Annotated in this window: 41 protein-coding genes, 1 tRNA gene and 7 pseudogenes; 19 read left to right on the forward strand and 30 right to left on the reverse strand. The window is 35.8% G+C overall.

Annotated features, from left to right (window positions below):
* Nucleotides 1-215: 215 nt before the first annotated feature.
* Both petA and gyrA read right to left on the reverse strand, forming a co-directional pair.
* Nucleotides 216-815 carry a ubiquinol-cytochrome c reductase iron-sulfur subunit gene (gene petA, locus AB6N09_RS01390; RefSeq protein WP_411131177.1) on the reverse strand — a complete coding sequence of 200 codons (600 nt, stop codon included), beginning with the start codon at nucleotides 813-815 and terminating at the stop codon, nucleotides 216-218.
* An 84-nt stretch (nucleotides 816-899) separates the two neighbouring features.
* The gene (gene gyrA / locus AB6N09_RS01395) at nucleotides 900-3,611 is read right to left on the reverse strand and encodes a DNA gyrase subunit A (protein ID WP_411131178.1); all 2,712 of its coding nucleotides are present in this window, start codon (nucleotides 3,609-3,611) and stop codon (nucleotides 900-902) included.
* A gap of 132 nt (nucleotides 3,612-3,743) precedes the next feature.
* Between gyrA and AB6N09_RS01400 the strand changes: the two genes are divergently transcribed.
* Together AB6N09_RS01400 and AB6N09_RS01405 are read left to right on the forward strand one after the other, a co-directional pair.
* A tRNA-Val gene (locus AB6N09_RS01400) sits at nucleotides 3,744-3,816 on the forward strand.
* Nucleotides 3,817-3,849: 33 nt separating this feature from the next.
* The gene (locus tag AB6N09_RS01405) at nucleotides 3,850-4,008 is read left to right on the forward strand and encodes a hypothetical protein (protein WP_411131179.1); all 159 of its coding nucleotides are present in this window, start codon (nucleotides 3,850-3,852) and stop codon (nucleotides 4,006-4,008) included.
* Nucleotides 4,009-4,150: 142 nt separating this feature from the next.
* Here the strand turns inward: AB6N09_RS01405 and AB6N09_RS01410 are convergent, their stop codons facing one another.
* From AB6N09_RS01410 to yihA, 3 genes are all read right to left on the reverse strand, one after another.
* Nucleotides 4,151-5,398 carry an IscS subfamily cysteine desulfurase gene (locus AB6N09_RS01410; protein ID WP_411131215.1) on the reverse strand — a complete coding sequence of 416 codons (1,248 nt, stop codon included), beginning with the start codon at nucleotides 5,396-5,398 and terminating at the stop codon, nucleotides 4,151-4,153.
* Between the two features lie 298 nt (nucleotides 5,399-5,696).
* Nucleotides 5,697-6,638 carry an acetylglutamate kinase gene (gene argB / locus AB6N09_RS01415; protein ID WP_411131180.1) on the reverse strand — a complete coding sequence of 314 codons (942 nt, stop codon included), beginning with the start codon at nucleotides 6,636-6,638 and terminating at the stop codon, nucleotides 5,697-5,699.
* Nucleotides 6,613-7,194 carry a ribosome biogenesis GTP-binding protein YihA/YsxC gene (gene yihA / locus AB6N09_RS01420; protein WP_411131181.1) on the reverse strand — a complete coding sequence of 194 codons (582 nt, stop codon included), beginning with the start codon at nucleotides 7,192-7,194 and terminating at the stop codon, nucleotides 6,613-6,615. The genes argB and yihA overlap by 26 nt, the downstream gene beginning before the upstream one ends.
* Nucleotides 7,195-7,324: 130 nt before the next feature.
* Between yihA and prfA the strand changes: the two genes are divergently transcribed.
* A complete protein-coding gene (gene prfA, locus AB6N09_RS01425; RefSeq protein WP_411131182.1) occupies nucleotides 7,325-8,404 on the forward strand; it encodes a peptide chain release factor 1 in 1,080 nt (359 codons plus the stop codon).
* A 415-nt stretch (nucleotides 8,405-8,819) separates the two neighbouring features.
* A complete protein-coding gene (locus AB6N09_RS01430) occupies nucleotides 8,820-9,341 on the forward strand; it encodes a hypothetical protein (protein ID WP_411131183.1) in 522 nt (173 codons plus the stop codon).
* Between the two features lie 642 nt (nucleotides 9,342-9,983).
* On the opposite strand, the gene AB6N09_RS01435 is transcribed toward AB6N09_RS01430, so the two are convergent.
* A complete protein-coding gene (locus tag AB6N09_RS01435) occupies nucleotides 9,984-10,343 on the reverse strand; it encodes an SgcJ/EcaC family oxidoreductase (RefSeq protein ID WP_411131216.1) in 360 nt (119 codons plus the stop codon).
* 219 nt (nucleotides 10,344-10,562) lie between these two features.
* The gene (locus AB6N09_RS01440) at nucleotides 10,563-10,751 is read right to left on the reverse strand and encodes a hypothetical protein (RefSeq protein ID WP_411131184.1); all 189 of its coding nucleotides are present in this window, start codon (nucleotides 10,749-10,751) and stop codon (nucleotides 10,563-10,565) included.
* Between the two features lie 99 nt (nucleotides 10,752-10,850).
* Between AB6N09_RS01440 and AB6N09_RS05730 the strand changes: the two are divergent.
* A pseudogene (locus AB6N09_RS05730) lies at nucleotides 10,851-11,092 on the forward strand (IS5 family transposase); the annotation flags it as partial.
* Nucleotides 11,093-11,253: 161 nt separating this feature from the next.
* Here the strand turns inward: AB6N09_RS05730 and AB6N09_RS01445 are convergent.
* Nucleotides 11,254-11,955, reverse strand: a complete 702-nt coding sequence (locus AB6N09_RS01445; protein WP_411131185.1) for a triosephosphate isomerase — start codon at nucleotides 11,953-11,955, stop codon at nucleotides 11,254-11,256.
* A gap of 982 nt (nucleotides 11,956-12,937) precedes the next feature.
* Here AB6N09_RS01445 and AB6N09_RS01450 point away from each other — a divergent pair.
* Nucleotides 12,938-13,955: pseudogene (locus AB6N09_RS01450) on the forward strand (IS481 family transposase).
* A 90-nt stretch (nucleotides 13,956-14,045) separates the two neighbouring features.
* On the opposite strand, the pseudogene AB6N09_RS05735 reads toward AB6N09_RS01450, so the two are convergent.
* A pseudogene (locus AB6N09_RS05735) lies at nucleotides 14,046-14,177 on the reverse strand (IS5 family transposase); the annotation flags it as partial.
* Here AB6N09_RS05735 and AB6N09_RS01455 point away from each other — a divergent pair.
* Nucleotides 14,165-14,386, forward strand: a pseudogene (locus AB6N09_RS01455) (transposase); the annotation flags it as partial. The pseudogenes AB6N09_RS05735 and AB6N09_RS01455 sit on opposite strands and share 13 nt — an antisense overlap.
* A gap of 179 nt (nucleotides 14,387-14,565) precedes the next feature.
* Nucleotides 14,566-14,844 (forward strand): SWIM zinc finger family protein, encoded by a 279-nt coding sequence (locus AB6N09_RS01460; RefSeq protein WP_411131186.1) that lies wholly within the window; start codon nucleotides 14,566-14,568, stop codon nucleotides 14,842-14,844.
* A 504-nt stretch (nucleotides 14,845-15,348) separates the two neighbouring features.
* Here the strand turns inward: AB6N09_RS01460 and AB6N09_RS01465 are convergent.
* Entirely contained in the window at nucleotides 15,349-15,600 is a 252-nt protein-coding gene (locus tag AB6N09_RS01465; protein WP_411131187.1) for a DnaJ domain-containing protein, read from the reverse strand.
* Between the two features lie 169 nt (nucleotides 15,601-15,769).
* Here AB6N09_RS01465 and AB6N09_RS01470 point away from each other — a divergent pair, with 169 nt between their 5' ends.
* Nucleotides 15,770-16,342, forward strand: coding sequence for a NifU family protein (locus AB6N09_RS01470; protein WP_411131188.1), 573 nt, complete (start codon nucleotides 15,770-15,772; stop codon nucleotides 16,340-16,342).
* Nucleotides 16,339-17,601: a histidine--tRNA ligase gene (gene hisS / locus AB6N09_RS01475; protein ID WP_411131189.1), complete on the forward strand. Its 1,263-nt coding sequence runs from the start codon at nucleotides 16,339-16,341 to the stop codon at nucleotides 17,599-17,601. Before AB6N09_RS01470 ends, hisS begins: the two co-directional genes overlap by 4 nt.
* 174 nt (nucleotides 17,602-17,775) lie before the next feature.
* Here hisS and AB6N09_RS01480 read toward each other — a convergent pair whose 3' ends face one another.
* The 4 genes from AB6N09_RS01480 to priA all read right to left on the reverse strand — a co-directional run bounded on the left by AB6N09_RS01480 (nucleotide 17,776) and on the right by priA (nucleotide 20,631).
* The gene (locus AB6N09_RS01480; RefSeq protein WP_411131190.1) at nucleotides 17,776-18,000 is read right to left on the reverse strand and encodes a hypothetical protein; all 225 of its coding nucleotides are present in this window, start codon (nucleotides 17,998-18,000) and stop codon (nucleotides 17,776-17,778) included.
* Complete coding sequence (locus AB6N09_RS01485) at nucleotides 17,984-18,166, reverse strand: hypothetical protein (RefSeq protein WP_411131191.1); 183 nt, start codon at nucleotides 18,164-18,166, stop codon at nucleotides 17,984-17,986. The genes AB6N09_RS01480 and AB6N09_RS01485 overlap by 17 nt, the downstream gene beginning before the upstream one ends.
* A 134-nt stretch (nucleotides 18,167-18,300) precedes the next feature.
* Nucleotides 18,301-18,525 carry a hypothetical protein gene (locus tag AB6N09_RS01490; RefSeq protein WP_411131192.1) on the reverse strand — a complete coding sequence of 75 codons (225 nt, stop codon included), beginning with the start codon at nucleotides 18,523-18,525 and terminating at the stop codon, nucleotides 18,301-18,303.
* Nucleotides 18,526-18,672: 147 nt separating this feature from the next.
* Nucleotides 18,673-20,631: a replication restart helicase PriA gene (gene priA, locus AB6N09_RS01495; RefSeq protein ID WP_411131193.1), complete on the reverse strand. Its 1,959-nt coding sequence runs from the start codon at nucleotides 20,629-20,631 to the stop codon at nucleotides 18,673-18,675.
* A 167-nt stretch (nucleotides 20,632-20,798) separates the two neighbouring features.
* Here priA and AB6N09_RS01500 point away from each other — a divergent pair, with 167 nt between their 5' ends.
* Both AB6N09_RS01500 and AB6N09_RS05740 read left to right on the forward strand, forming a co-directional pair.
* Nucleotides 20,799-24,053 (forward strand): hypothetical protein, encoded by a 3,255-nt coding sequence (locus tag AB6N09_RS01500; protein ID WP_411131194.1) that lies wholly within the window; start codon nucleotides 20,799-20,801, stop codon nucleotides 24,051-24,053.
* A gap of 58 nt (nucleotides 24,054-24,111) precedes the next feature.
* A pseudogene (locus AB6N09_RS05740) lies at nucleotides 24,112-24,216 on the forward strand (WPE palindromic element domain-containing protein); the annotation flags it as partial.
* Nucleotides 24,217-24,278: 62 nt separating this feature from the next.
* On the opposite strand, the gene thyX reads toward AB6N09_RS05740, so the two are convergent.
* Entirely contained in the window at nucleotides 24,279-25,142 is an 864-nt protein-coding gene (gene thyX / locus AB6N09_RS01505; protein ID WP_411131195.1) for an FAD-dependent thymidylate synthase, read from the reverse strand.
* 9 nt (nucleotides 25,143-25,151) lie between these two features.
* Nucleotides 25,152-26,527 (reverse strand): annotated as a pseudogene (locus tag AB6N09_RS01510) (UDP-N-acetylglucosamine 1-carboxyvinyltransferase).
* Nucleotides 26,528-27,041: 514 nt separating this feature from the next.
* Here AB6N09_RS01510 and miaB point away from each other — a divergent pair.
* The 3 genes from miaB to AB6N09_RS01525 are packed head-to-tail and all read left to right on the forward strand — an operon-like array spanning nucleotide 27,042 to nucleotide 34,404.
* On the forward strand, nucleotides 27,042-28,376 hold the full coding sequence (gene miaB / locus AB6N09_RS01515) for a tRNA (N6-isopentenyl adenosine(37)-C2)-methylthiotransferase MiaB (protein ID WP_411131196.1): 1,335 nt from the start codon (nucleotides 27,042-27,044) through the stop codon (nucleotides 28,374-28,376).
* A 48-nt stretch (nucleotides 28,377-28,424) separates the two neighbouring features.
* Entirely contained in the window at nucleotides 28,425-31,667 is a 3,243-nt protein-coding gene (gene ileS, locus AB6N09_RS01520) for an isoleucine--tRNA ligase (protein WP_411131217.1), read from the forward strand.
* Nucleotides 31,668-31,725: 58 nt separating this feature from the next.
* Complete coding sequence (locus AB6N09_RS01525; RefSeq protein ID WP_411131197.1) at nucleotides 31,726-34,404, forward strand: hypothetical protein; 2,679 nt, start codon at nucleotides 31,726-31,728, stop codon at nucleotides 34,402-34,404.
* Here AB6N09_RS01525 and alaS read toward each other — a convergent pair.
* The gene (alaS, locus tag AB6N09_RS01530) at nucleotides 34,393-37,014 is read right to left on the reverse strand and encodes an alanine--tRNA ligase (RefSeq protein ID WP_411131198.1); all 2,622 of its coding nucleotides are present in this window, start codon (nucleotides 37,012-37,014) and stop codon (nucleotides 34,393-34,395) included. The two genes, AB6N09_RS01525 and alaS, sit on opposite strands and share 12 nt — an antisense overlap.
* Before the next feature lie 236 nt (nucleotides 37,015-37,250).
* Here alaS and AB6N09_RS01535 point away from each other — a divergent pair, with 236 nt between their 5' ends.
* Nucleotides 37,251-38,291 (forward strand): hypothetical protein, encoded by a 1,041-nt coding sequence (locus AB6N09_RS01535; protein ID WP_411131199.1) that lies wholly within the window; start codon nucleotides 37,251-37,253, stop codon nucleotides 38,289-38,291.
* A gap of 650 nt (nucleotides 38,292-38,941) precedes the next feature.
* On the opposite strand, the gene rpoD is transcribed toward AB6N09_RS01535, so the two are convergent.
* The 10 genes and pseudogenes from rpoD to AB6N09_RS01585 all read right to left on the reverse strand — a co-directional run bounded on the left by rpoD (nucleotide 38,942) and on the right by AB6N09_RS01585 (nucleotide 46,012).
* Complete coding sequence (gene rpoD / locus AB6N09_RS01540; protein WP_411131218.1) at nucleotides 38,942-40,879, reverse strand: RNA polymerase sigma factor RpoD; 1,938 nt, start codon at nucleotides 40,877-40,879, stop codon at nucleotides 38,942-38,944.
* Between the two features lie 122 nt (nucleotides 40,880-41,001).
* The gene (locus AB6N09_RS01545) at nucleotides 41,002-41,328 is read right to left on the reverse strand and encodes a cation:proton antiporter subunit C (RefSeq protein ID WP_411131200.1); all 327 of its coding nucleotides are present in this window, start codon (nucleotides 41,326-41,328) and stop codon (nucleotides 41,002-41,004) included.
* A complete protein-coding gene (locus tag AB6N09_RS01550) occupies nucleotides 41,325-41,744 on the reverse strand; it encodes a Na(+)/H(+) antiporter subunit B (protein WP_411131201.1) in 420 nt (139 codons plus the stop codon). The genes AB6N09_RS01545 and AB6N09_RS01550 overlap by 4 nt, the downstream gene beginning before the upstream one ends.
* A complete protein-coding gene (locus AB6N09_RS01555) occupies nucleotides 41,737-42,264 on the reverse strand; it encodes a DUF4040 domain-containing protein (RefSeq protein ID WP_411131202.1) in 528 nt (175 codons plus the stop codon). The genes AB6N09_RS01550 and AB6N09_RS01555 overlap by 8 nt, the downstream gene beginning before the upstream one ends.
* Nucleotide 42,265: 1 nt before the next feature.
* Entirely contained in the window at nucleotides 42,266-42,550 is a 285-nt protein-coding gene (locus tag AB6N09_RS01560) for a monovalent cation/H(+) antiporter subunit G (protein WP_411131203.1), read from the reverse strand.
* A gap of 6 nt (nucleotides 42,551-42,556) precedes the next feature.
* Nucleotides 42,557-42,802, reverse strand: a complete 246-nt coding sequence (locus AB6N09_RS01565) for a monovalent cation/H+ antiporter complex subunit F (protein WP_411131204.1) — start codon at nucleotides 42,800-42,802, stop codon at nucleotides 42,557-42,559.
* A 36-nt stretch (nucleotides 42,803-42,838) separates the two neighbouring features.
* Entirely contained in the window at nucleotides 42,839-43,267 is a 429-nt protein-coding gene (rpoZ, locus tag AB6N09_RS01570; RefSeq protein ID WP_411131205.1) for a DNA-directed RNA polymerase subunit omega, read from the reverse strand.
* A 57-nt stretch (nucleotides 43,268-43,324) separates the two neighbouring features.
* Nucleotides 43,325-43,666: a helix-turn-helix domain-containing protein gene (locus AB6N09_RS01575; RefSeq protein ID WP_411131206.1), complete on the reverse strand. Its 342-nt coding sequence runs from the start codon at nucleotides 43,664-43,666 to the stop codon at nucleotides 43,325-43,327.
* 137 nt (nucleotides 43,667-43,803) lie between these two features.
* Nucleotides 43,804-44,777, reverse strand: a pseudogene (locus tag AB6N09_RS01580) (IS481 family transposase).
* A gap of 83 nt (nucleotides 44,778-44,860) precedes the next feature.
* Nucleotides 44,861-46,012 carry a cysteine desulfurase family protein gene (locus tag AB6N09_RS01585; protein WP_411131207.1) on the reverse strand — a complete coding sequence of 384 codons (1,152 nt, stop codon included), beginning with the start codon at nucleotides 46,010-46,012 and terminating at the stop codon, nucleotides 44,861-44,863.
* Between the two features lie 160 nt (nucleotides 46,013-46,172).
* Here AB6N09_RS01585 and AB6N09_RS01590 point away from each other — a divergent pair, with 160 nt between their 5' ends.
* Nucleotides 46,173-46,871 carry an alpha/beta hydrolase gene (locus AB6N09_RS01590; protein WP_411131208.1) on the forward strand — a complete coding sequence of 233 codons (699 nt, stop codon included), beginning with the start codon at nucleotides 46,173-46,175 and terminating at the stop codon, nucleotides 46,869-46,871.
* Between the two features lie 250 nt (nucleotides 46,872-47,121).
* On the opposite strand, the gene AB6N09_RS01595 is transcribed toward AB6N09_RS01590, so the two are convergent.
* Complete coding sequence (locus AB6N09_RS01595) at nucleotides 47,122-47,796, reverse strand: ABC transporter ATP-binding protein (protein WP_411131209.1); 675 nt, start codon at nucleotides 47,794-47,796, stop codon at nucleotides 47,122-47,124.
* 24 nt (nucleotides 47,797-47,820) lie between these two features.
* Nucleotides 47,821-48,285 carry a HesB/IscA family protein gene (locus tag AB6N09_RS01600; RefSeq protein ID WP_411131210.1) on the reverse strand — a complete coding sequence of 155 codons (465 nt, stop codon included), beginning with the start codon at nucleotides 48,283-48,285 and terminating at the stop codon, nucleotides 47,821-47,823.
* A 47-nt stretch (nucleotides 48,286-48,332) separates the two neighbouring features.
* Between AB6N09_RS01600 and AB6N09_RS01605 the strand changes: the two genes are divergently transcribed.
* Both AB6N09_RS01605 and ribD read left to right on the forward strand, forming a co-directional pair.
* Nucleotides 48,333-49,532 carry a deoxyguanosinetriphosphate triphosphohydrolase gene (locus tag AB6N09_RS01605; RefSeq protein ID WP_411131211.1) on the forward strand — a complete coding sequence of 400 codons (1,200 nt, stop codon included), beginning with the start codon at nucleotides 48,333-48,335 and terminating at the stop codon, nucleotides 49,530-49,532.
* Nucleotides 49,532-50,611 (forward strand): bifunctional diaminohydroxyphosphoribosylaminopyrimidine deaminase/5-amino-6-(5-phosphoribosylamino)uracil reductase RibD, encoded by a 1,080-nt coding sequence (gene ribD / locus AB6N09_RS01610; RefSeq protein ID WP_411131213.1) that lies wholly within the window; start codon nucleotides 49,532-49,534, stop codon nucleotides 50,609-50,611. The genes AB6N09_RS01605 and ribD overlap by 1 nt, the downstream gene beginning before the upstream one ends.
* 62 nt (nucleotides 50,612-50,673) lie before the next feature.
* On the opposite strand, the gene AB6N09_RS01615 is transcribed toward ribD, so the two are convergent.
* Nucleotides 50,674-51,297: a hypothetical protein gene (locus AB6N09_RS01615; protein ID WP_411131214.1), complete on the reverse strand. Its 624-nt coding sequence runs from the start codon at nucleotides 51,295-51,297 to the stop codon at nucleotides 50,674-50,676.
* Nucleotides 51,298-51,852 lie beyond the last annotated feature (555 nt).

The following is a 51,852-nucleotide window of genomic DNA, read 5'->3' on the forward strand; positions in this document are numbered from 1 at the left end:
GATGTAAAGGCTAAAAATGACAAGAGCTGTGTGAATCGAGAGGTTCATGCACAGTTCTGTGAGGGGCTAGTGGGGAAGTTCCACCGGTCTACTCGACCAGGAAAATGGCTACTTGGATAACATCGTTTACTATATAACCAAATTACAATACTTCAAGTGTGCTCATCTGCATTTCTCCTAAAAATTCTCTGCCATAACGCAAGAGAGCTACTAGGTTAAGCCTTTTTGCCAATTATCACAACATTTTCACTTGGGAAAAAATAATCAGGTATAGCCATATTTTTTGGTGCAGGTCCTCCAATTACTCGACCTGATGTATCATAATATGAGCCATGGCAAGGGCAGAACCAGCCATTGCCGTCTTTTGTAGCATAATCAACCGGCACACACCCAAGATGGGTGCATATTCCAACCATAATTAACCACTCATCTTTTCCTTTGCATACTCTTTGCTCATCCGGCTGGGGATCTCGCAAAATTTTTACATCAACTGCTCTTGCCGCTTCAATCTCTTGCTTCGTACGTCTGCGAATAAACACTGGTTTACCTTGCCATTTTACTTTTTTCCCTCGCCCTTCCTGAATATCAGATAGATTAACCTCGACCGTAGACATCGCTAAAACTTCAGCGGAAGGGTTCATAGACTTAACTAGTGGCCAAAGTCCACTTGCAGCTCCTATACCTGCCATAGCAAATGTAGTTAATGTTATAAAATCTCTTCTACTCTTATTTTTAGTAAGGTCTTTAACAGGAGATGCTTCTTTAGCCTTTTTGTCTGCCAACAATTTTTTATTTTTATTTAATTTTTTGCCCATCGATCTCTATTCAGCTACAAGTATATATTTTAGCTTAAATACTATAGATTAATCAATAAAAACTTGCACTTTTAGCTATCGCTGCTACAGCTCAGAGGAGGCAGAGTTCCCGACTTCTTCAGAAGTGCTATCTTCAGTAGAACTAGGATCTTCAATTTTTGCCGCTGACACCACCCTTTCTTTACTTTCTGTTTTAAATAGGGTGACTCCCTGAGTGCTACGTCCTGTGATTCTAATATCATCCACTGAAATGCGAATTAACTTTCCTTTATCTGTAATGAGCATTATATTGTCACCCTGTTCAACTGGAAAACTAGCAACGACACTGCCGTTTCTGCTGGTAGTAAGAATATTGGTAATACCAACACCACCCCTATTGGTTACTCTGTACTCATACGCAGAAGTTCTTTTACCGAATCCATTTTCGGTAATGGTTAGTATAAACTCCTCATTCACCGCAAGTTTTAAGAATAATTCACTGTCTATTCCCAAATCGTTCAAAGTCTTTTCTAACTTAGAATCAATGGCTTTATTATTAGCAGATTCTAGTCTTTTTGCAAGTGGAACTTTTAGGTAAAGTTCTTTTGTTTCTGTTGTGACATCTATACCGTTTAGTATGGTCATGGATATCACGCTGTCGCTCTTTACAAGTTTGATGCCTCTTACGCCATCTGAATTGCGGCTTTTGAACTGGCGAACATCACTTACAACAAATCTGATGCTTTTCCCAAGCGTCGTTGAAAGTAAAACGTGATCAATTTCATTGCATACTTTAACCGACACTAATTTGTCTCCTTCATCGAGCTTGATTGCTATCTTTCCATTACTTGGAATATAGTGAAAGTCTGCTAAAGAGTTACGCCTTATGTTTTCATGAGCAGTAGCAAAGACTATATTCTGATTTTCATCATTCTCACCTGGGAGTGGCATGATGTTAGTTATAGTTTCACCTTCAGTGAGAGGAAATACATTAACAAGCGCTCTTCCACGCGCTGTTGGCTCTGCAAGAGGTAATTTATAAACCTTTAACCTATAAACTCTGCCAATATTGGAAAAGAATAAAAGGCTAGTATGGGTACTTCCAACAAACAATTTCGTGGTTACATCTTCTTCCTTTAATCCCTGTCCCAGCTTTCCTTTTCCACCACGACGCTGAGTTCTATAGTGAGAAAGCTTCACGCGCTTAATGTAACCATTCATAGTTACAGTCACCACCATATCCTCTTGCAGAATGAGATCCTCAGCTTCAATGTCTACATCTAATTCTTCTATTGAAGTTTTTCGCGGTACAGCAAATCTGTTCTTTATTTCTTGTAAATTATTCTTTATTTCTTTCATCAATTTCTCTTCTAAGCCAAGAAAAGCGATATATTCTTTTATCAGGTTGATCATTGAATTTAGCTCAGCTTCTAATTTGCCTTTTTCAAGACTTGTTAAGCGTTGCAATTTCATGTCAAGAATAGCCTTCGTCTGCAGCTCAGTTAATCTATATACTCCATCTTTTAAAAAGCTCTCACTGTCTGAAATCAAGCTAATAATCGTGTTTATTTCCGCTGAAGTCTTCCACTCTTTATTTAAAAGCTCTTTGCTTGCTTCTTCAGGATCTTTTGCACCACGGATGATTTTTATCACTTCGTCTATGCTCAAAACTGCAATGTAGAGCCCTATGTATATATTAGCTTTTTCCCTCGTTTTTCTTAGACGAAATTCCGTTCTCCTGATTAGTACTTCTTTTCTAAAGTCAACAAAAGCAGCTATGATTTCTTTCAATGACATCATAGCAGGTCTGTTGTTACTCAGAACCAAAGTGTTAACACTAAAGCTACTTCTTAATGGAGTAAGGCCCAGTATTTGATTCAGTACGAAATCTGCTGCAGTATTTTTCCTAAGATCAATCACTACCCTAATACCGGACTTATCGGACTCATCCCGGATTTCAGTTATGCCATCAAATTTCTTCTCTTTTACGAGCTCACCTATTTTCTCAATTAATTTTACTTTATTCACCTGGTAAGGTATTTCATCAATAACTATTGCTTGCCTATCTTGCGGCAGATCTTCTATATGAGTTTTACCTTGTACAACAACTGAGCCTCGGCCTGTGGCAAACGCTGATCTTATTCCAGACCTACCAAGAATCGTTCCACCAGTTGGAAAATCCGGCCCCGGCACCACTTCAAGCAGTTCATCTAAAGTTACTTCAGGGTTATCTATGTATAATATACAAGCATCAATTACTTCTCCAAGATTATGAGAAGGAATGTTGGTTGCCATGCCAACTGCAACACCACTTGCACCATTTACCAACAGATTCGGAAACTCTGCAGGTAGTACAACAGGCTCTGTCTCATTTCCATCGTAGTTTGGCCTAAAGTCAACTGTATCTTCATCGATATCATTCAATAAAAAATGCGACACTTTGTGGAGCCTTGCTTCTGTATATCGCATCGAAGCTGGCGGATCTCCATCTATTGAACCAAAGTTACCTTGCCCATCAATAAGTGGTAAAAGAAGAGAGAAATTTTGAGCCATTCTGACCAAGGAATCATAAATAGCCATATCACCGTGTGGGTGATATTTCCCCATTACGTCCCCAACTATACGAGCTGCCTTTTTATATGGCTTACCAGCATCGTATCCTGCCCTTGCCATTGCATATAATATGCGCCTGTGTACAGGTTTAAACCCATCGCGCACGTCAGGTATAGCCCGGCTTATGATCACGCTCATTGCATAAGAGAGGTAAGAATCTTCCAGCTCTTTCACTATTGAAACTGGTACTATGTTGTCTTGCATTTTCTATACTTTAACCGAAGTAATTGTAATATTAACATTTAGTTAAGCAAATGGTCAATGAGAAATTAGACAGCATGTGGTTCTACTTTTTGTTTACAACAATAATATTGAGCTATAGAATTACATTTAAAGGGGCAATTAGCTCAGCTGGTAGAGCATCTCGTTTACACCGAGGAGGTCGGCAGTTCAAGTCTGTCATTGCCCACTATATTGATTCTAATATATCACAAAATTCTGTATGGTCCCAGAGTGTGATGATATAATAGAGTATGAGAAAAAATACCATCATAAGGAGGAATTATGGGACTGTACACTTTTACCTACTGTGCATTTCATAAGTCATATTGATAACCATTATTTACTTATATCTTCTATGCTGGTTATAGAAGATAGGTAGGTTAACGAAAAGGTAGATCTCTTTTATTACCAATTTATGGTAAAAGATTTTAAGGAGAAACGCAGGTGAGTGCCGCAGAATACTTGGGAGAAGTACAAGCAAGTTGTTGATGCAAAATCAGAAAGCAGGTTATGCAGGAGATCTAATGAGAGTCCCATTTCACGGTGTTTAAATCTATTCCTTCTTGCACCATTTCCCAAAGTGGGCTCATTTCTCTTAGTCGACCAACATTTCTAGCAACAAGATCTGCTGCGTATAAAATTTCATCTTTAGTTGTAAATCGGCCAAGGCTAAATCTAATTGATGAGTGCTCAAGATCATGGCCATTGTTTAGTGATCTTATGACATAGGATGGCTCAAGAGATGCAGATGTGCACGCAGAACCGGAACTTACTGCTAAATCCTTGATTGCCATGATGAGGGATTCGCCCTCAATGTAGGGAAAACTTAAGTTTAGGTTGCCAGGAATTCTATTTTCATAATCACCATTTAAAATAACATCAGGAAATGCTTCTTTTATCTTGCTGTACAAAATATCTCTTAGATCTTCCAACTTGATTGCTTCCGTTTCCATTTCTTCTTTAGCAATACGTGCTGCTTCACCAAAACCAACTGCAAGAGGAGTTGGAACTGTTCCAGAGCGCATACCTCTCTCCTGTCCACCACCACTAATCAGTGGTGTCAGCCTGACACGAGGATTCTTTGTCCGGACATATAATGCACCTATTCCCATTGGTCCATAAATTTTGTGGCTAGAAAGGCTCATGAGATCAATGTTCATTTCATTAACATCGATCGGTACTTTTCCAAAGCTTTGAGCAGCATCTGTGTGGAAAAATATATTATGCTTCCTACATATTGCACCAATTTCCTTGACAGGTTGCACTACTCCGATTTCATTATTTGCCATCATCACTGAAACCAGAATTGTTCTATCAGTGATTGCTTCTTCGAGTTTCAACAAATCTATAATTCCATTTTGCTTAACAGGCAGATATGTAACTTTAAAGCCTTCATTCTCCAGATGCCGACAAGAATCCAAAACGCACTTATGCTCTGTGCAGACAGTTATTATATGGTCTCCTTTATTCCTATAAAAATGAGCAACACCCTTTATCCCCATGTTATTTGACTCGGTTGCACCTGAGGTGAAGATAATTTCTTTGCTATTTGCGTTGACCATACCGGCAATGTGTTTCCTTGCTTTTTCCACTGCTTCCTCAGCAGCCCAACCAAATGAATGGCTACGAGAGTGTGCATTACTAAACTTACCAAAATAAGGTATCATCACCTCTAAAACACGAGGATCTACTTTAGTAGTAGACTGATAATCAAGAAATATCGGCAATTTTATCTTAGCACTGTGTGCTTTCTCATTTTCTACATTCATAGTCAGTATGAAAATTTGAGCATAGAAGCTACAGTACTTCATAGCACTAAAGCTTAATCTTTTCAAGATATAATCTTGCTCAAGTACAAAATCCTGTATGCAAACGTCGTCCATAAGGATAACGAGAAAGGAGCACTGGCTATGGCGCTGGTTCATCCTATAATGTATCCAAGTGGTCTGCTACGCAAATTACCCACAAACTACAATGTTTGTACAGATGTGCGTCACTAGCTGGAATGACATCATCTATGTAAATAGTTCCAAACTTTAAACATTCTTACAGTTATAAGTAGTGTAGCTACAAATCATTCACAATTGATATACTCAAATTATCTTCAGTAAATAGATCAATCAGGATATTAGGTATCCTGCTATTAACTATATGAGCAGTTCCAGCACATTCTTCCACCATTTTAACACACGCTATAAGTTTTTTAATAAGCCTTTCCTCTTTAATTTTACCGCAATTAATTGATGCATTTAAACTTTTAACAGATATCTTTCTACCAACAATTTTATCTATTTCTTCATATGCATCACTAAAGGTCACCATTTTGGATGCAGAAACTGCAATTGCTACCGCGCTTGCAGCACTATCGGCATCAACGTGATATGTTTCTTTATTTCCTCGATAACCAATAGGTGCAATAACTGGGATAAAATCTGACTCCTCAAAAAAAAATAATATATCAGGATTGATCTCAGTTGGTACTCCAATAAACCCCATATCTAATATTTTTTCGATATTGCTTGATCGATTCTTCCTAAGCGTAGTGCTTACCTTTTCAGCTTTTATTAGGCTACCATCTTTTCCACATAACCCAATGGCTGAACCACCAGCAGCATTTATATGCTGAACAATTTTTTTATTAACTGAACCACATAGCGCCATTTCAATGATTTTCACGGTATCTTTGTCTGTAAGTCTGATATCATTTACAAACTTACTATCCATACCTAAGGCTTTCAGTACAGAATTAATTTCATATTCTCCATCATGAACTATAACTGGATTTATACCAAGCTGTTTCAACAAGACAACATTATGTGCAAAAGCATTAAGCAGCGTTCTGTCTGAAATTGTAATACTGCTGCATTTGATGACAAAAGTTTCGCCGACAAAGTTGGGTATATTAGACAGCACTTCAAGCAACATTTCTGTTTTTTGTTTAAATGGTACTCCACCATTTGAAAATTCACTGCTCTTCATTTCTTTATCTTGTAAACTTGAAAAACTCATCCCTTACCTTGACTATTTTACACTTAGCACGGGTGCTTATTTGATGAATTGACACATTCTCATTATTAACCCATTTTTGAGTACTTTCTAGAATGGCATCGAGATTTTTTTGACCTACTTTGTCTATTTTTGTTAGCACAACATCAAAGTTAACATTATTATATGTTAACCAATAAATAAAGTCCTTGTCTATTTCTTTTAGCCCTACTTTGCTATCTACCAACACAAATACTCTTTTTAGGCTTCTTCTTTGAGCTAAATAATACTCAATCAGATCTAAATATTGCATTGTTTCTTCCTTGCTCGCATAAGAATAGCCATACCCTGGCAGATCAACAAGCCTGAACTTGTCATTGTACATAGAGTAAAAATTTATTTGTCTAGTGCACCCAGGTTTAGAAGAAACTCTGGCAGCTTTTTTGCTGTTTATCAGTAAGTTAATTAAACTGGATTTTCCTACATTCGATCTACCGGCAAACGCAATCTCTGGAACCGATTCATCTGGTAATGATTTTATATCTGAAGCTCCAAATATAAAATTGCTGTTTGATGTCATCCTTCTTGCATTATATATAGAAATATCTAAGGTAGTATGTATACTATAACGTTATTACTTGATGTAAAAAATTTTTCATTTCAAGTATATATTGTTTACTTAAATAGTTAAAATATTAGATCTGAGCTATATGGATATAGAAAACAATTTGCAAGATTTGAAGAAAAAATTTAATGATATAGAAAGGAGATTAGAAAGTCCTACCAATTTAAGTCAAAAAGAATTTATCAACCTTTCAAAAGAATACTCTGAGCTCAGGCCGATTATCAAAATAATCGATGAATACAACACGCTGAAAGAAGAAACCTCAGACTTAGAGGAAATAATAAGAGATGAAAATAGCGAACATGATATAAAAGAGTTAGCAAAAGAAGAGCTCCTTGAGAAGCAAAAGATATCATTACCAAAAGTAAAAGTCAAGCTAAAATTAGCGCTATTGCCTAAAGATGAAGATGATTCAAGAAACGCAATATTAGAAATTAGAGCAGGTACAGGAGGAGAAGAAGCGGCATTATTTGCAGCAATCTTATTCCGCATGTACCAAAAATATGCAGAAAGGAGAAATTGGAAATTTGAGCCAATAAGCATTTCCAGTACAGGTATAGGTGGCTACAAAGAAGCTTCTGCACTTATTAATGGCACAGAAGTTTTTGCAAGGTTGAAATTTGAATCTGGAGTACATAGAGTGCAGAGGGTACCAGAAACTGAATCCTCGGGAAGGTTGCACACTTCGGCAGCTACTGTTGCCATATTACCTGAAGTTGAGGAGGTTGATTTTAAAATAGAAGAGAAAGACCTACGGATAGATGTTTACAGGTCTAGCGGTCCTGGAGGACAGTCAGTGAACACAACTGACAGTGCGGTAAGAGTTACTCACCTGCCAACAGGAATAGTTGTAATACAGCAAGATGAAAAATCGCAGCACAAAAATAAAGCTAAAGCGCTCAAAGTATTGAGAGCAAGATTATATGAAATTGAAAGACAAAAAAAAGAAAAAGAAAGGTCAACTATGAGAAAGAGCCAAATAGGCACTGGAGATCGTTCTGAACGTATAAGAACTTATAACTTTCCACAGTCAAGAATAACAGACCACAGAATTAACCTGACTTCACATCGGTTAGAGCAAATTATAAAAGAGGGCGAACTAGACAAATTTATTGAGGCATTAATTTCACGCAACGAAGCAGAAAGGCTAGCAGGAGAGAGTTAAGTCTGCAATTGTTTTTTTAATCACAACGGGCTTATTTCATTGTAGTTTCTTTTTAAACTTTTTTTTCACAGAAATCTTAAATACTTAATATTAAAACTAATCTATTTTTATAACTTAGATAAATTTTTAATATTTTTATTGATTTCTCTGTAAATATCAATACAGTACTAATATATTAACTAATAGTGGCGGTAAAGAAATGCGCAATAGTACTAGTGACATACACAATGAAGTGGTGGAAAGTTTAAATAGTCTAGCTTATAATGGGCAAACAAGCAAATTTAAGAAGATATTTATATCCTTACTTATCACCATAAACAGTGCTGCCTTCACATAGTAAAACTGACGGGTGATGCTATTGTTATGTCCAGCGTACTGAATGCAATGGCAAAAGATCAAGCTGTTAGCATGTTTTATGATCTACTCAAAAAAGATCAAGGCTTTGCGTTTAACACATTGGATGCTGTTTTTTATCGATCCAATACTTTATTCAACACTCTGTTTAGTCAACTTAATCTTCAGCAAAAAGAAGATTACAAGATATATCTTAGAGATAAAATCGACAGTTAGTGCTAAGCACATTTTAGAGCGTTTTTATTCAAATGATAAAAGGAAGCCTAAAACAGAAAACTCTAATGCAAAGAATTCTAATACAGATAGTAGGTTGTTAAGGCAAAGAAAAAAGCCTACTCAGAATGGATTTTTAACGTTAAATAATTCTGCAAGCTTCCTTCCAAACTCTGCAACATTAGAAGAAACAACCGATCAACACGAAATAGAACCTCTTACAGTTAATTGGGGTTTAACATCAGAAGAATATCAGGATATGCTTTCAGAGTCAGATAATCGGTCATTTGATGAATTAATCTATTGGGTGACTGAAGAACAGCTATCAAATAGCCTTCAACTCTCAATATTAAAAAGTTTAATGAACTAGAAGAAGTAGTTATAGAGCCAGCAGCAAAACGTCAACGCATATTATAACAATAACTAGAAATTGGAAGACCTATAGCTAAGGTTTTCCCACGTCATGCCGCGATTCATTTGCGGTATTTCAGCTATAGATCCCGCTAACACGCAGCGGAATGACGATTGTCGATGTTACTTTAGTTATAAATATTTAAGAAATTTACCAGGCAGAAGAAAAGGACAATAAAACCCCTAGGTAGCTAGTTATTCCACTCTCTATTTTAAAATCCGGTGTTGGGTGATGTCTTAAACGACTTATAAGCGCGTTCCAGCTTGTATAGGCAAAAACCTAGAAGTTTTATGAAGACATGGAGTGCACATAGTGCAAAAATTTAAATATGAGACGCCAAATATAAAGTTTCCTTTATCATTTTAATCTGCAGATTGCGAAGTTAAATGAATAGCTTCACTACTGTGATAAGGGTAACAACGAAGGTTGTCAAGTAGTTTTTTGTTTCTGTTGAATCCAATACGCTGCCAAGAACTTGTTTGATGTGGTTATGCAAGAAATCTAGCGCTTTCTGCTTATAGTTACAGGTTTGAACCAATTTATCATGCTATTTTATTTGCTTTCCCGATGACGAAAGTTCTATAGATAGCCATGCCAAAATTATGAGTGGTTCTCATGTGGCAATGAAGAGTGATGTGATGATATTAGCCATTTATTCTTATCCCGTCTGTAAGTAAATGTGTAACGAGCGCGTAACTCCTTGCCGTCTTTCAGTCTAAAGGTATATAAGCCTGTATCAACAGCTTTATTACATCCAATGTTTATAGCGCGTGACTCAACTTCTGCAGTTGGATATTCAGCTAAAAACCCTTTAAAGTAATCAACGTGCTGAGCACTAGTTGTTCCAGGGCTAGAGGATAAAGTTGGCAGCAATACTGCATCATCAGTGTAGTTTGCGTTAACCTGATAAGCATCGCCAGTTTTTAACGAATCATTCCAACGATTAAACAACGCTTCGATATCCTGATCACTAGCTTTGACACAACTTCAGCCCCTGGTAAAAACTTGGACTACAGCCACTAAGACCAAGATAGCAAGTAAAAAACTTAATATTAAGATAACTCCTTTTTTACACGCCCTGTTCCACATACTACCTTACAAAAATTAAAAACGCTATTCTATAACACAAAAATTAATTAACTACAAAAGCTAAGTTACTGCCTAAGACAATAGAAAACATTAGACATACTGTCTATTCTCTAGGGCAAATTTCAAGGAATAATAATCTTTTCTCTTTCCTGTACCTGAGACTCTTCTTAATTCTTCACGCACTGCCCAAGAATCCATTTGCTTTCTATCAAATAGACCTGTTACCGGCTTTGTTGCGTGGCAACTAAAAAACCTAGCGGGGTTACTTACAAAATTCATTATAAAGTAGCTATTTAACTACCGAAGAAAGAATGTGCCACATGGCAGATATTGAAATTACCATAGAAAGCACAGCATTTATAACAACACTCCTGGTCATATATGTCTGACAGGAATGCTAGGTTAATAAAATCATACGGTGAAGATGGTATGAAAGAGTGAAAAAGAGAGTAAATTATGGGAAGAGGGCTTATATAGAAGGGGTTTTCTCAAGGGCTGAAGCGAATATTTGGATTTAGCTTGAGGCTGAGATAAATCGCGAAAAAGAACTGCTAATCAAGTGCCACTTGCTCAATAAATTTACCGACATTGGCATGGCTAAGTTTGAAATGGCTACATGAATTTGTCATAAATCATCACCACATAAGTTGCCGTGCAACAAAGCCAATGAGAATTGGTATTAAGAAACTGTGAAGGTTACTTTTAGGGCACCTTGTCTATCTCATTCTACCACTCCGCTAAACGTGCACAATGTGAGGTCGCTTAATTACCGATCTCAGAATTAATAGGCTTTTTCAACCTGTTGCACAATTTTATAAAAGTGGTCGAAATCTAAGCTTGCACTACCAATTAAAACTCCTGATATATTTGATATATTCAACAAATTTTCTATATTTTCTGAACTGACTGAACCACCATATATAACGTGCCTTTTACCAGTGCAGGATTTTATCACTTCTATTACCTCAGCAATTGCATTATTGCTTGGCACATGTCCTGTACCTATTGCCCATATAGGTTCATATGCTACAGTATATTCACCATGTGTTGGCAAGCGGTTTTTGCATTGATATTCTATTGCTTCCTTTGTTTTTCTACCCTTGTAATCTTCTGTATTTTCACCCACACAAATTATTGGGTGTAAACCCGATTCTATTGCTGTTTCTGATTTAAGCTTTATTTCACTATCTGTTTCGTTGGTTCTTTCAGAATGCCCAAGTATTACGTGAGTGCATCCTAATTCTTTCAACATTTCTGCGCTGATTTCACCTGTGTAAGAACCAGACTTTTTATGATGACAGTTCTGTGCTCCTATACTAATATTATTGCTTAGTTCTATGTTGTCTGGAAACAATGTAAAAGGTGGACAAATCACTAGTCTAGAGACAATTTCATTATTCTTGCTGTTAAGCTTGCTTATAAAGTCAACAAATGAAGATCGTGTTCCTTTCATCTTCCAATTTGCTACTATTAAAAAGGACATCAGCTTTTTATTATATTAGGTAAGAGTGCCTAAAACAGTACCAAAACGAACTCCTCTCACGCTTGCTTGTCAATTTAACAAAGTTAGCCATAGATGCGTTTTATTAACCCTTATTTACATAAAGGTGTGTACCTAGTTGAGAACTAATAAAAAAAACAAATTAAGTTTATGGAATGAAATGGAATTGAGTCAATAAAAAAATTTTTACCATTACTCATTTCTACCAAATTTTCTCTTTAATTATAGCTTTCTTGAATTTTACTTGCCCAGCTTGAGTCCTTCAGCTTCTGTCTTCACTTTTTAAACAGTCATGTAACAGAGTTCCCGTCACCTAAAACTGATGAACTGCAAGAAAAACAAAATACCGATATCATAGAGTAAATAATTGGGGAAGTTTTACAGCTCGAAAGGCAAAGCAAAGCTATATCAAAAAGTAGGAAGTAGTATGATTCATGGAGCTTTTTCTATAAATTCTTGCGTGACTTGTTAATATCATATAAAAAAGTAGGTGACAGCTTCTGAAATGCTAGCTAAAGTATTCATATAGACTAGGAGGATAAGGTGATGCTTTAGTGGCGGTACATGTTGCAATTAATATATAGAGCTAGTAGCCTCTGTTAAAGTAGATAGAAATTGAAGATATAAAAGAGTTAAGCTAATCTTACTTCACCTGGTTTAAAGTGGAACAGGATTGACAATAAAGATATAAATGGGATTAAAATATGGCGGGAGAAGTAAAAGGGAGCACATCAAAGTTATAGGGTTCTGATTATATCTGAAGTAGCAAGTTAGATCTAAAGCCCAATCAGTATTGTATAGCAAGTTTCTGAGCTCTTTTCTTTACGTTTTGATAACAATAGTAGAAGACGGTTAAAGAACCATAGTAATTTATACTCTTGAATTAACAAAGAAAAGATGTAGAATCAAAAATATATCACATTAGTGGGGAGTTATTAATCTATGAACAAAAAAAAATAATAAAATCAAGTTAGGTTTAATAGAACTTGCAAAGCAACTAAAACATGTATCTAAAGCGTGCAAAGTAAAGGGATATTCTAGAGATGCATTTAACTGGTTTGGGGAATTATATGAAAATGGGAAAGAAAAAGTATTACATGAAATAGATAAAAAGGTTACCATTTACAAATAGGGTACCAGAACATATAGAAAAAGCAGTTATAGAAATAGCGATAGAGCTTCCGGCATGCGGACAAAAAAGTGCGGCCAATAAACTAAAAGAAAGAGGAATTTCAATATCTTCTGGTGGGATAAGGTCAGTATGGAAAAGGCATAATCTTGAAACTTTCAAGAAGAGATTAAAAGCACTTGAAGTAAAAGTAGCTCAAGGTGGCATAATTTCAACAGAAGGGCAACGTATTGCTTTAGAAAAAGCTAAAGAACAAAAAGAAGCACAAGATGAAATTGAGGCACAGCACTCAGGATATTTATGTGGCCAGGATACATATTATGTAGGCTATATCGAAGGTATAGGAAAAATCTATCAGCAAACCTTCGTTGATGCTTATTCGCGGGTTGCATTTGTCAAATTGTATGTGGAAAAAACAGCTATTACGGCTGCAGACTTTCTTAACGACAGAGTTATTCCGTTTTTTGAAGAACATAAAATTCCATTATTACGGATTCTAACTGATAGAGATATCGAATATTGTAGCAAACCTGAAACCCATGCTTATCAGCTATATTTAGGAATTGAAAACATTGACCACTCTAGCACTAAAACCAGTTCTCCACGAACAAATGGTATATGTGAGAGGTTCCATAAAATCATGCAGGATGAATGTTACCACATTCTTTTTAGAAAGAAGACTTACAACTCTTTAGAAGATTTGCAAGCAGATGTTGACCAGTGGCTACGTTCCTATAATGAGAGAAGGCCTTACTCAGGAAAGTATTGCTATGGAAGAACACCTATGCAGACCTTTTTAGATACTAAGGATATTGCTTTAAAAAAGAATATGCATCTGTTCTGCATTGGGTAGATACAAGCAACTAACAGACAAAGTCTGTTAAACCAGAAAGAAACTGGCTTTGTTGCATGGCAACTTATGCGGTGGTGGTTTATGACAGATTCATGTAACCATTTCAAACTTAGCCATGCCAATGTCAGTAAATTTATTGAGCAAATAGCACTTGATTAGCAGTTTTTTCACGATTTATCTCAGCCTCAAGCTAAATCCAAACATTTGCAAAAGGTATGAAAAACGCATTAATCTCGCTAAATGAGAAGATTCTTCTGAGAAAAAGATCTATCATCGAAACGGTTTTTGGTTACCTGAAAAACAGATTAGAAATTGAACATACTCGCCATAGGTCCCCTGTTAACTTCCTAGTTCACACTTTTTCTACACTCATTTCATATTCCATGCAACCCAAAAAGCCCTCTATTTGCAGCTCTTTCTTTATCGGCTAATCCATAGTTAGCGTTATAAAAGTTGTAGCAAGTTAATAATTTTTTATGGAAGAAAAGGTATGTTAGAAATTTGAATGCTTCACAAAGGTGGTGAAAATGAGACTGTATCATAGAAATATCGAATACCTGATAAAGAACCTTACCTCTTCAGAGGAAGTGATTATTTCAATAAAGGAAAAGTGCAGATTATATCTGTTAATGAATCTAAAAGTAAATCAAAAGTGGTTGGATCAACTGTATATCAGGTAACACTATGGTACGATGGTCCACTCCTTGGTGGAGAGTGTTCCTATCCTGCATTTGTGTATTATGGTCCGTGTAAGCATATGGCTGCAACAGGTTTTGCTCTGATCTACCTCAATAGAAAAAAATACAGGTCATCTGTGCGCTCTGAAGATACGGATAAACAAGTTTGCCTTAAAAGGCTTAAAAAACAAATCAGGAGTTTATTTCAATAATTGTTTGTTTAAGTAATCAACAAGACCAGTCCTGTCATCCAAGTAACTATAGAAACGGATTAAATGCAAAATTTACTTGACAACTTTCGCCGTCACCCTTATAATGATACTGAAGCTATTTGTTTAACTTCCCAATCTGTGCGGGTTAAAATGACAAGAAAACTTGTGTTTGGCGTACTATTGTTTAATTTTTCGCACTATATGCGCTGCATGTCTTTAAAACTTCGGGTTTTTACCTATAAAAGCTGAAACGCGCTTATAAGTCGTTTAAGACATCACCCAACACCGGATTTTAAAATAGAGAGTGGAATAACTAGCTACCTAGGGGTTTTATTATCCTTTTCTTCTGCCTGGTAAATTTCTTAAATATTATAGCTTAGACTAATTGCGTTTAAAAGCAGCTAAATTGGAGCGTTTAAGGCATAAAAACGCCAATACTGAAAATAAATACCGACCAGGGCTTCTTTTGTCTTTTTTTTCTGCTTAGGTCATGCAAGGAATTTATTATCTCCTCAGCAGCCTATCACGTGCTGCATTTAACTTTTGTGCAAAATATTCTGAGCCTCCTTTATCTGGGTGAACTAACTTCATTAAATTTTGATATGCTTTATTGATTTCGTTTTTGCTTGCTTCAGGATTTAGCCCCAATATTTTTAGTGCCTCATCTGTGGACATATTATCACCAGTTTCATTTTTAGTATAACTTCTACTGCCATTAAATTCATTCAAAAATCTACTCAATATAGAATTCATCATGAAACCTATGTTATTTCTTTTTATTAAGAAGAGAAAAAATACAACAACGCTAGGCAAGACAAAAGTAATTACTATAAATATCAAAAAAAGAAAAAAGATGAATGACATGTATATTTTTTTATCATTTTGTGATTAAATAGTAACAATTATAGTCGTCGTGGTAAACAACATGTTCATTCAAATTGAAGAAACACCAAACCCAAACACGCTAAAATTTCTTCCTGGGTTTGCAATTTTAAACGAAGAAGAAACTGCTGATTTTTCAAATGCGGATGAAATAAAAAATTCTAAACTAGCAGCAAACCTCTTTCAAACAGAACATGTGATGAGAGTATTTTTTGGTCATGATTTTATTTCAGTTACAAAGCTAGATGGTATTAATTGGGACATATTAAAAGTGGAAATTTTAACTACGATTATGGATCACTTTACTTCTGGTGGAAAAGCACTTGATAAGGAAGGGGTGAATGATAATAATATACTAGAAGAAGAATTTTTTGATGAAAATGATATAGAAATTGTAAACAGGATAAAAGAGTTGATGGAAAGGTATATTAAACCTGCGGTTGCTCAAGATGGTGGTGATATCAAATTTCGTGGCTATAAAGACGGAATAGTTTACGTTGAGCTGCAAGGAGCTTGTTCTGGATGTCCAAGTGCTGCAATTACTCTCAAGCAAGGAGTGCAAAATATGCTGTGCTATCACATACCAGAAGTTTCGTGTATAGAAACTATACTATGATTAATCAAACAGTTAGAGGAACAAAAGATCTTCTGTTTGATGAATGGTATAGGTTTAAATATGTTCAACAAACAGCGAGTGAAATTTCAAGTTTATATGGCTTTTTGCCTGCTGAGACTCCAATATTTGAATATACAGAAGTCTTTACAAAAACTTTAGGTGATAGCTCAGATATCATCAATAAAGAGATGTATACCTTTAATGATAAAGGAGGCAAGAGGATAACTTTACGTCCTGAGTTCACCGCAGCAGTTGTCAGGCTTTTGATTAAAAAAAAACTGCAAACACCAATAAAATTATTTTCGACAGGGCCTGCATTTCGCTATGAAAGACCGCAAAAGGGAAGACAAAGACAATTTCATCAGATAAATTTTGAAGCTTTTGGCATAGAAGATCCAAAAGCCGATATTGAATTGATTACACTTGCTCAGCATCTATTAACTGAATTTGGTATCGATAAAAATGTAAGGCTGGAAATTAATTCTTTGGGCGATGGTAAAACAATAAGTAAGTATAGAGAAGTCTTGATATCATATTTTAAAAAGTTTCAAAACGGCTTATCAGAAGATAGCCAAAATCGATTGATTAAGAACCCACTCAGAATATTAGATTCTAAGGACAAGACAGATAAAGAAATAATCTCTGGTGCACCTAAAATCAGTGACTATTATACGAAAGAGTCCTTGAGTTTCTTTGAGCAAATACTAAATGGATTAACAATTCTTGATATACCTTATACTGTAAATGATAAATTGGTCCGAGGTTTGGATTATTACTGCCACACAGTGTTTGAATTCGTCACAGAAGATTTAGGTAGCCAAGGAGCAGTTTTTGCAGGTGGAAGATATGATAATCTAGTATCTTCAGTAGGTGGGAAGCATACTCCGGCAATAGGATTTGCAGGAGGTATTGAGCGCATAATGGAACTGACCAACTATTTCGTGAAAGAGGAAAGAGCTATTTATCTAATTCCTATTGGCAAAGAGGCTGAAAAGCATGCTCTGACACTTGCAAATGAACTGCGCAGAAATGGTTTATATGTAATCTATGAGTATAGCGGAACTCTCAAAACCCGAATGAAAAAAGCAAATCAGGCGGATGCTAAAGTTGCGCTTATTTTTGGTGATGAAGAACTGAGCAGCAAAACATTAAATGTCAAAGATATGGATCTAGGTGAAGAAAAAACGATTGCCCGCAATAATATAATAAAAAGCATTCATCAAGTGTATGGCAAGAACCGCAAGAGCAGGTTTTGTTAGGCATTTTTTCGCTTTTCTCGATCCGCAGTCACAGGCGCTTGTATGTATTCAGGAGCGTGGTGAATATTGAAGCAAAAGTGGTGCCATTCCAGTGCTTGACACTGGATGGCTTTGTTGTAAACTTACTTTTGCTCTATGATTACCTTTTTATGGCATCTTGTCTATCTCATTCTATCATTTGCTGGACTGCAATTGCTCTTTTCCATCCGCAGTTACAGACACTACATTATTGACAGAAGGCGGTTTAGAATTAATAGCCTTTTCTATCGCTTTAGCTTGTTCACGATCTTGACTTAAGAAATATATAGCCAGTCCAACCACTATTCCAGCAACGAGAGTAGATACTGCTATGCGCCCAACATGATAGCCATTGAAGGACCTGCTAAAGCACTGCAACACACAATCCAACACTAAGAAAAACGCCAGTTATAACACCAAATGAACTATTACATACAGCGCTCCATTTCTTCGAGTTAGCTTGTTTTTTCATACCTTTAACAAGCGTTTCTCTTGTTTTTCCTTGAGCTAAATCTAATGGAATTTCACCTTTTTGGTTCTTTATCAAAGAATTGATATCCTAATTAAAAAGGACCTCTATTGCCTGAGTGTTATTATCTCTAACAGCCTGGTGCAATAATGTATTGCCTCCTTCACCCTTAAAGTTCATGTGAGCACGAAGTTCTTCATCTTGATTCTTTATTAGGCTGTTTTTTGGACCGTCATCCCCCGTATTGCTGCTTTCAAATACCCTATCACATCTTCTAGTGGTTGTTTATCAGGATTTTGCACAAAATGAAGCAGAATTTCGTGTATCTTTGTTTCTTTCGTAGTTTGTGGCTGCTTTAAAACAAGCACAAACGTGCCTTGATCAATCTTTTTACCATTCTTTATTTCTTGGATCATTGAATTTAAACCATTAGTCATACGATCCTCCTTATTTTGATCATATTATTTATTAATAATACAATAAATTCTGCTGAAAGTCAAGCTTTTGATTAAAAAATCAATATAATTGATGATAGTTTCTATGGATGTTGTCCAATTTTAAATTAACGTTCTGCAACAAACCTGTTAAAAAAAACTCACAGGATCAACATCTATTGTTACAGCAATGCTCGAACTCAAGTTACAACTTTTAATCCAGCATTTCAGCTTTCTCTGCATGGATAGACTATGTCTATAGTGTATCTTTAGTAATATCCTATACCGATATTTATTATTTAAGAAATTTATTGCTGCTGGCGATGGACCAAGAATTTCGAATTCTTTCAAACATTGGTTATGCAAGAATCTTGCTATTTCATTTGCTGCTTTTTGTGTTGCAATCTGATTCTTACCACAAATTATAAGTGCTATTAGCCTGCTGAACGGTGGCATTTTGGCCCCGCATCTTGACTTAAGTTCAATTTCATAAAATGCGTCCCTCTTTTGATGCTGCAATGCTTTTATTATCAAGCTTTCAGGATTATTGGTTTGTATTATTACTGTTCCTTTTTCGTTGAACCTTCCAGATCTCCCCGCAACTTGGTGCAATAACTGATATGTCTTTTCTGCTGCTCTCAGATCAGAATTTTCGAGACTCAAATCCGCATTTATCACACCAACCAAGGTCAATTTAGGAAAATTGTGTCCTTTAGCAATTATTTGTGTGCCGATTATAATATTCACTTCTTCTTTCAGCACTAAGTCAATAACGTTACTAACCGACTTCTGATCGCTACTTATGATCGAAGTTTTTGCATTTGGTATTAGTTTGACCATTTCTTCAAGCAACCTTTCAATTCCTACACCATAAAGGGACAATGACTGCTCACTTTGGCAATTAGAGCATTTTTCTGGGAGTTTTAATTGATAAAAACAATGATGACACAAAAGGGCGTTCTTTTTCTTGTGGTATGTGAGCCAAATAGCACAATTTAGACAGGAAATTTTGTATCCACACTTTTTACAAACTGCCAGTTGTGCATACCCTCTGCGGTTTAGAAAAAGCATAACCTGCTGTTTTTTCTCTATGGTTTGTTTTATCCACTTGAAAAGCTCATCGGAAATCCATTGTTTGTTGTTTCTCATGTCCACTACTTTAATAAGTGGTAATTCTGCACCGCCAAATCGCTTAGCTAACTTCACGTGATTGTAATTCTCATTTTTGACGTGGTGAATCGTTTCAAGCAGTGGAGTAGCTGACGACAGAATTATTGAAATGTTTTCAATTTTGGCTAAGATTATCGCCATATCTCGAGCATTGTATATAATCCCCTGTTCTTGTTTAAAAGATGAATCGTGCTCTTCATCAACGATAATCAATTTTAAGTTTTTATAAGGTAAAAAAAGTGCTGATCGTGCCCCAATAATTATTTGTACATTTCCATTTGCTATATCAAGCCAGTTATTTCTGCGAGTTTTTGGAGTGAGCCCCGAGTACCACTGAGCTAGGTTTCTTGATATCTGACTGCGAATACGATTTACTAATTGTGAAGTTAAAATAATTTCGGGCAGGAGAATTAAAACTTGAGCGTCGTTTACAGTGTCAACTAACTTCGCAATCACAGATAAATAAACTTCCGTTTTCCCAGATCCTGTTTCACCGTCAAGCAAAGTCACTGAGTATTCGTTCAAATTGCTTGCTATTCTGTCACTAGCTATCTGCTGCTCATGGCTTAACTGACAATCTATTTCACTTATCTCCTGATCTTTTTCAACACAAACCAGTTTGTCTATTTGGTTTACTTTTAACACCCCTCCCATTATTGCTTTTGCAAGCATACCAATAGGTATTAAATTGTATTGCGCAACCCACTCTGCAAATGCGATCAATTTTGGTCTAACACTTGGTAGATTGATCTTTTGCCCGATAAATTTTAATTCTCGATCACTCTTGTCACTGCATTTCCAAGCTATTCCAATCAAGCGTTTTTTACCAAATTGCACTACTACGTAATCCCCAATTGAAATTTCAGTATTTTCTTCAACTGCATATGAAAATGGCTGATCAATTCGAAGTGGTAGTAATACGTCAACTGTCTTTGTCATAGCAGTCTCAGTTTAGCACTGTTTTTATGAGTCTGTAATCTTTAACAATATAGATGAATTAGAAAAACTATACACAGAAAAAAGATCTTAATATTTAACATATTATTCATAGTACACACCATATAATTGATAAATTAATAGATTTACATAATTTGTGGAGGCCATTGATGGTTGACGATAAGATTACTTTGAACTTTGAAATAGAAAGAGGTGAGCCTATAGCAGCTCAATCCCACTTTTCTGCACGTATAAAGCTTACAAATGAAAGCAAAAATCTTTTGCGCGAGAAGCTTGGCAGTACAGTTAAATTTGATAACCTGGATAGCTACTTAGCTCTCAACCATGAGAATTTTTATATCTATTACAATAAATACGGTGGGTATTATGGTAGAGATGAGCTATATGTTAAAAATGATGATGGCAGATCTTTAACTTCTAACCTTCCACTCAATCACTATGGATTTTCAATGGAGCTATCATTGGGTGAAGGAGCAATCGCAGACTATGGCTTTTATCCTCTAGCTGTAATTTATAACCCAAGTCACTATGATAAGGCAAAAGAAAAAGTATTTGATGATCATGGTGAATTGTCACCAATTGCATCAAATGTGTTAGATAACTTTCTAAGCAACACAAACGGCTTGGCTACGCAAGACATACTTTTAAAGATACAAAATGAAATTGCTGAAAAAGAGGTGAAACTAGTAAGGGAGAAAAGACAGGCGGAAGAAGAATTAAATCAAAAGAACGAAGAGTTAAAAGAACTTATAGAAAAAGATGAGATCAAAATATTTAAAGTGATAAAAGGTCATGATATAGGTGATGGACGTTCAGCAGTAACTTTACAACCTGATGGGGAGAAAGGAGATAAAATACCTCTCGATTCGAGTAAATACTATATAGCAGATTATGAAGTCAGTGAGTACCTACATTGTGTTAGTTCTGGTTATGATATGCTGCTCGATTACAGCGATTTATTTTTTGTGCTGAACGAAAGTTCCTACTCTGATCTTGATAGTGGATTTTATCCAATGTTTGACTTCAATTCTTATGCAAGCAACTTAAGCACTAAGAATCAGTATTATGGTGATAGTAAGTTATCTGAAGAATTATCTCATAGTCTAGAGAGAAATGATGGCTGGATGAGTCGATCAGATACTGAAGCTATAATTGATAATGAGCAAATGAACGAAAAAGTTATAGTAGAAAGTGAAGCCAACCCTAGAAAGAAAAGAGCAATTGAGGAGGACGATAGTGATATGAAAGGTAGTGATAACTCAGTAAACATTCAAGCAAAAAATGAGAACCAAAAATCAACGACTGTGGAGTTTCAAGAAAATTCTGTACCGCAGGAGTTAATAAAAGAGCTATTTCCAAATAAAGAGAGTGTAATAATAAACGATAAGCTTACGATAGAAGTAAAATATGGTGAGCTAACTAGTTACACACCTGATTATATAAAGCAAACTGTAAAAGATGCTTATGAGGCTTGGTCTGAAAATTTCTATTCACAAAAAAGCAATCATAGTGATCAAGTAAAATTGCAGCTTTATGTATTCAGAAATTATGATGATTATAGAGCTTATATAAAGGAACTTTCTGGTGGCAAAGACCATAACGAATTATGGGGTGGTGGAACAGTGAGAGCAGATGAAAGTGACGGTACTATAGCAAAAACTTTTATTATTGGAGATGTAAATAGCTTACTTTGTGCGAAATCTAAAATTTTAATGGAAAAGATGAGCGATGCATTTCTTGAGTACGCCACTGGCAATCTCAATGAAGTACCTGAAGTTTTACGCGCTGATATGAAGCTTTTCATGTGGAGCTATGATGCAGCTAAAAAGGAAAGCACTCGCGATATGCAGTACACAAAAGAAGCATACAATAAAATGCATGAATCTTGGTATGATACACCGTATAAAATAGCAAGTATGTCTAACGACCATAGAATGTCAGATTGCTTGGTAACATTCTTGCAAGAAAAACATCCTCAATTTATCAAGCAATTGCTTACTACAACACCTTTTGGTAGAGCACAAGCAATATCAGAATTCAAGCGTCTTTTAGATAACTCAGAAATTGAAAGAGAATTTAAGCAGTGGATGGATGTAAAAAGTGGCAATAAAATTGTAGAAGATCTTATACCAGATAGTGAAGCTATGACTTTCGGCGAACACAAGCTTCAAATAAATATAAAATATGATAATGAGGAATTAACTCAGAGAAAACTGAGTAGTATAAAAAATACCATCGAGAGTACTATAAAAGATTTTGACTCAGCATTTGGCATTAATAATTCTCAACCTTGGCACAATATACCAAATAAAGTCAACATCTTCGTATTTAATACAAAGAGTGACTACGAAAATTATCTAAAAGAATTGAGTATTGGTTATCAAGGTAATTCTGGTTTGACGCTTCAGGGCTGCGGTTCAGATGTTCATGTTTATTTTTACTTGCAGAATGAGTTCAATGACTCATGTAAAACTTTAAAACATGAACTGGGACACGCTTTAACCGTCATTAATTCCTATTATGGCACGGGTAGTGTTTTATCTAAAGCTATGCATGAAGGAATTGCTAACTATATGGCAAGTTTGGAAGACGGTCAGCATGTCAATGATCACGGAGATAAAGAGGCCTTAATTGCAATAAGAAATAAAGATCTCAAACAAGATGAGATACTGCACAATAATATTATAAATAATAAAGGGGAGCATTATCATTCAGATGCTGAACAAGTGATAAAATTTCTTGAAGATAAACACCCAGATATGATCGATAATTTGCTAAAGAGCCTCTCTACACATGGTACAAATAAACCTCAAAGTAATAAATTAGTTGAGGATTTTTTGGCTAAGTTGAAAGATTATGATCAAGAGTTTAAACAGTGGGTCAAGGTTCAATTGAGTGGTGAAGAGTACCTGAAGCGTGAACTCGAAGTATCAAGTACGCAAGAGGATAAAACTGAACACCCTACTAATGAGGAAAGAAAAAGGAGTAAAAGATCGATAGAAGAAGATGAGGATAAACAGGAAGAAGTTATCATAACAAGTGTTATAGACAGCATGAAAGATGATAAAGAAGAAGACGACCCAAAGCACCCTTTAAAGGTAAAGATAGGTGAACCTATTGAAACAGAAAAGTATAATGTGGAATTGCAAGTGACATATGACGATGTGAAGAATTTTTATGATATCGTACGTAACAAATACCATGTGAGCAAAGAATATAACTATGAGCAAGTCATGATTTTATATAACGAAATTGTTAGTCCGGCTCACAACCATCATTACGAACCATTTACTCTTGATAAAGCATATGTTGCTGATAATCATCTATTTATCAAAGATCATGATTTTGGAACTTTAGATGATTTTAATGAGATGTTCTATAAAAGTGATGAGTTAGTAATATAAAGGGCTAGATTCAACTTGGTGGACGAGAATTATAAGGAATTAGATTTTCTACTATCATCCAAGCAGCAGACACTGGCATCCAGAAAACTTAACTTTAAATGAGCGCATCAGGTGGCTGTGCAATAGAAACTGGATTCCAGTGTCAAACACTGGAATGACACCCTTTAAGTTTCGTACAGCTGTCCATCATGCGCTATGTAAATAACAACTATGCGACTTTTATCTTCAAGGTTTCTTATCGAGTATCAACATCAGCTCGTCCCATTCCCTTTTACCAATTCCGCTTTCTTCTCTAGTAACATTTTCTCCTTTAATTAATTTGCGGACTACTTCTAGACCGATTCTTGAAATACAAACCGATTCTAAGCAATATTCAACGAAAGCGCTGTATGCCATTGGGACCCACTTCTTTATTATATCCAACATAACTTCTGCATAGACTCTAATTTCATACTGAGCATGCTTGTCAGCTCTAAGCTTCAAAAAATGAAGAAGGTTATGTAGATCTATCTTCCAATAAAATTGCGTGTAGTAATTAAGCGTTAGATTGGTTCTGGCAATTTCTCTTGCAAGTCTCTGCTGAATAAATCTCTCATAATGAGAATATACTAAATTAGAGTCATTTGTCAGAGAATCTATTATTTCTTTCGATGTATGTGAGTCAAAAGCTTCACCACTACCTTGTTTATTATTATCAGATTGTTTTGCAACCTGTTCTGGCTTTGGTATGTAAAATTCGTTATCAAGTATTGAATACCTTGCTGAATACTCATTCACATTTGCAGTTCTATGCCTTATCCATTGTCTTGCAACGAAAATTGGAAGTTTCACGTGAAACTTAATTTCACACATCTCAAACGGAGTTGTATGGTGATGCCTCATTAAATACTTTATAAGCGCTTCATCTTGACTTATCTGCTTTATTCCTTTTCCATAAGAAACACGAGCAGCTTGAACTATAGCGCTGTCAGAGCCCATATAATCCACTACTCGAATAAACCCATGATCTAATACCTTATGTTTCTCATATAGAATTTCATCTATTTCTTTTACTGTAATTCTCTTGGTTGAATAATGTTCCTCATTCATAAAATATCCTCAAGATGAAATGGAGATATCAGCTCCACACGAATTTAGTTTTTCGTGCATTGCTTCATACCCTCTCCATAAATGATGCGAGTTATTTATTGTAGTTTCTCCACTGGCTACCAAAGAAGTAAGTACTAAGGCTGCCGTTGATCTTAAATCAGTAGCATATAGATTAGCTCCAGACAAGCTTTTTACTCCATTTATAATAGCTTTGCTTTTCTTGATGCTGATGTTAGCACCTAACTTTCTCAATTCATCTGCATGTGCAAACCTATTTTCAAAAATGTTTTCTTCAATTACTGATATCCCATCAGTGACGCACATTGCAGACATCAGTTGAGGCTGCATATCACTAGGAAAGTTAGGGTATGAATCTGTTGTAACATTAGCAGATTTAATAGAGCCATTTTTTCTAGAAATAGCAATACCTTTGTCATACAGCTCAACCACAGCTCCTATAGCCTCCAATTCATTTGCAATACATCTTATATCAGATAGATTTATTCCTTCTAACATCAATTTACCACCAGTTATTATGGCAGCTAGTGCGTATGTACCGGCTTCTATGCGATCTGATATTATTTTGTGGACACATCCATTTAATGTCTCAACTCCTTTTATTGTTATTAGACCTCTTGCAAAATTCTTTGTCATCCCAGTAGCGTAACACTGGGATTTATCATGGATTCCAACGTCATGCGCTGGAATGACATCAGAGAGACCTATTTCATTATCATGAATATTAATATCAGCACCCATTTTCTTCAAGAACTCTATTAAATCCAGAACCTCTGGCTCTGTTGCAGAATTGTTTATTATTGTTATTCCTTCTGCAAGTGTTGCTGCCATTATTATCTTCTCCGTTGCACCAACGCTTATTTTTTCAAATGTAATTTCTCTCCCTTGTAGCTTTCCTTTCACCGTTGCAATTATATTACAGCCGTCAATTTCAATTTTAGCCCCCATTTTTCTAACGCTTTGATGTGCATGTCAACATGGCGTTTTCCAATGTTGCACCCACCAGGAAATGCTGTTCTCGCCTTGCCGAATCTGCTAAGCGTTGGGCCTAGCATTAAAAAAGATGCTCGCAGTTTATTTGCAGTTTTATGTGGTATCACATGATTGTTAATATTGCTACAGTTAATTTCTAAAGTATGATTTGCTTTATAATCTTTGTTGTACATAAAGTTTACTTTTGCTCCAAGACTTTCGAGCAGCTCAAACATAAGATGCACATCAATTAGATCAGGTACATCATGCAAAGTTACTGAAGAACTACTCAATAGGCTTGCTGCTGCTATTGGTAAAATAGCATTCTTTGAACCATTAACCTTAATTTTCCGAACTAAAGGTTCATGGTTACTCCTTACTAATATTTTATGCATTTAATCAAACTAGATCTTACCGAATAAGTATAGTGAATTGGCAGTAAAAGGCAAACATAGCCTCTTGATGAGTACGGTTATATAGTAAGCCAGTGTCAAACGCTTCCCAGTTTCACTTGGCTTAAGAAATTTACCAAGCAGAAAAAAAGACAAAAGAAACCCAGTGGTAGAAGTTGCTCACTCTCTAATCCTGCAAATTGGCGTACTATACTGTCTTGAACGACTTATAAGCGCGTTTCAGCTTGTATAGGCAAAAACCTAGAAGTCTAGGTGAATTTGATAAAGACATGAGGTGCACATAGTGCAAAAAATTAAACATAAGACGCCAACCGTGATACTTTCGTCGTTTAATCTGCACAGATTGAAGATAAATGAATAGCTCCAATACTATAATAAGGGTAACAGCGGAGGTTGTCAAGTAGTTTTTTGTTTCTATCAACTACCTAAATGACGGCTAGGATTGTATAATAGTTGTACTGGAATTCAGTTTTTCGTATAATTTTATTAAAAAAGTATGAAAGACCTATATATCAAGACTTACGGCTGTCAGATGAACGTTTATGACTCCGTTTTAATGGAGAATATAATTAAGCCTCTGGGGTTCAACGTTGTTAGTGACGCGGAAAAGGCTGATTTGGTGATATTGAATACTTGCCACATTAGAGAGAAAGCAGCAGAAAAGCTTTATTCAGAGCTTGGGAAGATCCATTCGTCACGAAAAAATAAGGAAATTACTATAGTAGTAGCCGGATGTGTAGCACAAGCAGAAGGGGAGGAAGTGTTCAGAAGAGCCCCATTTGTGGACATCGTTGTTGGTCCGCAGAGCATTGCTACTCTGCCGGAGTTGATAGTCAAAGCAAGCAGAAGTAAAGGTCATGTGATAAATACCGATTTTCCAGAGGTTGCAAAGTTTGATAAATTACCAGATGAGTATTACGGCAATAGCCAAGGGTCTTCTGCATTTCTTTCCATACAAGAGGGTTGTGATAAGTTTTGTACATTTTGTGTAGTGCCCTACACTCGTGGAGCTGAGTATTCACGGCCAGTGAATGAAATATTCCGTGAAGCAGTGAAATTAGTCGCGAATGGGGCAAAGGAAATCAATTTGCTCGGTCAGAACGTCAATGCTTACCACGGGGAATGCGAAGGGGAGGTGTGGGATTTAGGAAAATTAATTGGTCATATCGCTAAAATTGAAAAGCTAGAGAGAATTCGCTATACGACCTCTCATCCACGAGATATGCATGAATCTCTTTACTTGGCACATGCGGAAGAGCCGAAACTCATGCCATTTATTCACCTGCCTGTGCAGTCAGATTCGAATAAAATATTGCGCGCAATGAACAGGAAGCACACTGCAGAGGAGTATTTGGAAATAATAGATAGATTGCGCAAATTGAAACCTGAAATCGAATTTTCTTCTGATTTTATCGTTGGTTTTCCTGGAGAAACCGAAAAAGACTTTGAGGAAACTATGAAATTGGTAGAAAAAGTAAAGTACGCTCAGGCTTATAGTTTTAAATATAGCCCAAGACCGGGGACACCAGGGGCGGAAAGGAAGGATCAAGTACCAGAAGAAGTTAAAACAGAGCGCCTTCTTCGTTTACAGAAGCTAATTAGTGCACAACAACTCGAATTTAATCAGAGTGTGGTAGGCAAGACTATTCCTGTTCTATTTGGCAATAAAAAAGGCAGACATCAAAACCAAATTATTGGTAAGAGCCCATATATGCAATCAGTTTGCATTGATGATCCTGAAGATAAATACAGAAACAAGACAGTAAGTGTAAAGATACTGGAAGCTCGGCAGAATAGTTTGCTAGGGACAGGAATGCTTTTGAATTTGTGATTCTCCAGAAAGTCATATATTCTCTAAATTTATCCAGTTAGAATGAATATGAAGTCAAAGCATTATCCTGATACAACAAGTAGTCCTAATTTTGCGTCGTTGGAAAAGGAAATCATAAAATTTTGGCAGGAAAGCGAAATTTTTGAGCGGTCAGTTGAGGAACGTTCCGAGGATAATTGTTTTGTCTTTTACGATGGACCTCCATTTGCAAATGGACTGCCACATTGTGGGCATTTACTCACTGGTTTCATCAAAGATGCATTTGCAAGATATCAAACTATGCTTCAAAAGAGGGTCGAGCGTAGGTTTGGTTGGGATTGCCATGGTTTGCCGGCTGAGATGGGCGCAGAAAAGGAACTTGGAATATCCGGCAGAACTGAGATAGAAAAATTCGGTATTGAAAAGTTCAATAACCATTGTCGTACTTCTGTGATGAAATTTTCATCAGAATGGGAGAAGTATATAAATAGGCAAGCAAGGTGGGTAGATTTTCATAATGACTATAAAACCATGGATAAGTCATTCATGGAATCAGTCATGTGGGCATTCAAGCAGCTTTATGATAAGGGTCTGGTGTATGAGTCGGTGCGCGTTGTTCCATATAGCTGGGCATGTGAAACTCCGTTGTCCAATTTTGAAACAAGGCTTGATAACGCATATAGAGAAAAGGCTAGCAAAGCTGTAACTATTGCGTTTGAGCTTTTAGAAAATCCAAAGCAGTTTAAACAAAAATGTAAGCTACTCGCTTGGACTACAACTCCTTGGACATTGCCAAGCAACTTGGCGCTGGCAATAGGAAAAGACATTGAGTATTGTGCAGTGTTAATAAATGGTGAAATCCACATCTTCGCTGAAAGCTACTTAGAAAAGTTTATCGGTCATTGTCAGCAAAACAGTATCCCATATAAAAATTGCGATATAAAACTTAAAGCAGATGATCTGGCAGGTCTTTCTTATAAACCACTGTTTGATTATTTTAAAGATACGAAAAATGCATTCCGCGTTTTCATAGCCGTTTATGTCACAGCAGAAGATGGTACTGGCATTGTGCACACTGCTCCTGGATTTGGTGAGGAAGATTTTTACCTTTGCCAAAGCCATGATATTCCAGCCATTTGCGCAATTGATAACGGAGGCAAATTTACTGCTGAAGTTTCGGATTTAGCAGGAGTTCATGTCTTTGATACTAATGATATGATAATAAGAAAGTTAAAAGAACAAGGAAATTGGTTCAAAACTGAGCAATATATTCACAATTATCCACACTGCTGGAGGACTGACACTTCTTTAATCTATCGCACTATGCCTTCTTGGTATGTTGCTGTGACAAAGTTCAAGGAGAGAATGGCGGAGCTGAACAAAAAAGTTAATTGGATACCAAATCATATAAGGGATGGTCAATTTGGAAAATGGCTCGAAGGGGCACATGATTGGTCAATTTCACGCAATCGATTCTGGGGTACGCCGATTCCCGTATGGAAATCAGACGATGTAAGATATCCAAGGGTAGATGTGTATGGTTCGATAGCAGAACTAGAGCGAGATTTTAATGTTAAAGTGGATGACTTGCACAGACCGTTTATCGATACTTTAACAAGACCAAATCCTGATGACCCGACAGGAAAATCAGTTATGCGTCGTGTGCCTGACGTGTTTGACTGTTGGTTTGAATCTGGTTCAATGCCATTTGCGCAAGTTCACTATCCGTTTGAAAATAAAGAATGGTTTGAGAACAATTTTCCTGCAGATTTTATTACTGAGTATATAGCGCAAACTAGGGGATGGTTCTATACGCTTTTTGTATTGTCCACTGCTTTATTTGACAGTGAACCATTTAAGAACTGCATATGCCACGGTGTTGTTCTCGATATAAAAGGGCAGAAATTATCCAAACGTTTGAATAATTATGCGGATCCGATGGAAGTGTTTGATAAATACGGTTCTGATGCGCTGCGTTTTCTTATGCTTTCCGGATCTATTGTTTGTGGTGGTAATTTGCTGCTTGATAAAGAGGGAAACTCAATCCGAGATGTTCTGAGAAACGTAATAAAACCTATTTGGAACAGTTATCACTTCTTCACCATGTATGCAAATGCAGACGGAATTAAAGTTGAGGTTTGTAAAGATTATCAAAGCACTATTGATCGTTACATGATCTCCAAATGTTTTGAAGCTGTAGAAGGTATTCAAGCTTCTATGAACAACTACAATTCCCAAGAGGCTTGCAAAATTCTGATAGATTTTTTTGAAGTGTTAAATAATTGGTATATTCGTCGCAGTCGTGAGCGTTTTTGGAAAAGTGATTTAGATCAGGATAAGGCTGACGCTTATAATGTTCTATATACAGTTTTTTATTACATGCTTCGGGCTGCAGCTCCTTTATTGCCGCTTATAACGGAGACTATATGGCAGGGGCTTAAATATAAAGAAACATCTGTTCATTTGACCAATTTTCCACAATTAGAAAAGTTTGATAGCGAGCTCATTGCTAAGATGGATTTAGTGAGAGAGATATGCAACTCTGCACTCTCTATCAGAAACACCTTTAATATACGTATCAGACAGCCGCTCGACAGTATGACCATTTATCACAAGTCTTCCTGTAGTTTTCTTGAAGGTGAACCGCTTTCTGTTATCCCAGGGTTTTCTCCTGTCATCCAAGTAACTGACACTGTGATCCAGTGTGCTGCAGATTCAAATGAGTACCAGGAGATGATAAAGGATGAGGTGAATGTAAAAAAACTGGAACTGGTAAACAAACTTGAAGGTATTGCATCGCTAGAGTTAAAGCTAAATTTCCCACTACTTGGAAAGGAGGTTCCAGACAAAATCAAGAAACTAGTTCAATATGTCAAGAAAGGAAGATGGAAGCAAGTTGAAAATGAGCGGATATTTCTAGGAGATGAATCAGAGAACTACATTATAGAAAAAGGTGAGTATGAACTATTGTTAAAAGCAAACAGTAAATATTCCTCTGTGTTTGATAACAACAAAGGAGTTGTTATCCTAAAAACTGAACTAAATGATGAATTAATTCTAGAGGGGCTTACAAGAGATGTTGTGAGACTCATCCAAGAAACTAGAAAACAAGCTGATTTTCATATATCCGATAGAATCAGAATAGTAATCAAAACAGAGGATGAGAAAATTAAAGAAGCAGTGAACAGGTGGAGTGAGTACATAAAAGAGCAGACTCTTGCCTTATCTTTAGAAATTGATGTAGAAATTGAAACCAGCTTCTATTCCAAGGAATACCAAGATTTAATTGTTGGTATTAAGTTAGATTGTTAGTAGTTGCAAATTGTTAGTATTTATGCTATACTTTAGGCAATTGGGGTAAGGTTATGGTATGAATGTTGCTGTAGATCCTGGTGGAGTTATTAGCTCAAATAATAGTGATTTAGATAAAAAAGAACCTGTTGCCACATTAAAAAAACAAAAATCTATTTCTAATGTAGAGCGAAAGGAGAAGCATTTTGACATTCCACTAAGTATATTCCGTTATAAAGGTTATGACTCTGACTTTTTTATTTCCTGGTATAATATACTAAGAGAAATATTTGAAGAGATAAAGGAGATGTGCCCGGAAAAACGGGTGTTGAATTTAGCTCTGTCAGTTTTAATGCTCCCTTATATTGCTTCTATTTCATTGGGGTTAGTAGTATATAACAGATCTAAAGCAAACGGTAAAATACAAGCCAGTCCCGAGTGGAACAAAACAAAAAAAAGTGAAGTAAGTGAAAGTACAGCAAAAAGATTGGCATATAGTGTTCTTGCTGCAATAGCGATTCTTGTTAATATAGTTGTACTTGTCACCTTAATTATTCCTGCAACACTAGCTTTAGCTACTTTTTATCTTTTGGATAAGAAATTATCTCATTCTTTGATTGCTACTGTTAAAATAGGTAGTGGGTTGTATAAGAATGAACACCAGAATATTGAAGTATCTTTTCGCGAGATAGATGCTGGTGAGTCAGACATTAGGTGGGATATGGAAATTAAGTTTCCATCACAATTTGAACAGTTACTTAGAGATTTGTGTGAAGATAAAAATGATAAGCTATTTGTTACACAAGATGCAGAGCACAATACCATACTGAAACTGTCAGCTAATATCCACTTAAAAAATGGTCTTGTGCCTTTACGCAATGAAATCAGGAGTATGCTTGCAACTTCGATTCAGAGATTCACAAAGGCTATGGGAGAACTGTTAAAGATAGACAAAAAAGATATTACATACGATAAGCTGAAGGAATTGTTGAACGAGTTCAGACTGAAAGTAGCGGATAGTGTAGACCATAAATTGACGAGTCACTTAATGCAGGATGCTTACAGAGTGGCCTTTATACAGGCAATTAAAATTGCACGGAAAAGAAGAGAGGAAAAAGGAGGTTTTGTATTAGAAGAAAGACTGAAAGAAGTGTTAGTAGAACAAGAATTAAAAAGCCAAGGTAAGGAATTGCCCACTGAAAAGGAAATGATACTAAAAGATCTAAAAAAAGCAGGAGAAGAAGCACCAGATACCTTAGATGATGACGATCTTCCTATGTTTAAAGCACAATGGAAACAGCTTATAGAAAAAGGAAAGATAGTTAAAAGGACGATAATTGATAACTACAGGAGTGCATACCCTCAAGAAACAGCGGAGGCTTTACGTAAAGCTGAAGTGACGATAAAAGAGTTGAAAAGCATGGAAGAAAAAAGATATGAAGAGATCTGTGAAGAATTAAGAAAAATACACGGGGATATAGGGAAAAATAACTCAAAAGATGGTGCTCTAAAAAGAAAATTAGAAGATCTGTTTAAATTCGAATATGGTGATCAAGAGGTTGAGAAAAGACTAATAAGATCAATAATAAAAAGAGCTAAAGGTGAATTAAGACAATCAGACATTCTTGATAAGAAGAAGATAAGCCTAATGAGGAAGCTTGAAGATTTAGAAAAAAAGGTAAATGAGAAAACTTCAGAAGAAGTGAATGACTTTATACAAGAGGTGTATTTAGAAATAATAAAATGTAAAATTCAAAGTCTATTTGTAAAACAAGCAAAGGGTATAGAGCACTCATGTAAGCTATTAGAGAAAGATGCACCTGATCTAGTGGCAAAGATTAACTTGCATCGGATGAGAATTGAGAAATATTTGAAGCAGCCTGAACAACCCATACTGTTAAAAAGAATAATAGAAGGAAATGAAGATTTAAATAAGTACTTAGAAGATGAGCAAAACAGCAAAGGAAAAGAGCATCCAAATACAAAGCTAATAGAGAGGCACTTAGAAAATAACCAAGAAATTCTCAGAACATTGAAACAATTAGAATTAGAAAAAAAAAGATTATTGATAAATGAAGAAATAAAAAATGATTATGGAGAAGAACTAACCTCTCGTGAAAAGATAAAATTTGCAATAATAGAAGATGATTTACTGGAGGTGTTCAAGCAAAAAACTTTTAACGAAGCAAAAATCAAGGAGTTATTAGAAAAAGCAGAACTTGAATATTGCTTAGCAGAGAAATGCATCAAATATCCTGTGATTAAAACGAAAGATAATATCAAGCATTTTTGTCAAGATTTATTGTCTTCCCTGATAAACAGGTTGTTAAATCTTATAATAAGTAATATACCCAAAGATAATCAAAATATTGCTCAGAAGGCCTGGAGCTTCTTGTGGACAGGTTTGGGTTATATTCGAGTTGGGTTATCGGCTACTGTTATAAACAAAAACAGCACCGTAGAAGGAAAAGCGTTAGATGTAGCGCATGATACTTATAAAGAAGTAGATACATTGCTTAAATATTTAGAGTCAAGTTATGAGGAAGTGGGAGGCCTGATAGGTAATGTATTTTCTGATGATGGTGAAACATTTAAAAAGGATATATGGCCTAAAATACAAGATCATCTGTGTAGAATGTGGAGCAGATTTTCTCAGGACATTAAATTTACATTGATTAGCAAAGATGAATCAAAAGACGTTAGCAAGAAGTTAAATGAAGTAAACGTGGTACAGCCACAGCAGGTTTTAACTGTTTAATTCTTTCGCATCTGCTACTTTGCTGCAGATAGCAGTAATGATATGATTTGTTTTATCGCTATCACAGCCCATTTGAGCAAGCTCAACGTTTCCACCGCAACCTCTTCCGGTTACGGTAGATACCAGCTCTTTTGCGCTGATCTTATCAGTTAAGTCTTTACTTACTTTGACAATCAGCACTGTTTTATTTTTTTCCGTTGCTGTGAAAGCTATTACAGTTTTTGGTTTTTGTTGTTGCAGAACAAATTCCCTTATTATGCTTGCTGGAATGTCAGTAAAAGCGTAGCTTACGAAATTCATTCCATTTATTCCAGTGCTTTTTATGTTCTCTGCGCTTACGAGCTTTTTATAAAGGTTTTTTATTTTAGCTTCGGATTCCTTGCGCTCTTGGCTTAAAATACTGAGTCGGTTTGTTATTTCACTTATTGGCGCTTTTACAGATTCTGCGACTTTTTTCAAATTGATTTCATTATCACGCACATAATTAATTGCTTCTTGACCGGTCAAAGCTTCGATTCTTCTTACTCCAGATGCAATAGAACATTCTGTTACTATCTTAAACAGGCCAATTTCTCCAGCGCACTCCACGTGCGCGCCGCCACATAACTCTTTTGAGCTTCCAATGCTTACCACTCTTACTTGGTCGCCATACTTTTCGCCGAACAATGCCATAGCTCCTTCGTCTATTGCTTGATTCATGCTCTGAATTTTTGTAGATGTAGAAAAATTTTCTCTGATTAGAGAGTTTACCATATCTTCTATTGCAAACAGTTGATCCTGAGTAACTTGAGTGTTATGGCTAAAGTCAAATCTCAGTCTATCTGGTGCAACTAGGGAACCTTTTTGAGTTACGTGATCACCCAAGATTTTCCTCAATGCAAGATGCAGAAGATGTGCAGCTGAATGATTTCTTCTTAGGTCTTGCCTTCTTTTCTTGTCAATACTGGCTGTAACTGTGTCACATTTACAAATTGAGCCAGATTTAACTACACACCTGTGCAAATATAGGTCATTAATCTTATTGGTGTTTTCCACTGTGATTACGTCTGGGTTTGGAATCTGGGTCCCGGTGTCAGCTACTTGGACGACAATAAAACTTCCAGTGTCCCCCACCTGTCCACCAGATTCACCATAAAAAGGTGTTTTATCAAGTATAATGGTTACCTTCTCTCCTACTTTCGCAGAATCAATTATTTCATTTTTAGGAGAAATTATGGCTATCACTTTTGCATCCTTTACCTCACTAAACTCATAACCGACAAATTCTGTTTTGCCAAATTTATCGATCAAATCAAACCATATTTGCTCAACAGACTTTTCGCCAGATCCAGCCCATTTAATGCGTGCCCTCTCTTTTTGCTCCTTCATTGCGTCATCAAAGCCCCTTTGGTCAAAATTTATTTTCCCCTCTTTTAAAATATCAAGTGTGATATCCAAAGGAAACCCATAAGTGTCATATAGCTTAAACGCCGATTCTCCTAGCAAAGTATCGCCTGGTTTTAAATCTGCAGTGAATTTTTCCAAGAGACTGATACCTTTCATCAAAGTATCTTTGAAGTTCTCTTCCTCTGATTTTAACGTTGTCTCTATTGAACTCTTAGCTCTAATCAGTTCAGGATAAACATCTCCCATATAAGCTGAGCTTGAGCTATCTATCAACACTGGAAAAATACGATGGAGTAGAGAGTCATTATATCCAAGCAGGTGGATATAACGTGCAGCTCTCCTGATTAATCTGCGCAGTACGTAGTTCCTGCCTTCATTTCCAGGGAGTATCCCTTCTGCAATTAGAAATGCGGCTGCACGAAGATGGTCCGCGATGGTCTTATGAGCTACTTTGTTTTCTGCATTTCCACAGAGCTCTTGCGACTTGTTTATCAGAGCGGAAAATAGATCAATATCATAATTATCATGAACGTTTTGCATGACAGCTGCTATTCTCTCAAGGCCCATTCCAGTATCGATGCATTTTTTTGGTAATTTTTGCAAATCACCTTCTTCATCTTTATTAAATTCCATGAATACCAGATTCCAAATTTCAACAACTCTATCGTTATATTGCAAGTTAGGATTTGCATGGTCATAAAAAATTTCAGAACATGGACCACATGGACCAGTATTGCCCATGCTCCAGAAGTTATCTTCTGTTGCAATTCTGATGATTTTATCATCTAAAAACCCACTTACCTTGCGCCAAATCTCGTATGACTCATCATCAGCGTGGTAGACAGTTATGGATAATCTATTTTTGTCAAGAGACAATTCTTCAGTAATGAATTTCCACGCAAGTTCTATTGCAGTTTCTTTGAAGTAATCACCGAAACTAAAATTTCCGAGCATTTCAAAAAATGTGTGATGCCTTGCCGTATAGCCAACATTTTCAAGATCGTTGTGTTTACCGCCTGCTCTTAAGCATTTTTGACTGGAAACAGCGCGTTTCATTTCAGTTTTTTGTAAACCGGTGAAGATGTTTTTAAACTGCACCATACCAGCATTTGTAAACATGAGCGTTGGATCATGCTCTGGGATCAAAGGGGAAGAAGAAACCTGCTTGTGGCTGTTACTTGTGAAGAATTTTATAAATCTTTCTCTAATTTCGTTTAGCTTCATCGTTTTTATTGAGATTATCTATGCATAATAAGTTGTAATGAGAGTAAAATCAATTCATCGCTCTGAATATTAATATATACATTATCTAGTATAATAAAAGTAATATTTACATAAAAATTTTAATAAAAAGCTGTGACCTCAAATGATTTATCTGCTAACATTAAAGAGATATTTGTTAATTCAAGTAATATTTTATTAATTAATTAGGAGATAGAATTCCGAGAGAGTTATTACAAATGGATGAACTTGAAAAGTTCTATAGTTTAATTGCAAACAGTAGAGTAAAGATTAGATTTATATCTCGATCTGATAATTATATGTCCTTTGCAGTTGAAGGGAGTCATGGAAGTGCTGTTAGGTCCTTTTCTATTAGGCACTACAATAATGAGGGCCGTCTTTCTGCAGTGGAAAACTATCGTGATATGATAGCTATTCGATCATATGTCTGGGTAAAAAGAGAAGATGGTTCTTATCGTAAACAAAGCATAGATCTGTGCTCCTTCAAGCAGGGAAGTGAAGGTTATAAATTATCGACTGATTTGTTTAACAACATAAAAAAACTTGATTTTTCTACATATGATGGCAAAGAATTCTGTCGTGAAACTTTTTTGCCTTTTATTGAAGCATTTCACAACCTGGATGGTCAAAGAACCACTGAAGGTGCTAGCACAATCAGTAGCACAACAACAGAGCTATTCAATTCTAGCCAATTGGAAGAATCCATTACTGAAGAGCTTGAAGAAGGTAGCGAATATTTCGCTGTAGAACCAGCTCCTTTAAAACAACAAAAACTTGATCTTGCACCAGATGAAACAACCGAAGAGATCAAACACGTAATGGAAGAAATAAAAAGGCTAAATGCTAGTCATGGAATTACAACTGAAAATATAGAGTATGTTCAAAATATGACAAGAAAAGATGTTACTTTTTCCTTTAGCAAAGTCACATCAAGAAACGTACCAGCATTTTCTGAGTTGAGTAGCACAAATCCGACATTACCTCAATTGCCAAACGAATCAGGAATTATCGGCACAACAGCAGCAGGATTATCAACATTGAGTGCTTATATTATAGCACCAGTATTATTAGTAGCTGCTGTTACTGTGGGTGGATGCTGGTTTTTGCATAAAAAGAAGAGAGAAGATAGTTACGATGTTGAAAAAGCTGGTGTAGAAAATGAAGTAGAAGCTCCATTTTCTGAAGAGCATAATTCTCTTCTTGATGAAGTAAACATTGAGCCAGGAACATATCGGTCTTTCCAACTTGATAATATTTAATCAGTTGTAAAAGTCGCTATACTAGAGTCTATTTACAAACTTTATTAGGGTAAGGATAGAGGAAGGATGGTGGCTTAAATTACGGTATAGAATTACTTAAGAGCACTCATGAAAGTATGCGCATCAAGTAGTGGTAAATGGCTTAAACAATAAACTGAGTAATTTGCTCCTAAAGGCCTTTAAATTAGATCTCTTGCATAACCTAAACTAAGCAGAAAAAAAGGTAAAAGAAACCCTGAGTAGCTAGTTATTCACTAGCTATCTTATAACATTGGCGTTTTTGATGTATTAAACGACTTATAAGCGCGTTTGAGCTTGTATAGGTAAAAACCCAGAAGTTTTAAAAAGATATGAGGTGCACATAGCGCAAAAAATTAAACATGAGACGCCAAATATGCTAAGTTTTTTGTCATTTAACCTGCACAGACTAAAGATAAATAATAGCTTCAGTGCTATGATAAGGGTAACGGCGAAGGTTGTCAAGTAGTTTTTTGTTTCTATTGAATACCAATGCTCTGTCAAAAGTTTGTTATATAGTTAAGCAAGAAGTCTAGCGCTTCTTGCTTATAATTACAGGTTTGAGCCAATTTATCATGCTATTCTATTTGCCCTCCCAATAACGCAAGTTAGTATTAATTTGACGCATTTCCTCAAAAGAATCCTCTAAGCTTTCTAGCACGGCTTGGATGTTTTAATTTACGTAGTGCTTTTGCTTCTATTTGCCTAATTCTCTCGCGTGTTACGTTAAAGATTCTTCCTACTTCTTCTAAGGTATGTTCTTTTCCATCTTTACCAAGACCAAAGCGCATTCTGAGAATCCTTTCTTCTTTTGGCGTTAAAGTTGCAAGAACATTGGTTGTAATACCACGCAAGTCAGCAAGTATTGCAGCATCTTCTGGCTTTGAGACTCGTTTGTCTTCTATGCAATCACCAAAGGTACTGCTATCATCTTTTCCCGTTGGAGCTTCAAGACTTACAGGATCCCTCGCTATTTTCATAACTTTGCGTATTCTTTCTAGAGGCATCCCAAGTTCCGTACTCAATTCCTCTAATGTAGGCTCTCTTTCCATCTCATGAGTTAACTTTCTTAGTGTCCTGTTGATTTTGCTGATAATTTCTACCATATGAACCGGTATTCTAACTACTTTAGACTGTTCAGGTATTGCTCTGGTGATTGATTGCCTTACCCACCAAGTTCCGTAAGTTGAAAACTTGTATCCGCGTTTGTAATCAAATTTATCCACGGCTTTCATAAGACCAATATTGCCCTCTTGTATTAAATCAAGCAGAGCAAGACCTCTGTTTGAATATTTTTTAGCAATGGAGACTACTAACCTTAAATTAGCTTTAATCATTTCCTGCTTTGCTTCAGAGACTTTTCGTTCATGTTTTTGTATCCTTTTGATTAGCTCCTTAAATTCCTGCACGTTATCTTCTTGTATATATTGCTTAATATTATTCACAGAGTGGGCTATACACTCAGAGTTACCTTCTATAAACCTTGTACATTTGATTTTTAATTCTTCTGTAAGAGAAGGTTCATTTTCATTGGTCTTTAAAAACCTTGTCTCTTTCAATTCACGCCTTAAAAGCACTTCATTATAAACTTTGTAGAAACTTTCCCTGTCAATATCATATTTTCTAGACTCAGAAATAAGATTGGCTTCCTCAAGCATTATAGACTTGTTTATATTATAGAGTTTTTGTGTAATTTGAGTGACAGCAGCGTCACTTAATTTAATTTGTAACGCTATGGACCATATTTGATGATATAAATCTTCATATCCTGACTCGCCAGGGGAATTTTTCCTTAGTGTCAATGCTTCATTTGCTAAAGTAATTATCTCATCTAGTGCAACTATGACCTTGGGCAATAAGTCACTTTCCATTTCAAGAATAGAAACATTTAAATTTGCTGAGTTTATATCTTCGTTACCACTTTCTTGCTCATCATCACCCTTTTTATTACTTGCTTCATCATCTTCGCAGTGTTCATCATCTTTGGCATCTTCAGAATCCTCAAAGGATTCAGCACTTTCTTTGCTATCCTCTTTGGGTATTGTATTAAAATCAGAATTATAAATTGCATCTAGGTCTATAATTTCTCTCAGTAAGAGAGCTCCACTACTCAAATCATCACGCCATGCTTTTATCATTTTTAGTGTTACTGATGTTTCAATTATTGCACGCAACATGTTATGCTTTTCGGATTCAATTTTTTTTGCTATCTCGATTTCATCTGCCCTTGATAGAAGCTTTACGGAGCTCATGTCTTGTAGATAAACTCTTACAGGATCATCGTTTTGTACTAAAGTTGTGGCGGCATTTGACAATGTATCATCGTCATCGAGTTTGCTATCATCATTGTTGGCAGAAGTATCTTCCTCATCTTCACTGCTCTCAAGTACATTAATTCCAGAATCTTGCAATATAGATATAGTGTCATCTATGAAGTCAGATGAGAAATTTTCGTCTGACAGTTTATCATTTATATCATCAAGAGTAATAAAACCACCCTTTCTTATACTTTTGGTCACTAGATCCCTTATGATTTTTTTCTTGCCTTCTGCATTATTAATAGTTGACATCATTACCTTTATATTTAAAATATAATCCCTTATTAGTAAATAAGCTTACTACAAGTAAGCATATAGTTTAATTTTTAGCTTGTAGCTACCTGTTACTTCATATAGTTTAAGATACTGTTAACTCACATATGTTGGTCTTGATCAATTATTCCATATTTTTCTTCTATTTTTATTGCTATAGACAATCCAACTGAAAATGTTGCAATTCCAACTACTATGGCAGTGAGCATTAAAACATGCGGTATAGGATTACTATATAAATAAAAACTTGAAACTAGTATGGGAGGCGAAGAGCTTTTTATATATCCTAAAGATATATAAAATAGCAGAACAGATGCTTGGAAAACGTTTACCCCTATCATTTTCTTGATTAGATTTTTATCATTTATGATAGTATACAAGCCCAGCATCATTAATATAATAATAGTTGTATAATTATATAAAGTCATTGTTTTTTTATACGTGCAAAGCTTACATATATGATCAACATCGAGGAGAAGACAGTAAGTGCTACGCCCAGTTCCACGAGGAAAATACCAAATTTTTGACCTGCAACGTTGTTGGTTAACAATATATCATAAGACAAAAAACTTTTGTTAAATAAAACTGTTACAATACCCGTTCCTCCGTAGATTAAAATGCCTAGCATATTGGTAAGTTTAATTACGGAATAGGGTATTGCTTTTAAAGTTACGGATATACCAAATAACATTGAGTATAGTATTATTCCGGAAGCAATAATTATTCCGGCTTGGAATCCCCCACCTGGAGTGTAGTCACCGTGAAATTGTATATATAAGGCAAATAGGATAATAAAAGGCACCATTAAAAATGTTATTGCATTTAATACCGGATCTTTAATCATTTTCTTTTTCTTCTTTTAATGTTAATGTTATACAAAGTGCGGCAGTAAAGACTACTATAGTTTCCCCAAATGTATCATAACCACGAAAACTTGCTAAAATAGCCGTCACTATATTAGGAATACCAGCAACTTTTTCAGTATTTTCTATATAATAAGGAGCAACATGCAAGTGGATTGGAGCGTCACGGCTGCCAAAATCCGGCAATTGAGTTATAAAGTGTGATAAGAATACAGTCAAAAATAAAATAAAGAAAAGTATTATAGGGTTGTGAGATAAATTTACTTTATGGTTTTTTATCAAAGAAAGCGCAGCAAACATAAAAACTGTACTGAGCCCTGCACCAACTGAAGCTTCAGTAATTGCAACATCAGGTGCGTTCATAATTAAATACATAAGTGCAATGAGCGAACTAAATGCACACATTAGAATGCCACTTACAACTAAGTGTTTTGAAAGAACTATAAAAACCGTAACTGTAAGTAATAGAAAAAGTAATGTTACATTCAATATTTCTAGCATCTTAACCTTCTTTAGTTTTTCCTTTACTTTTATAATAAGTGCACGCTAAAATATAGCTGTTAGTTGAGTTAGCTATCCATACTATAAGGATCAATAGCATTATTTTAACAGTATTAATTGAAAATTCATTTTGCAGAGCAAAACCAATCAACAATAACATCGCACCGCTGGAATCTATTATACCTACTGCATGTAACCTAGTATAAAAATCAGGAAATCTGATTGTCCCTATGGTTGAAATGATTACTAAACAAATACCTAAGAATATGAAAATAGGTCCTATCATAAATTATCAAAGCAACATTAACCTCATTAGTGCTATAGTTGATACAAAACTAATACTAGCGTACAAAAGTGCTATATCAAGCAAAAAGAAATTGTTCAGAAGAATCGACATTGCTGTTATGAGTAAAACTACTTGTGTCGAAAAATTGTTAAATGCTAGGACCTTGTCGTAAATATCGCTCAGTTTGGATACTATACGGCATAGCATTACACTAATACAAAGTAGCAGCATATAAACAGTAACATAAATCATCTATAAATTACAAACTTCAGTAGTACTCTGCTCAATCTACTCTTCATTATCTACTTCATCATCTATTTCTTCACTGTCTTGATCGTCTATTTCGGTTTCTACCTCATCATCCTGAATATTAACACTTTCTTGATCCATATCGGAATCTATGTTGAACTGGTCATCAGGAAAATTTAGTAGTTTTTCTAGCTTACTCGTATTACTGCTGTAAGCATTACTCACATTTCCTTTCATATACTCTTTGCATCTGCTTACCAAAAGTCTAAATAATTCATGAGTATCTACTTGTTTTTCTGCTATTTCGTATAAAGAAATGATGGTATTCTTATGACCTTTAAACTTAGCTGCCTCAATTGGACTACTTGCCCCTGTATTCAAGTCATGTGTCCTCTGGCTCGCCAATATAGCTAACTTAAAACGGTTATTCACCCGCTCTGTGCATTTTTCTATAACAAATTCAGCCATAAGATACTACCTTAATAAGTTTTATACTGCATTACAAAAAACAAAATGTCAACTTCTCTATTGAGACTCAGCTTCATGTTTTGCCTTTTCTTCTTCAAATTTTACTGCTTGGTTCTCTGTTATTATAATTGTTATTCCAAAGCCTAATTTTTTGAGGAATCCTAACAATCGCTCTAGAGAGAAACCGTCTGTTTTGCCATTTTTAATTTGTGATATCTTTGGCTGATCAACACCTAGTTCTTCTGCTGCACGAGCTTGAGTCCAACACTTTGTTCTTATAAATTCGCTGATTATGCTAAGTAGCTTCCTTTTTATTTCTACAAAACATAAACCGTTGTCTAATGATATTATTATTTCCATAATCTTTTTACACCCACTATCAAAAACTTTGTAAGACATTACAACATAAATTTGATATCTCAAAGTATTAATATCATATAGCTTGTACTAAATAATTATAGATATTAATATATAAAGCTTTAAATTGATCATGTGTTAATATTTTTATCAAGTTTATTTTAATCTTAACGATTATTTTACCTAAAAAAATTATTTATAGCAAGAGGAATGGCAATTGCAAGGCTAAAATAGTCATTTTGTAAATTCACATTACATAAGATGTATGGTCCCAGAGTGTGATGGTATGGATTCATTATAAATGATTCAGGATACTTTGTTCACTGTAAACATATAAATTCAAAAGGGGTAAGACCCTTAAGAGTTTTGAGTCTTTTAGCATAATTGTAGGCCATAACAAAGTCGTAAAGGTGCTCTTTGAGTTGCTGATGGGACCGATAATAATACTTCTTAACTGTAGCATTTTTCAAAGTCCTATTCATACGCTCAACTTGTCCATTCGTCCAAGGATGGCTAATTTTTGTTAGACGATGTTCAATGTCATGTCCTTGACAAAACTCTATCAAATATGTGTTGGAAAGCGTATTTATGGCGCTTCTGGTTGGTAAATTGTATACCGTTGTCTGTCAAAACAGCGTGGACTCTATACGGTAGAATTCGAATCAAATTACGTAAGAACTCAGCAGCTATGGGTTTTGTAGCACCGTTATGCAACTCAACATAGGTAAATTTAGATGTTCTATCTATTGCAACAAACAGATATAACTTACCTTCTTCTGTTCTGACTTCTGCAATATCAATACGGAAATATCCTATAGGATATTGTTTGAACTTCTTTTTGGTTTAACTTCACCATTAACGTCTGGTAGTCTACTAATGTTATGCCTTTGTAAATAACGATGTAGACTAGAGCGTGTTAGATGGGGAATTGTAGACCGGAGAGCATAAAGGCAATCATCTAATGGTAGGAGCGTATGCTTTCGAAATGCAACAATTATGGCTTCCTCTTCTAAAGTTAAAACAGTTGATCTTGGATGCTTTGGACCCATATCCGCGTCTTTAGTAAATGAGCGTTTTCTCCATTTGACAATAGTTTTGGATTAAGGTTATAATACTTGGAAAGCTTTGATATACTCTCTTTACTATTTTGTATTGCTCTACGCTATTGTTCGGGTGTACTCATGTAACCATAACTCCTCCTTCAATGGTATCTTTTTCTCATATTTTATCATACCATCACACTCTGGGACCATACATCTTATAGATATTATACCAACAATCCATTATTTTTTCTACGTCCCGTGGTTTAGTTTTTGGACCTATACTGATTCTAATCGAACACTCTGCTTGCTCTTTTGTTGTCCCCATTGAAAGCAAAACATGGGAAGGTTCAACTTTTCCAGAAGAGCATGCAGAGCCATTGCTAACTGCAATGTTATTTAAGTCAAAATGCATAAGTTGCATATCATTCCTTACTTTCGGCATATAAATGAGACTTGTATTTGGTAACCTTTTGGAGTTTTTACCGAAGATTTTGATACCGCTGGCAAGGTTTAACAGCCCATACTCCAATTGATCGCGTAGCTTCTTTATTTCATCCATTTTTGATAGAAGATATGGAATATCCTGCAATGCAGCAGAAAGACCTGCAATTGCAACAATATTCTCCGTACCACCTCGTAATCCTTTCTCTTGCCCACCACCTATTATAATAGGCTCTATTACAAGCTTTTTGTCGAATATTAAAACTCCACTACCTGCTATACCACCAAACTTATGAGCGGATAAAGTGAGTAAATCCACCCCCAAATCCTCCATATTAACTTCAATTTTTCCAACGCTTTGAGCAGCATCAGTGTGACAGATTGCTCCAAATTTATGCGCCATTTCAGCTACCTCTTTAACAGGCTGAATAACCCCAGTTTCGTTATTAGCCATCATCACTGAAACTATTACTCTATCTCCCTCAAGTTTGCTCAGAACCTTCTCTAGCTCTAAAAGATTAACAACACCTTCTTGATTAACGGGTATTATATGGGGATTACACGTAGAATTGAGAATTGAAGGGTGCTCTATAGCTGAAATTACATGTCGATAGCCCGCCATTCCTCTCATAACAAGATTATTTGCTTCAGTCGCACCAGACGTAAAAACCACTTCTTTATCACCTAAAGCGCTAATAATCCCACAAACATTATCTCTTGCATCCTGAAGAATCTTTCTCGCCTCTTGTCCCTTTCTGTGTAATGATGAAGGATTCAGAATTTGTTTTGATAAGACCTCAAGTATACTCTTCCTTACACTGTCGATAATTGGGAAAGTTGCATTATAGTCAGCATATACGTAATTGCCACCTAAAGAAAAGGGGCTTGAAGGTTTATCTGTCATTTAATTAAGAAAACTCTTTACTACTCGCTATAACAGTCATATATATTAGCTTAACATGATAAAAAGCTTGTTGCAAAAACAGTAAAATTAATATATAATTAGTATATACACGATTTACATTAGTTAATACCTGTCAAGCAGGTTTTTATTAGGAGCTACCGTGATAGAAGTTTTTTTAAATAATGCAGCAAAAAAAATAGAAGGTGAATATCACCAAAGTAGGGAAGCTAACAGACCAGTTGTGCTAATTTTACACCACCACCCCCAATATGGTGGCAATATGAATAGTAAAATAATACATAATATATACGCATCTTTTATCGGCAACAGCTTTTCTGCATTGAAAATCAACTTCCGTGGTGTAGGAAAGTCCACCGGAACTTTCGATAAGGGTATAGGAGAATTAACTGATGCTGCAGTAGCTATTGATTGGCTCCAAGAGCATAATCCTAGTAACGTTCCAATTTGGATAGTTGGTTTTTCTTTCGGAGCATGGGTAGCTATGCAACTAACAATGCGTCGCCCTGAGGTAGTAGGTTTTGTTGCACTTTCTCCTCCAGCAACAAAGTACGACTTTTCTTTTTTCTCTCCCTGTCCGGTTCCTGGGCTTATAATACAAAGCAGTAATGATACAATCTCAGAAGAAAGCGATGTAACAGAACTAGCAAAAAGGTTGATGAACTCAGTCAAAAGTGACCATATGGAATACCATATTATAGACGATACTAATCATTTTTTAAGAGATAAAGAAGAGGAGGTAGTTCAAATCATAGATAACTATATAAAACTGCGCTTGAATAGTGCAGCTATTTCTTCTCAAAAGACCAAAAAAGAGGTGAAAATAAGAGAGTACGCTTAATCTTTACAAACAAGAAAAATAAGTGTAGTAATATAAACAAAAAGGTTTTGTTATGTTTAGGAAGTTGTTATTTCTTGTTTTAATTGCGTCCATGTTATCAGGATGCCCCCTAAACAAGTCACGCAAGTTAAAAAGTCCGTGTATAAAAGGCAATGAAAGTACTTCGTGCAGGCTATACCCTGTTAATGACCATTGGTTATGTAAGTATAAGATAGTAGCTCAATAGATTTTAGTTCTATGCTACATCCATTTACAATTTTACCAGTGATTTATCCTTTAACTGTAAAATACAGTCTGCCTTTTCTGCAAGGAGGTAATTGTGTGTTACTATAAGTATAGAGCTATTATTTTTCTTTACATATGAATATAATAGCAAAAACACATTCAAAGAATTTGTTGGATCTAAATTCCCCGTTGGTTCATCTGCAAGTAGAAGTCTTGGGGAATTTATAATGCTTCTTGCAATTGCAACTCTTTGCCTCTCTCCGCCAGAAATTTCAGATATCATACTACTTGCTTTGTCTTCCAGACCAAATTTTTCCAACATTGTCTGCGCATTTTTTATTGCCTCAGTTTTGCTTCTTCCCGCAATAAGTTGAGGAAGCATAACATTTTCCAATATCGATAACTCCTGTAACAAATAATGAAATTGATAAACAAAGCTCAGAAAACTTCTTCTTATATGAGTTTTATGTTTATTGCTGGCTTGTGTACAATTTACTCCATCTATTGTTACTATACCTGAAGTCGGCTTATCCAATAAACCTGCAATTTGCAATATAGTTGTTTTTCCTGATCCTGAACTGCCAATCAATGCAACTACTTGTCCTTTCGCGACCTTTAGATTTATATCTTTTATAACAGCAGGAGCTTCTTTGAAGCTCTTATCTACAGAAGTTAGCTCCAGCGCTACATCACCACCCATGTTGAAAAGGCCTAGGAGGCATAATTAAACTGAGAAGCTGTTACCACACCCACATTGAGACTTAGCAAGAGCATTTTTTATTTGAAACCCAGAACCACTTAGATCTTCAGTATAATCTATAACTGAGTTATTTAAAAATTTCGCCGAACAATTATCAACCACTAATACAGGATTTCCATTTTCGTCGTTAATTACTATATCTTTGCTTTTCCTGCTAAAGCTAGAATGGCCTCTATAATCCTCGCTTTCTTCATAATCGTCATCATCGTCGTCATCAAATTCATCATCGTAACCATCATCATCGTCGTCATCACTCAAAGATAGACTTTTATTTATTTGATCTATAAGAAAATTATACTTGAAGCCAGAACACCCACCACCTGAAACTGCAACCCGTAAAACAGAACTGTTGTCCTCTTCCTGCTCTACAAGGGAGTGAATTTTCTTTAGCGCATTGTCAGTCAAGTTAATATTGTAATCTGTTGACATAGTGACTACCGTTTATTATTGATAATTTATTATAGTAGAAATTTTACATGTCAAACAATAATTTTCTATTAAGTTATGCGTGTTTCCCAAGTAAAACAAGAGGAAGATATTTTAAAGAGCCAGAAGATGAAACCCGCAGCTGTTTTCAGCGTGATAGGGATCGCATCATTCACTCTAATGCGTTTAGAAAATTGGAATACAAAACACAAGTTTTTATCAATTATGAACACGACTACTATCGCACTCGGCTTACTCATAGCCTTGAAGTTGCACAAATTGCAAGATCTATTGCACGAAGGCTCGGTTTATATGAGGATATTACTGAATGCATAGCGCTTGCACACGACCTTGGTCATCCTCCGTTTGGTCACACAGGAGAGGATGCTCTAAAGAAATCAGTTCAAGATTTGAATCTTGATAGCGAGAAGTATAAATTTGACCATAACGTTCAGGCTATAAGGATTTTAACTTATCTTGAGCAAAAACATGCTGACTTTGATGGTATGAATCTAAGTTGGGAAGTTATTGAAGGCGTTGCAAAGCATAACGGTCCTTTGCTTGGTCGGAATGCAGTATCCCACACAAATAATCAACTATTGCTAGAATATAATGAAAAATATGATCTAAAACTTGAAGAATTCTCAAGCGTTGAAGCACAAGTTGCCTCAATTGCTGATGATATTGCTTACAGTGTCCATGATCTTGATGATGCACTCAGGGCAAATTTAGTAACTGTAGAAGATTTGCTCGATATTCCTTTAATCGGAGACACGTTCAAAGATGTAAAAAGCCAATATTCAAAACTATCTCAGAACAAACTTATACATGAATCACTGAGTAGAACTATAGGGGCTATGATAAGTGATGTTGTTTCTCAGACTAAAAAAAATATTGAAGATTACAAAATAGAAAATGTAGAGGGTGTAAGAAGTTTAAATAAGATGCTAGTTACATTTTCACCAAAAGTTGCAAACGCCACAAAAGAAATGAAAAAATTCAACATGGAAAAAATATACAGAAGCTATAAACTGAACAGAACGATGAACAAAGCAAAACGTATAGTACAGGAGCTCTTCCAGTGTTTTTATGAAAATCCAGGATTATTGCCCACAGAATGGAACAAGCTTTCTTATAAATTTCAGCGTTCAGTAGTAATATGCGACTACATCTCTGGTATGACAGACAGATTTGCCATACACGAGCATAGAAGAATTTTTGATACCTCATACGAAATGACTTCTTTCTAATGACCGACGATCATTTCATGTCAATTGCACTAAAGCTTGCTGAAAAAACCCTTGGAAGTGTTGCACCAAATCCTGCTGTTGGGTGTGTCATTGCAAAAGATGGTGTGGTAGTTGGTGAAGGCTATACAGGAATCGGTGGGCGTCCCCATGCAGAAATAGTTGCTTTGCAAAATGCTAAAGATTCGGCTCATGGCGCAACTATGTACGTTACTCTTGAGCCATGTTGCCATTTTGGAGTTACAGAACCTTGCACCGCGGAAATCACAAGAGCTGGAATAAAAAGGGTAGTAATTGCAGCAATCGACCCTGACACAAGAGTTTTAGGTGGAGGTATTAAAGTCCTAAAAGAAGCAGGAATTGAAGTGGAACAAGGAATTATGCAAGAGGAGGCAGAAAAATTGAATATCGGCTTCTTCACCACTCGGAAATTACACAGACCATTTACAGCTTGCAAAATTGCAACAACTCTTGATGGAAAAATCGCAACATTTACAGGTGATAGCAAATGGATAACAAGTGAAAACACAAGGAATTGGGTACATGAACTTAGAGAAAAATATGATGCAATTATGATTGGCAGTAATACCCTTATTAATGACGATCCACTTTTGACTTGCAGATTACCAAATCTTGAAGATAGGTTACCCACAAGACTAATTATTGATAGTCAGGAAAAATTGAAAAAAGAGCACAATATTGCAAAGACTGCAGACAAAGTAACAACTTGGGTGATTACAAATAAAGAAGTAGAGGGAAAAATAAAAAACATTGACTATCTAGTAGTCAATTCAAACAGTGCAGGCAAAGTCTGCCTAAAAGATATGGCATCAAAACTTGTTTCAGAGGCTGGCATAACAAGGTTATTAGTTGAAGGTGGAGGAACGCTAATCACAGAGCTACTGAAGCATAATTTAATCGACAGGCTGATAATCTGCCGCAGCGGTAAAATTCTAGGCAATGATGCTATTCCTTTTGTAGGAGATTTAGGAATTCAATCCATCAACAACTGCTACCGATTCAAAAAAGCAGAAGTAATAGACTTTGATGAGGATATAGTCGAGGTTTGGGATAGATTATAATAACTTTTATATGCTTGAATATAAAGAAAGAGGTAGAAAATCTACCTCTTGTACCATTTAAATTAGGCTTCTTGAGATATTGATTCTTTAAGCAATGCAGTAACTTCAGGATTTTGTAAAACAGTCTTAACTTTTTCTTTGAGATCGCTTGAATTCAGTTTCTCACTCAAATTATTAGTTAAATTTGTAATGCTTCCCTGAACTTCCCCCAATGAAGTCTTGTCAGCTTTTGCTCTCAGTGCAGATGCATCAGCTTTTTTAGCCAATCCAGTATCAACATACTTCTTGTCAGCTTTTGCTTTCAGCATAGTTTTTAGTGCTTCTTGAATAACTAAATCTTTAGTTTTTACTTCAATTTTGCTCTGAATTAGCTCCTCTACTTCTTTAGTCACTTTAGCATTTTCAGCTGATGTCCCAGCTTCACGTATTTCTTCATTCTTGTGCATTTGCTGATACGAAGAAATAGCTAGTATAGTGAAATATATGGCAGCAATAAACAGCGCTGCAATTCCAATAGGATTAACAATTGTGCTAATAAACGCTAAAGACTCAGGTACAGCAACTATATTAGTAGCAATTAATACCGTTGTTATTGCTGCCGCTAAAGACGCAAGTGCAACTGTACCTTCAATGCCCATTTTTGTTATGTGCGCCGTGTTTCCCCACTTCCATATGCTTGTATTCATAATAACCCTCCTTTAATGAGACCAATAATAAATTTAGCATATACACATATTAGCACACACAATCAAGTTATTTTTTTTAGGTATAATTTTGAGCTAAAAGTCTGCTTTCTAAGCTGTCACCAACTATCCGCAGCTGGCTGGATTTAGATTTTTTAGCCATAAAAATAGAACTAAAAAACTACTTGACAACCTCCGCCAGTTCCATTATCATAGAATTGGAACTATTCATTTAGCTTCAATCTGTGCAGATTAAACGACGAAAGTATCACGGTTGGCGTCTTATGTTTAACTTTTGCACTATGCGCACCTCATGTCTTTATTAATTTTACCTAGACTTCTAGGTTTTTCCCTATATAAGCTGAAACGCGCTTATAAGTCGTTCAAGACAGTATAGTGCGCCAATTTACAGGATTAGAGAGTGAGCAACTTCTACCACGGGATTTCTTTTGTCTTTTTTTCTGCTTGGTAAATTTCTTAAACATTAAGCTAAGGTTAGTTGCGGTTTAAAAGCAGCTAAATTGCAGCGTCTAAGGCTAAAAAGATGCCAATGTTTTT

Source organism: Wolbachia endosymbiont of Tettigetta isshikii (assembly GCF_041154185.1).
Classification (GTDB): Bacteria; Pseudomonadota; Alphaproteobacteria; order Rickettsiales; family Anaplasmataceae; genus Wolbachia.

What these genes read in the sequence shown, in the direction of transcription:
- petA (WP_411131177.1), bottom strand. Translation starts at nt 815, where the DNA reads ATGGGCAAAAAATTAAATAAAAATAAAAAATTGTTGGCAGACAAAAAG.
- gyrA (WP_411131178.1), bottom strand. Translation starts at nt 3,611, where the DNA reads ATGCAAGACAACATAGTACCAGTTTCAATAGTGAAAGAGCTGGAAGAT.
- AB6N09_RS01405 (WP_411131179.1), top strand. Translation starts at nt 3,850, where the DNA reads ATGGTCCCAGAGTGTGATGATATAATAGAGTATGAGAAAAAATACCAT.
- AB6N09_RS01410 (WP_411131215.1), bottom strand. Translation starts at nt 5,398, where the DNA reads ATGAATGTAGAAAATGAGAAAGCACACAGTGCTAAGATAAAATTGCCG.
- argB (WP_411131180.1), bottom strand. Translation starts at nt 6,638, where the DNA reads ATGAGTTTTTCAAGTTTACAAGATAAAGAAATGAAGAGCAGTGAATTT.
- yihA (WP_411131181.1), bottom strand. Translation starts at nt 7,194, where the DNA reads ATGACATCAAACAGCAATTTTATATTTGGAGCTTCAGATATAAAATCA.
- prfA (WP_411131182.1), top strand. Translation starts at nt 7,325, where the DNA reads ATGGATATAGAAAACAATTTGCAAGATTTGAAGAAAAAATTTAATGAT.
- AB6N09_RS01430 (WP_411131183.1), top strand. Translation starts at nt 8,820, where the DNA reads ATGATCTACTCAAAAAAGATCAAGGCTTTGCGTTTAACACATTGGATG.
- AB6N09_RS01440 (WP_411131184.1), bottom strand. Translation starts at nt 10,751, where the DNA reads ATGAATTTTGTAAGTAACCCCGCTAGGTTTTTTAGTTGCCACGCAACA.
- AB6N09_RS01445 (WP_411131185.1), bottom strand. Translation starts at nt 11,955, where the DNA reads ATGTCCTTTTTAATAGTAGCAAATTGGAAGATGAAAGGAACACGATCT.
- AB6N09_RS01465 (WP_411131187.1), bottom strand. Translation starts at nt 15,600, where the DNA reads ATGATGAATTCTATATTGAGTAGATTTTTGAATGAATTTAATGGCAGT.
- AB6N09_RS01470 (WP_411131188.1), top strand. Translation starts at nt 15,770, where the DNA reads ATGTTCATTCAAATTGAAGAAACACCAAACCCAAACACGCTAAAATTT.
- hisS (WP_411131189.1), top strand. Translation starts at nt 16,339, where the DNA reads ATGATTAATCAAACAGTTAGAGGAACAAAAGATCTTCTGTTTGATGAA.
- AB6N09_RS01490 (WP_411131192.1), bottom strand. Translation starts at nt 18,525, where the DNA reads ATGACTAATGGTTTAAATTCAATGATCCAAGAAATAAAGAATGGTAAA.
- priA (WP_411131193.1), bottom strand. Translation starts at nt 20,631, where the DNA reads ATGACAAAGACAGTTGACGTATTACTACCACTTCGAATTGATCAGCCA.
- AB6N09_RS01500 (WP_411131194.1), top strand. Translation starts at nt 20,799, where the DNA reads ATGGTTGACGATAAGATTACTTTGAACTTTGAAATAGAAAGAGGTGAG.
- thyX (WP_411131195.1), bottom strand. Translation starts at nt 25,142, where the DNA reads ATGAATGAGGAACATTATTCAACCAAGAGAATTACAGTAAAAGAAATA.
- miaB (WP_411131196.1), top strand. Translation starts at nt 27,042, where the DNA reads ATGAAAGACCTATATATCAAGACTTACGGCTGTCAGATGAACGTTTAT.
- ileS (WP_411131217.1), top strand. Translation starts at nt 28,425, where the DNA reads ATGAAGTCAAAGCATTATCCTGATACAACAAGTAGTCCTAATTTTGCG.
- AB6N09_RS01525 (WP_411131197.1), top strand. Translation starts at nt 31,726, where the DNA reads ATGAATGTTGCTGTAGATCCTGGTGGAGTTATTAGCTCAAATAATAGT.
- alaS (WP_411131198.1), bottom strand. Translation starts at nt 37,014, where the DNA reads ATGAAGCTAAACGAAATTAGAGAAAGATTTATAAAATTCTTCACAAGT.
- AB6N09_RS01535 (WP_411131199.1), top strand. Translation starts at nt 37,251, where the DNA reads ATGGATGAACTTGAAAAGTTCTATAGTTTAATTGCAAACAGTAGAGTA.
- rpoD (WP_411131218.1), bottom strand. Translation starts at nt 40,879, where the DNA reads ATGTCAACTATTAATAATGCAGAAGGCAAGAAAAAAATCATAAGGGAT.
- AB6N09_RS01545 (WP_411131200.1), bottom strand. Translation starts at nt 41,328, where the DNA reads ATGACTTTATATAATTATACAACTATTATTATATTAATGATGCTGGGC.
- AB6N09_RS01550 (WP_411131201.1), bottom strand. Translation starts at nt 41,744, where the DNA reads ATGATTAAAGATCCGGTATTAAATGCAATAACATTTTTAATGGTGCCT.
- AB6N09_RS01555 (WP_411131202.1), bottom strand. Translation starts at nt 42,264, where the DNA reads ATGCTAGAAATATTGAATGTAACATTACTTTTTCTATTACTTACAGTT.
- AB6N09_RS01560 (WP_411131203.1), bottom strand. Translation starts at nt 42,550, where the DNA reads ATGATAGGACCTATTTTCATATTCTTAGGTATTTGTTTAGTAATCATT.
- AB6N09_RS01565 (WP_411131204.1), bottom strand. Translation starts at nt 42,802, where the DNA reads ATGATTTATGTTACTGTTTATATGCTGCTACTTTGTATTAGTGTAATG.
- rpoZ (WP_411131205.1), bottom strand. Translation starts at nt 43,267, where the DNA reads ATGGCTGAATTTGTTATAGAAAAATGCACAGAGCGGGTGAATAACCGT.
- AB6N09_RS01575 (WP_411131206.1), bottom strand. Translation starts at nt 43,666, where the DNA reads ATGTCTTACAAAGTTTTTGATAGTGGGTGTAAAAAGATTATGGAAATA.
- AB6N09_RS01585 (WP_411131207.1), bottom strand. Translation starts at nt 46,012, where the DNA reads ATGACAGATAAACCTTCAAGCCCCTTTTCTTTAGGTGGCAATTACGTA.
- AB6N09_RS01595 (WP_411131209.1), bottom strand. Translation starts at nt 47,796, where the DNA reads ATGGGTGGTGATGTAGCGCTGGAGCTAACTTCTGTAGATAAGAGCTTC.
- AB6N09_RS01600 (WP_411131210.1), bottom strand. Translation starts at nt 48,285, where the DNA reads ATGTCAACAGATTACAATATTAACTTGACTGACAATGCGCTAAAGAAA.
- AB6N09_RS01605 (WP_411131211.1), top strand. Translation starts at nt 48,333, where the DNA reads ATGTCAAACAATAATTTTCTATTAAGTTATGCGTGTTTCCCAAGTAAA.
- ribD (WP_411131213.1), top strand. Translation starts at nt 49,532, where the DNA reads ATGACCGACGATCATTTCATGTCAATTGCACTAAAGCTTGCTGAAAAA.
- AB6N09_RS01615 (WP_411131214.1), bottom strand. Translation starts at nt 51,297, where the DNA reads ATGAATACAAGCATATGGAAGTGGGGAAACACGGCGCACATAACAAAA.